Genomic DNA, 43,072 nt, shown 5'->3' with positions numbered 1-43,072 from the left:
GATTATAGGGAATGTGATGTGGTCCAGTTTGAAAAGAGGTCGTTTTATCAGAACGATTTCTTGGTAGAATCACATCACTACCATCAACAGCTAGGATAGGAAGGTTGTGAGAGATTGGAATTTTAGAAGTAATATTGGTAAACAGGGCTTTAAAAGCTTGATGTTTGATCTGATATCGTCGTTGAACAAAGGCAGATTGAGTGACTGGCAAATCTAAATCAAGTAGCTCTTTGGCTAAGGTATTACCACCCATGGTCAGTATAGCTTGAATAATGGTTTTCATCGTTAGCTGACTTTTCCGACTAAAATCTTTTTCAGGATGAAGCACAAACTGGTTTGCGGTGGAAACGATGTCGTTAATACTATCAAGTAAATGAGCTTTAATCTGGTCTAGCATGATTTTTCCCCTTTTATTTCTAGTGTAACATAAAAAACTAACCTACCACAAAACGTGATAGGTTAGCTAACTTAATGACATTGGACTTGCGGCCCTCCTTGTTTTATTGGCAATCGGTTTTGTCATGAGTTTCTGGTATATCTTATTGCCCATTGGGCTCCTAATTGGCTATTTTTACAAGAGAGAGGCTATCCAGCGTTTTTTGAATAGAGATTCTATAAAACGCTTGCAGGTATTAGCGCTATCTATTCGTTCGGGCTATGAAAAGCATCAAGAGCTCTCGGTGGAAAAGGGTGAGGATAAGGTTGTGTTACAGTTGCGAAGCAGACTGTTAGGACAATTATTTGAATTAGACCAGCTCTATCAAAAAGTTGGAAAATATCTGAATGGATATGAAAGTAAAGAGGTTGTAGATACCTTGCAACTAAAATATCATTTAAAACTGCCAGAAGCTAAAACAGAAGAAAATACTGACACACAGGTTTCTACTGGTGGTAATGCTGTGATGGATGAACAAGGCATGATAGCGGATTTAGCTCCTGAAATTCTAGAAACCTATTGTAATATTCAAAGAGACAATCTTGTTATTCTTGAAAAGCTGGAAAAGGCGACAGATAAGAGGGAAGAATTGACAGCTGTCCATGAGGCCAATATGAGTCGGTTTAACGATATTTTACAGGGCTATTTGAAAATCAAAAAATCACCGAAAGATTATTTCAACGCAGAAGAACGATTGGTGCAGGCAAAATCAGCCATGGAAATTTTTGATAAGGATTTGGATGATACCATCAAACAATTTAACGAAGCGGATATGAAAGATTTTGAAGTCAGTCTGCGTATGATGAAAAGAGAAGAGGAATAGAGAAGATGTCAGGATTTAATTTCGATATTGATCAGATTGCTAATAATAGTTTATCAACCAAAGATAAGACAACAGAGCTTATTCAAGCGACTCCGACTGGAGATAATTCAAAAGTTTCTTTCTTGGCTCAATTGACCCCAGAACAACAGACAGGCATTCGTGCCAAGGCTCCCCAATTGGTGGATAACTTCTTAGCTAATCAAAATGCCCTCTTGGATTTTGGTAAGGAAGCGGTAGAAGAAGTCAATGCCACGGTCAATCACATTTTGTCAGAACAGAAGAAGATTGAAATTCCACAGGTGGATGAGCTTTTGGCCAATACCAACCGTGAATTGAATGGCTTTGTGGCTAAGTATAAGGACATTTCCACAACTGCTGAATTAGAAAAGAAACCAGGTTTCTTCCAACGCCTGTTCAAGCAGACCAAGAATGATTTGCAGGAATTTTATTTTGATTCGCAGACCATTGAAAAGAAAATGGATAGCATGGCAGCTAGTGTGGTCAAGCAGGAAGAAGTGTTGGCGCGCAATATTGTTTCTGCAGAGCTTTTGATTGAAAATAATACCAAGTCTATCGAGAATTTGGTTGGGGTCATCGCCTTTATTGAAGCGACTGGTCAGGAAGCTGCAGAGCGTGCAAAATTGGCACAAGAAAACCTCGCAACTTTAGTACTGACTACAGTCGATTATCAAGTAGCTTCTGAGAAGTTGGCACGTGTAACAGAGGTTGCTAATATCCTCGAACAACAACATTCTGAGTATATGAGTCGCTTATATGTCGCGTGGACAACGACACCGCAGATGCGTAATCTGGTCAAGGTTTCTTCGGATATGAAACAGCGCCTTGGGATGTTACGTCGCAATACTATTCCAACAATGAAATTGTCCATTGCACAGTTGGGCATCTTACAACAATCTATCAAGTCTAGCCAGACGGCAGATGCGATTGTCAATGCTAATAATGCTGCCCTTCAAATGCTTGCGGATACATCAAAAGAAGCCATCCCGATGATGGAACGCACAGCTCAGAATCCGACCCTTTCAGTAGCATCTGTTACCAAATTGGCAGAAAGTTTGGTTGCCCAAAATAATGGCATTATTGCAGCTATAGATGAAGGGCGTCAGAAACGTCGGGAGTTGGAAGCAGCTATTGTACGGTCTGCAGAGACTATCAATGATTCTGTTAAGCTACGCGATCAAAAAATCATTGCTGCTTTGCTGGAACAAGGAAAAGAAGCACAGTCTGAGGCAGAGCAACCACTTGAAACCAATTAATAATATAAAACCTGCAGTTCAGTGAAACTGCAGGTTTTATTTAATGGCGTTCTATTGGTTTTTTATCTCGATCTAAAGTAAATCCCTCACCGAGTACTTCATGTGCGTCTGTAATAGTGATAAATGCGTGGGGGTCAATGCGATGAATAAGCTCCTTCATCTCTTGGAGTTGGCTCTTATATATGACTGAGTAAATCATGTTGACATCGGCTTTGCTGTAGAAACCTTGTGCTTTGATAAAGGTGACACCACGCTCGATTTCACAATCAATAGCCTGAGCCAATTGGTCAGATTTTTGGGAAACAATCATAACTCCCTTGCTACCATATCCGCCCTCCGTGACAAAATCAATAACCTTGGAAGCAATAGCAACCATCATTAAAGTATATAGAACTGTTCGGAGGTCTTTAAAAACAATAACAATCAGAGTTAGGATGAGGATGTCAACTGCAAGAATGATTTGTCCAATGGAGTAAGGTAGGAATTTATGACCGATACGAGCAATAATATCGCTTCCCCCAGTCGTTCCGCCAGCACGGAAGATGGTTCCTAATCCTAGTCCCATAAGAATCCCACCAAGGATACTAACGAGTATCAAATCTTGTTGTAGATTGATTGAAAAATGGATTTTTTCAAAAATGGCCAACCAAAAGGTAACGCTAAAGGTTCCTAAGATACTGAGATAGAGAGTCTTCTTTCCGAGTATTTTCCACCCGAGGATGAACAATGGAATATTAATCACAATGTTCATTATCCAAGGTTGAATATGAAAAAGGTAGTAAATAATCAGCGTCAATCCAGTTGCGCCACCCTCGAATAGACGATTGGGCATGATTAAATAATTTAGCCCAAAGGCAAATAGCCCTGCACCAAGCAAAATAAGTAAAATATTTTTCAAACGAACCATAAGCATCTCCGAATATGTGTATATATCAATTTTAAAAGATTTTCTCCTTAAAAACAAGTCAATTTTCAAGTGATTTTTTGACTAATTTTTGGTAAAATGGAATGAATATCTAAGAACCAGTATTCACAAGTGAAATGCTTGTATATATGGTCATTTAGTTTCTCTTTTATTACTTCAACGAGCGAGGAAGCGTCGTTTCCTTATTTTCAAGTTCAAACGGGAGTGGGAAAGAACTCGACTGGTCTAAAAAGAGTTCCCCTCACTTCCAAGCAGTTGGCTCGGGCTAAAATAGTCCACTGGACTATTTTACTCCCACCCCCGCACAGCTCCAACTATCTCTCAGATTGTTGGAGCAAGTACTAAAAGTAAACTAAACGACTATAAGAGATAGTTTTTCGCTAATCAAGGCAGTTTTTTTGAGGGAATACTGACTGTATTTTGAAAACACTAACGAAGATTAGTTGAAAAACTAGCCTTAGATGGAAGTGCTGAACTGTGCATACAGGTTCTAAGAGCGAGGGAAAGATGAGAAACGGTTTTTTTATTACATTTGAAGGCCCAGATGGAGCTGGAAAAACAACTGTATTGCAACAGTTATTGCCAGCCTTGCAGGAATTGGGGCCAGAAGTAGTCACAACTAGAGAGCCAGGTGGAGTGGCTATTGCAGAAGAAATTCGCAATATTATTCTGAATCCTGCAAATACAGCGATGGATGATAAGACGGAGCTGTTATTGTTCATTGCAGCACGACGTCAGCATTTGAAAGAAAAGATTCTTCCTCCCTTGGTACAGGGGAAATTGCTCTTGATTGATCGTTTTATCGATTCCTCTATTGCCTATCAAGGATTTGGACGGGGTTTGGATATAGATGACATTCATTGGCTTAACCAGTTTGCAACAGATGGTTTAAAACCAGATTTAACTCTCTATTTTGATATTGATACAGAAGAGGGGCTGGCTCGAATTGCCCGCAATGCTGACCGTGATGTGGATCGCTTGGATATGGAAAAAGCAGATATGCATAGACGGGTGCGTCAAGGCTATCTTAGTATTTTAGAGCAGGAACCAGAGCGGTTGGTAAAGATTGATGCCAGTCAGCCACTAGAGGCTGTTGTTGCAGATGCTTTGGCGGTCATTAAGAAACGGTTTGCAGAAAGAACATGAAGATTGAAGAACTTAGAAACTTACAACCCAGTGTATTTCAACGTTTTGTGACAATTTTAGAGCAGAGACGTTTGGCACATGCCTATCTATTTTCAGGTGACTTTGCTAGTTTTGATATGGCAATTTTTCTCAGTCAATCGTTATTTTGTCAGGAGAAAGAAGGCGTTCTTCCTTGTCAGAAGTGTCGGTCTTGTCGTCTAATTGAAGCAAATGAGTTTTCAGATCTTACTGTTATTGCACCGCAGGGAAATGTTATCAAAACAGATACGATACGTGAATTAGTTAAGAATTTTTCACAATCTGGATTTGAATCTAATAAGCAGGTTTTCATTATTCGTGATGCTGAGAAAATGCATGCTAACGCAGCCAACTCTTTGCTAAAAGTGATTGAAGAACCTCAGTCAGCTATTCACATCTTCTTATTGACCAATCAGGAAGAGGCTGTCCTTCCTACTATCAAGAGTCGGACACAGATTATAGGTTTTCCTAAAAATATTCCGGCCATGGAGCGAATGTTAGAAGAGGAGGGCTTGTTAAAAACACAAGCGAATCTCTTAGCTCAACTGGTTTCAAGTCAAGAAGAAGCGAAAAAGTTAGCAGAAAATAAAAACTTTTTAGATTTGATGGGACAGACAAAGAAATTTACAGACTTGCTCTTGGTGGAGCCTACACGTGCTTATTTGCAAGTTGGAATCCTAGTGTCTTTAGCTGTGGAAAAAGCTGAGCAGGGACGTTTGTTTGACCTTCTGAGTCTGATATTATCTGAGAAAATGATGGACTCGGCAAACGTACGTGAAAAAATGGATGCTGTTCTTAAGGCTAAGAAGATGTGGCAGGCAAACGTAAGTCTACAAAATAGTCTAGAGTACATAACTCTGTAAAATAAAAGAAAGGGAGATAATGGATAAAAAAGAAATTTTTGATGCCCTAGATGATTTTTCGCAAAATCTTCTAACCACGTTGGCAGAAGTGGATGCTATCAAAAAGCATTTACAGGGAGTTATTGATGAAAATACGACCCTCCGTTTGGAAAATTCCAAGTTGCGCGAACGTTTGGAAAAAGAAGATAAGACAGGCCATAAATCTTCCAACTTTGGTAAGGAGAATTTGGAGAATATTTACGAAGATGGTTTCCATATTTGTACCTTCTCTTATGGTCAACGTAGGGATAATGATGAACCTTGTATGTTCTGTGTAGAATTATTGAATCGAGATTAGGATGAAAGTACAAAAATCATTTAAGGGACAGACGAGTTTTGGGACTTTATACCTGGTGCCAACGCCTATTGGAAACTTACAGGATATGACATACCGAGCTGTTCAGATCTTGAAAGAAGTGGATATAATTGCAGCGGAAGATACGAGAAACACAGGCCTTCTACTCAAACATTTTGAAGTAGAAACCAAGCAAATATCCTTTCATGAACACAATGCCCATGAAAAAATTCCAGTTTTGATTGATTGGCTCAAATCTGGTCAGTCCATTGCGCAAGTTTCTGATGCAGGCCTGCCTTCCATTTCGGATCCTGGTCATGACCTGGTACGGGCAGCGATTGCGGAAGATATTCCTGTTGTAGCACTTCCAGGAGCATCGGCAGGAATTACAGCCTTGATTGCATCTGGTTTGGCACCCCAGCCACATATTTTTTATGGATTTTTACCGAGAAAAGCGGGGCAGCAAAAAGAATTTTTCCAAGAAAAAAAGACCTATCCTGAGACGCAAATTTTCTATGAATCTCCATATCGTGTGGCAGATACCTTAGAAAATATGTTGACAGTTTATGGTGATCGTCAGGTAACGGTTGTTCGAGAATTGACCAAGTTATACGAAGAATACCAGAGAGGAAGCATTTCCGAATTACTAGAGTATTTGGAAGAAAATCCACTTAAGGGAGAATGCTTGATTATTGTCGAGGGTGCTGGTGAGGAAGTCTATCCTTCTGCTGACGAAGTGGACTTGAAGGCTGAGGTAGAAAGGGAAATTGCAAGCGGCATAAAACCTAATCAGGCTATCAAAGAAGTGGCCAAACGCTACCAACTCAAAAAACAAGAAGTATACGATATATATCATGGACTAGGTTAAGGCCTAGTTTTTTGTATGTTTATGCAAGCTTATACTCTTTGAAAATCAAAATTATCCGTTGTCAACTTTCCTTGATGAGTGAAAAGCACTAGTGGATCTTTTCAACCTGTTACCTTGAAATGAGAAAGTAACAAAGTTCTATCGTCGGCTTAATGACGCGAACACAGTTCTCTATACTTCCAGCCTTCAACTATATCCCCGCTAAGCTACTTTTGATTTTTATTGAGTAATTAATAGGCAGATAACAATTGGCGATACTCCCCAAACAGTCAAATCTGGTCATAAAATTTTCATTGAAAACTGATACATCCCTGTGAGGTAAGTGGCTCGTTTATGGCTAAAAGTAAGAAGAGCTTTAGAAAGTAGAATAAATATAAGAAATCCGAATATTTTTACAAAATAATCATATTTTATGGAATTGTCTGAATATTTGTGATATAATGAACAGACTAACTTAATGGAGGGATTTTATGACAATCTACAACTTCTCTGCAGGTCCTGCAGTATTGCCAAAACCAGTACTTGAACGCGCCCAAGCTGAATTCTTGGACTACAATGGTTCGGGAATGAGCGTTTTGGAGATGTCGCATCGCTCCAAGGACTTCGATGATATTATAAAAGGTGCTGAAGCAACGCTTCGTGAATTGATGGCCATTCCAGATAATTACAAGGTTATTTTCTTGCAAGGTGGAGCTTCTTTGGAATTCACAATGATTCCCCTCAACTTCGCTCAAGGCAAGAAAGCCTACTATCTTGTAGGTGGCTCATGGGGTAAAAAAGCCTATACTGAGGCTGTGAAGCTGTCTAAAACAATTGCCTTTGAACCAATTTTGCTTGGATCAACTGAAGATATTACCTACGCAGAATTGCCAACCTTCGATAAAAATGATATTGATCCAACTGCTGCTTACGTGCATTTGACAACCAATAACACTATTGAAGGAACAGCAGTTTATGATATTCCTGACACCAATGGTGTGCCAGTCATTGCTGATATGTCTTCAAACATCTTAGCAGCTCGCTATAATGTTGAAGATTTTGCCATGATTTATGCTGGTGCTCAGAAAAATATTGGTCCTGCTGGTGTGACAGTGGTGATTGTTCGTGAGGATTTCCTCAATGATCAACCAATGCTTTCAAGCATGTTGGACTACCGTATTCAAGCAGAAAATGACTCTCTTTATAATACGCCACCAGCCTATTCTATCTATATTTCTAAACTCGTCTTTGAATGGGTAAAAGAAATTGGTGGTGTCGATGAGATGGAGAAAATCAACCGTGAAAAATCGGGTTTGCTTTATGACTACATCGATCAGTCTAATTTCTATACAAATCCTGTTCGTAAAAAAGAAGAGCGTTCAGTAGCCAACATTCCATTCGTGTCACCAAGCGAGGAATTGGATGCCAAGTTTGTCAAAGAAGCAACAGCGGCAGGTTTTAAAAACATCAAAGGTCACCGCTCTGTTGGTGGGATGCGGGCGTCGCTCTATAATGCTTTCCCACGTCAAGGTGTGGTTGAATTGATTGAATTCATGAAAAAATTTGCAGCGGAGAATGCCTAATGGAAATTAGATTAGCACATCCAAATGAGATGGAGGCTATTGTCAATATTCTTGAAGATGCTCGCGCATTTCTAGCAACCTCTGGTATTAATCAATGGCAGGGAGAGTATCCAAATAAAGAGAATATCTTTGATGATATTCTTTCTGGCCAAGGTTATGTTGGTCTAGTGGACGGTAAGGTGGCAGCTTATGCCGCCGTTCATCGTGGTCAAGAAGCAGAATATGAGGTCATATATGAAGGAAAATGGCAGCACAATCATCCTGTATATACAACATTTCATAGAATTGCAGCAGCTGACGAATTTCGTGGTCAAGGAATCATACAAACTTTTTTGCAAGGTTTAATTGAAGGTCAAAAAGGACCGGATTTCCGCTGTGATACCCACGAGCAGAATAAGACAATGCAGCACATTCTAAAAAAATTAGGCTATGTCTATTGTGGTAAAGTCCCAATAGATGGAGAACGTCTAGCTTATCAAAAAATCAAGCACAAGAGCGAGCGGAGTCTTTACCAGGAAATCAGTGAAGACGACCGTTGGTTACTCGGAAATAATTAATGAAATAAAGAAAGAAAAGGACCGGGCAAAAGCTTCATATCACTTCTCAAGGTTCGAGTCAACATCTCAGCGCAGTGGTTGATTGGCTCTAACAATCTGGGAGATTGTTAGAGGTTGGAGATAAGATTTGTGAAACAAATCTCAGCAGTTCGTGTATACTCCAAATCTGACCTCTACCGGCTGATACGAATGGAGTTCGCTTTATTTCCAACCTCCAACAGTCACTACTCTGACTGTTGGAGCTGTGTGGGGGTGGGAGTAAAATAGTCCAGTGGACTATTTTAGCCCGAACCTACTGTTTGGAAATGAGGGGAACTCTTCTAGGAGTGGCTGAGTTCTTTCCCACTCCCCTTTTTAGGTAAAAATAAATGGTATTTAGCGTACGTACTTTTAACAATATCAATCAAATTGGTCTTAAGGAATTAGGTAATAAATTCCAGATTGACGGAGATCATGCAGCAAATCCAGATGCCTTTATTATTCGATCTGAAAATTTGCATGGATTTGATTTTCCTGAAAATCTAAAAGCTATTGCCCGTGCTGGTGCAGGGACTAACAATATTCCAATCGAAGAGGCAACAGAGAAAGGTATTGTTGTCTTTAACACTCCAGGTGCCAATGCCAATGCTGTAAAAGAGGCAGTCATTGCTTCCATTCTTTTGTCAGCACGTGACTATATCGGAGCGACGGCATGGGCAAATACATTGTCAGGAGATGATGTATCTAAGCAGGTTGAAGCAGGTAAGAAGCAGTTTGCTGGGACAGAAATTTCAGGTAAGACTCTTGGTGTTATCGGACTTGGTGCCATTGGTGCGCGTATTGCCAACGATGCCCGCCGTTTGGGAATGAATGTTCTCGGTTACGACCCTTATGTATCAGTAGAAACTGCATGGACCATTTCAAGCCATGTCAAACGTGTGGATGACTTGAAAGAAATCTTTACCAATGCGGATTACATTACTGTTCATGTTCCTTTGACAGATAAGACACGAGGACTCTTCAATGCGGATAGCTTTGGTCAAATGAGAAAAGGAACAACCTTGATCAATTTTGCCCGCGGTGAATTGGTTAATAATGCTGATTTGTTTGAAGCAATTGAGGCAGGAGTTATCAAGAACTATATCACGGATTTTGGGACAGAAGAAGTGCTCAACAAGGACAACATTATCGTCTTTCCGCACGTTGGTGGGTCAACAGAGGAAGCAGAGCTCAACTGTGCCATTGCTGCTGGTCAGACCATTCGTCGTTTTATGGAGACGGGTGAAATTATCAACTCAGTTAACTTCCCAAATGTGAAACAATTCCTAGATGCACCGTATCGTATTACCTTGATTAATAAGAATATTCCTAATATGGTAGCAACGATTACAACGGCTGTATCTGAGTTGGGAATCAATATTGATAATATCATCAATAAGTCTAAAGGTGACTATGCCTATACTTTACTTGATTTGGATGAAGCGGATAAAGTGAAAATTGAGCAGTTGGTTGCTAAATTTGAAGCAACGGATGCAATTGTCAAAGTGCGTGTCATTCAGAATAAAAACTAATCATGCTGTATAAACAAGTCTATCACAGTCCACTTGGGCCCATGTCATTAATGGCTAGTGATAAGGGATTAAGAGGGGCCTGGTTTGAAGGGCAAAAATATTTTGAACGAGGCTTGAACGAGAAAGCTATTTTAGCCTCCCATCCCATTTTAGACCAGACAGCTCGAGTGCTTGACAAGTATTTTTCAGGGGATCAGGTGGACTTTTCAACCCTTCCATTAGAAGCTGTGGGAACAAATTTCCAAGAGCATGTCTGGCAATTATTGAAGACGATTCCGATTGGTCAGACGACTACCTATGGACAACTGGCTCAACAACTGGGCCTTCGTTCTGGTCAGGCAGTAGGAGGTGCAGTTGGGCGTAATCCTTATTCTATTATTGTTCCTTGTCACCGAGTTCTCAATCAGAAAGGACAGTTGACAGGTTATGCAGGTGGACTGGATAAGAAAATCTGGCTCTTGCGACATGAGAATCCAGAATTTGAGGTGAAAGATGATTTTATTTTATGAGTATCCAAAATGTTCGACTTGCCGAGCAGCAAAGGCGGAGTTGAAGAGTTTGGGATTGGAATTTGAGGCTATTGATATTAAGTCAACACCGCCTAGTGCTGAAGAGCTAAAAGCTTGGATGGAGGCGACAGGACTAGAATTGAAAAAGTATTTTAATACTTCTGGTAATAGCTATCGTGAATTAGGCTTGAAAGATAAGTTTGATAGTCTTAGCTTGGAGCAGGCACTTAATCTTCTAGCTAATGATGGTATGCTGATTAAGCGTCCTCTACTGATTCAGGATGGTAAAATCTTACAGATTGGCTATCGAACAAAATACGAAAATCTCGGTTTATAAGCCGAGATTTTGTTTATTATGGCTTCTAGCTAGTTTTTCTCGTAGAGAAAAACAAGAAAACCACCAGCTATGCTGGTGGCTGCCAAGGCTTTGAGCTTCCATTTCTTTTTCCTGTTATAATCTAATTGTTCAGGTTAGATAAAGGAGGAAAAAGAAATGACTAAAACCAGTTACAGTTTATCACATACCAAATGGATGTGCAAATATCACATAGTTTTCACACCTAAGTACCGTAGAAAATCCATTTACTACAAAATTAGATAGGACTTAATTGATATTTTCCGTCATCTATGCCAATACAAAGGCGTGGAAATTATTGAGGGACACATGATGGCAGACCATGTTCATATGCTTGTCTTGATCCCACCGAAACTTTCGATTTCCGATTTTATGGGATATTTGAAAAGCAAAAGTGTTCTAATGATATTTGATAAACATGCTAATTTAAAATATAAGTATGGAAATCGAAAGTTTTGGGCTAGAGGCTACTATGTTAGTACCGTTGGGCTGAACGAAAAGACAGTTGCGAAATACATTCGCGAGCAGGAGAAAAATGACATTGCACTTGATAAATTGAGTGTCAAAGAGTATGAAGATCCATTTTCAGATGGCAGTTTTAGAACGAGATAAAAGCCCGTTGTTACGGGCATTAGTCAAGTAATTATAGCACTAACCTGAACGAAGTTCAGCGAACGTCTTTAGACGTCGCTGGAGAGAAACGGCTTATAGCCGGTGTACAAGCCACCCGTTTTCACGGGTGGTTATGACTATAGCGCATATTCTATTGAAATATATTCATGATGTTTTTTCAAAAGATAGAGCATCTGAGGCTTATCTTCTAAGAGTTTTTGGATAATTTCGTGATGGACATTGTGGAGATTGATTTTAACGCGAATCTTCGTGCCTTGTTTGAAAATCTGGATTTCGACATCATTGCTATCTTCCTTTAAGTAAGGCTCCAATAGCTGATAGATAGAATCATGTATCTCAGGGAAATGGATCGTTCCGTTGGCGAGTTCCTTGAAAGATGCCACTAATAAGTTCCAAGGTTCCTTAAATGAAATGATTGCTAGTGCTAGTGTCAAAAAGAAGTCACCAGTATAATGCAGGAAGCCTAACCAAGAGTTGATAGGAACAAGATAGAGCAGAAGAATTGCAATTCCAATTGCACCTGAAATGAGTCCGTCTATAAGGTTGCCTTTTGCTTCTGCTAATATGATAGTAGACAGATGATTGACTTTGGCACTCATATGGCGGTTGTATAGGTAAAGCCCCATGCAGACAAAAAATATAGTTATGGTATAAGGTAGAACGGGACCTGTAGTCATTTGATGACCGATTCCATGAACAAAGTAAGCAAAGGCTGTCGCGCTAGTTTCAAGTACAGCAAATACCAGGAGTAGTAGAGTTGCGAGAGATTTCATGATAGCGTAGAGAGGTTCTAGAAAATACAGTCCTTGAGGAAAAGTCTCGGTTTTCCGATGGCTATTTTTCGATATGTAAACTGCAACTAAGGACGAAATAAATGCTATTAGAGAAAAGACTCCGTCTAGGAGGAGGGCGTTTAGGTCAGTCATGATATAAACGGCAATGCCTGCTAGTCCAGATAAACCGTTCACAACAGAGGAAACAGTTAGAGATTTGCGTTCGATAATTTTATGGTCCATAATCCCTCCTTTTAATGTATATCTATATATTTATTTTACCATAAAATGACATCGCTTTCAAATCAAGCAAATTAAAACAAGGTAGAGTGATAAGAAATAAAGGCTTAAAACCCTTGCAATAGACCTACGGGTTTTAAGCCTTTAATATCTGTTATCTGATAATTGAAATCATGTTATACTCTTCGAAAATCAAAATCAGACGTTGTTGACTTGATTTGATGAACTTCAGTTCAATCTGCATCTGCGTCGCCTAGTCTGATTTTGATTTTCATTGAGTATTAATATCCACTATTAGAATGAAATCTCCATTACAATTGGTGTATGGTCCTGACGAGCACCGGAGTCAATCATATCTGACTTACTTACTTTGTCGGCGATGCGGTCGCTGACAAGCCAGTAATCAATTCTCCAGCCTGTGTTGTTGATTTTACTGGTGCGGCTACGTTGTGCCCACCAAGTATAGGCGTTGAGAACATCACCGTGCAAGTGGCGGAAGGTATCTGTAAAACCTTTTGCTAGAAGATTTGTAAAACCTTGACGTTCTTCATCTGTAAATCCTGGAGATTGACGGTTACTTGCGGGATTAGCAAGGTCAATTTCCTTGTGAGCAACGTTGTAGTCACCTGTTGCAAGAACAGGTTTGTGGCTATCAAGTTTTGCTAAGTAGTCAGCATACTGTACATCCCAGATTTGACGGTCAGCAAGTCGTTTCAAGCCATCACCAGCATTTGGCGTATAAACTTGTGTGACATAGAAATCGTCAAATTCTAGCGTGATGATACGCCCTTCAGAATCCATGGTTGTTGGAGCACCAATCTCAGGGAAGGTAATGGTTGGAGTTAGATGGTTTTTGTAGAGGAAGAGCGTACCAGCATAACCTTTGCGAGCTGGTTCTACAGATGAACGCCAGGTATTGGCATATCCAGGGAAGTAGCTTTCCAAAATTTCTAGATGCTTTTTAGTCGGTCCCTTATCTGACAATTTTGTTTCCTGAATGGCGATAATATCAGCATCTTCTGTCACAAGTGTATCGATGACTGCGCGTGATAATAGGGCGCGCGGAGATTCTGCAGTCAATGCAGCGTTAAGAGAATCAATGTTCCAAGAAATGAGTTTCATAATTTTCCTTTTCTAGTCTGTTACTGTTTTACATTATACCAAAAATAAAAGTTGCAGGCGAATATGGAAACTTGAAAAAAATTTTATAATTCTTGTATTATAACATTAAAATTGTGATACAATAGAACTAATAAATCTGTGTCAAGGAGGTTATTATGAAAAGAAGATTATTTGTTTTTGCCTGGTTAGCCCTAGTTTTGGAAATGCTAATCTACTACTGGTACCAGCTGCCTGCTTTAAATATTTGGAGTGTGGACTTCTGGATATTTTTCCTTCAATCTGTCGGACTGGTTTGGCTCATACTTTCCATGTTCAGCTCCAAAGGTGCTTTTCAAAAGGTGACTAAGATTTCCGGTCGCCAAAGACAAGTAGATACCTATCAGATTAAAACCTCGCAACTGCCAGCTTACTTAAAATGGTTGGGACGAATTTGGGTATTGGTTGTCCTGGCTTTGTTGGGGCTGGGGCTTATCAACTCACGTGTATTTCGTGCTAAGGATTACGCTGCTGTCATAAGCGTCAAGGATGCGGATTTTAAAGCAGATTTTCCTGAAACAGACATATCCAAATTGGCCCTCCTAGATCGCGCCTCAGCTGAAAAAATTGGTGATACTTATCTAGGTACCATTGACAAGGTCTCCCAGTTTGGCATTTCGGATGATTATCGCCAGATTACTATCGGTCAGCAACCATTCCGTGTATCGCCTTTGGAATATAAGAATTTTTGGAAATGGCTGAGCAACCATCAAGATGGGATTGGTTACTACGTGAAGGTTAATCAGACAACAGGGAAGGCAGAACTTGCCAAGTTGAGCAAAGCCATGCACTATTCAGATTCTGAATTTTTGCTGAATGATACTTTACGTCATCTTCGCCTGCAATACCCGACAACTATTTTTGGGAAACCATCCTTCGAAGTGGATGACCAAGGAAATCCGTATTATATTGCAACGATTTACGAGCCAAAATTTGGACTTTCATCAAATGACCCGATTGGCGCTATTGTATTGGATGCAGTAACAGGGGAAAGTAAGAAGTATAGTCTGGAAGATATTCCAGAGTGGGTAGACCGTGTTTATTCAGCAGACAATGTTATCAGCCGTGTAGATGACCACTATACTTATCAAAATGGTTTCTGGAATACCATTTTCAGTCAAACTGGTGTGAAAAATACAACAGACAGCTATAATTATATTTCTATCGGCTCAGATATTTATCTCTACACAGGTATCACTTCAGCAACTGCTGATTCATCCAACCTTGGATTCATTCTTGTCAATATGAGAACTCGTGAAATTACCAACTACAAATTGGCTTCGGCGACGGAAACAGCAGCGCAAAAGTCTGCAGAAGGTGAAGTACAGGAGAAGGGCTATAAAGCCACTAATCCAAGCCTGGTTAAATTGGCAGATACAGCTTACTATTTAGTATCCTTGAAAGATGATGCCGGCTTGGTTAAATCATACGCTCTTGTTGATGCCGAAGATTATCAACAGGTTACTGTTAACAACGATATTGCGCTCTTAATTTCTCAAGTCACAGGAACGGATGCTTCTAGCCTTTCAGGATTGACGGTGACTGAAAATGGAGAAGTTGGTGAACAGACTGAGGTTATCAGTGGAAAAGTAGAAGCATCAGCGAGTCAGATAATTGGCGGTGCGACAATCTACTATATTGAGTCTGAGGGTAAGATTTATAAAGTCAAAGCAACGGAAGATAGTACAGATCGTTTACCGTTTATCAAAGTAGGAGATCACTTTAGCGGTCAGTTAGATAAGAAAAATTATCTTAAAAACTTTAAGGTTAATCCAGAATAATCATAAGAAAGAGTGAGGTAGAAAAGCCTTGCTCTTTTGTTTGTCATCACCCATGCGAAATATTTCAACTTATGGTATAATGGGGCGTTGTGGTTCTCTGACAGGAATCGGTAGCTTGTTCTGTCGAGTATCCATATTTTTATTCTGAAGGAGTATTTTGTGAGTTTATTTAGAAAAAAACAAGCAGTCGGTCGCAATAGTCAAATGCGTCGGCATTTAGGCTTGGTTGATTTGATATTTTTAGGTATCGGTTCGATGGTTGGAACAGGTATCTTTACGGTAACTGGTTTGGCAGCAGCCCAGTATGCAGGTCCAGCTCTGATCATCTCAATTGTTATTGCAGCAATTTCAGTCGGACTAACAGCTTTGTTTTACGCAGAATTTGCCTCTCGTATACCGACTAACGGTGGTGCCTATGGTTATCTCTACTCGGTTTTTGGTGAATTTCCTGCCTGGATTGCTGGCTGGCTGACGATCATGGAATTCTTGACTGCTGTATCGAGCGTTGCATCTGGTTGGGGAGCTTATTTGAAAGGACTCCTAGCTAATTTTGGTATTGCTATGCCAACAGCTCTGAGCGGAACTTTTAACCCCGCTGCTGGTACCTATGTAGACCTCTTACCAGTTATCGTCTTAATTTTCGTAGTAGGAGTGGTCTTGCTTAATTCTAAGGCAGCTCTTCGTTTCAATTCAGCCTTGGTAGTTTTGAAATTTTCAGCGTTGGCGTTATTTATTTTAGTAGGGTTATTCTTTATCAAACCAGAAAACTGGTCGAACTTCTCTCCTTTTGGTTTTGGTGCCATTTATGGTGGACAGGCGGGAATTATGGCGGGAGCGTCTCTCATGTTCTTTGCCTTCCTGGGATTTGAGTCTATTTCATTAGCGATTGATGAGGTGAAAAAACCTGAGAAGAATGTACCAAAGGGAATCGTGTTGTCTCTATCCATTGTAACAATTCTTTATGTCGTAGTGACATTAGTCTTGACTGGTATGGTTCACTATACTAAGTTGAATGTAGCAGATGCGGTTGCCTTTGCACTTCGAGAAGTTGGATTGGATTGGGCAGCGAGTTATATTTCTATTGTAGCAATCCTAACATTGATTACAGTATGTATTTCGATGACCTACGCCTTGTCGAGAATGGTCTATTCCATCAGTCGTGATGGTTTGCTACCGAAATCATTGAGCCGATTGACACAAACAAGCAAGGTTCCTAAAAATGCGACCATTCTTGTGGGGATTTTTGCAGCCATTTGTGCAGGTATTTTCCCACTAGCAAGTATTGCTTCCTTCCTCAATATCTGTACCTTAGCTTATTTGATCATGCTGGCGCTGGGTATTATTCGTCTGCGTCAAGTCGAAGGTTTGCCAAAAGATGGACAATTTAAAACACCTCTTGTTCCCTTGTTGCCTATCCTCTCGATTATCATTTGTCTTTCATTTATGTTCCAATATAGTTTAGATACTTGGATAGCATTCGGAGTATCCTTGGTCATTGGAATTTTGATTTACTTCTGTTATGGTTATCGTCATTCGGAAGCCAAATAATAGATTTCCCTTCTTTATTTGAAGGGATTTTTTTGTACAATTTTTTTATAGAAATAATGGAAAACTTAAAAATAAAATAGTATAATATATATAATGATGCAGATATATTAAAGGAGGAGCGTATCCACAGTAGCCTAGGGAGTATGGTGATAACAAATTATTAGGAATCCCTTCGTATTTTGGAGGGACTTTCCTGTTTTTAAGAGATGTTCTGGAAAATTAATGGATAAAGTTTTATACTAATAGTAGGATGGTAAAGTAGTCCGGTGTTGATAGAATATTTGCGACGTGACTTCATAAATAAGGAGAGAAAATTGGAGGGGAATTGTGATGATGACGAGTGATATAGTATCAAGAGCGATGATGACTCGCGAGCGGACAAGAGGTACAACACTACTATTTTTGCCCTCCATTTTGCTATCTATTGTTTATGCTGTACCAGTAACAATTTTTCGCCTACTAACATTTCTAGAGCTCCGTCAAAACAGTGCTTTTGTGGAAGGGCGATTGGTTTCTTCAATCAGGTTGACTTATTTAGGTGAGTTAGGCTTCGCTCTGCTGTTACAGCTGTTCATCGGTCTGTCCTGTTTTCATTTATTGGAATTGTTGAGAGGGGATAGACAGGAGTTTTCTTTAAAAGATAGTTTTTCATTTTTAAAGACAGAATGGAAGAAGCCTATCTGTACCACTTTTCTTTATTATTATTTGCTTCTTTTTATAGCTGGACTTCCAGCTAATTTAGGGGCTGCTTTATTTATTAAAGGCTTCACAATGAGTAGTTTGATGGTCTTATCTCCGGGGGCAATGGCAGAGCTGGCAGTTCATCAGCCTAGTCAATTAATGAAGATAGGGGCTCCGATTTTCCTGCTAGGAATGATTATTTACCTTTTTGTCTACTATACCTACTCACAGGTTGTTTTTGTCTTGTATGACCATTTGGATAATGCTAGTTATACTGGTCCCTTGGCTGTATTTAGGGAAAGTCGTTTCTTGATGAAAGGGAACTATTGGCAACGTATTTGGTTAGATTTATCCTTTTTAGGTTGGTTTATTGGGGAATTATTGACCCTTCGTCTGTTATCTTTTTTTGTGACTCCTTACTATCATTTATCTAGGACTATTTTCTACGAAAAATTGAAAAAACAAAGACTGTCAGCTGTAGAGTAGCTAACAGTCTTTTATGATTATAGGGAGCTTGTTTTGGGCTTGAAATAGAGGTCGTAAACCAACCAGGAAATCATTATTCCTTGGACAAGCAAGCTGATGACGGAGCCTTCTACACCAAACTTTCCACCAGATAGCCACTCAGGACCAGTGATACCGATTTGAACAAAGGCTTGACCAGCATCGGTGCCGCTGACTGGGAAAGCAAAAACATTCCCTTGGAAACAGTTCCACGCAGCGTGTAAGCCACCAATCACCCAAATGTTTCTTGTTTTGAGCATAATGAGGCAGGCAAGAACGGCAAATAGGGTTAAATCCAAAATTGGAATGAGTGAAATAGCATTGTTTCCGAGGTGGAGAAATGTGAAGAAGAGGGAAGAAACAATGATACCAATAGGAATATTGTGTTTAGCTGAAAGTGATGAGAACATCCATCCTCTTGTTAGAATTTCTTCTGCCGTACCCTGGATAGACCAGGCAAGGATAAGGATAATAAATTCTCCGACTAATTTTGTAGAGAACTGGATGCTTGTAAATTCAATCGCGCCTAATCCCCACATGATGAGTGTGCAAGTGGTCAGCATTGCAGCTCCGATTCCCCAACCTAGTAGAAAATCTTTTCCCGCCCCTTTTTTGGTAAAACCAAGTCCTGCCCACGGGCTTTTTTCAATATACCGTGCCCATAAAATGACCATCAGACTGATAAAAGCGAAGGCGAACAGTTCAAAACTTACAGAAAGGGTTTCGCTAACTGGGAGTAAAAAGGTTACTGGAGTAAGAATAACCGCTCCTAGTGAATCTCCCACTATCAACAAAATAGTAGCTACAATAGGAGAGGTGAGGATGTTGAGATTGAAAGCTGATTGAGCTTTCTCATTAATAAATTCGGTTTTCATGGGACCTCCTTTTTATAATATACTTTACTAGTTCACTATTCTACCATATTTTTCCAAAGAAGACTAGACCTAATTTCCTAGTATATGGTAGAATAGTACAAAGCTATATAAGGAGAATAGTATATGGAATTGAATCAATGGCTGAGGTCCTTCCAACTGAAAGATAATCAATTAGTGGGTCCATTTTTTTACGGGACACCTCTTGCGCTTAGATTTGAAATTGGGCCTGCAGATGAAGCAGAAGAATTACCAAGAGCAATCTATCTTGAAAGAGCCTATGCACGTGCAGTAGAACTTTTTGAGCAGGCTAGTTCAGAATACGACTATGTGCTCCTTTCGCTCCTTCGACAGGAAGATAGGGATATAGACACCTACCTCTGGCATTTTTCATCGAAATTTAACTTCGACAAGCTTCCTGAGCCTGAGTTGATAGAAGTGGAGGATTTGACGGGAGATGTGCTAGTCTTTGAGCGCTATCTCTTTCTAGTTACCGACCAGGACCTAAACGCTTTGTTGAGGGAGATTGTCAAAGCCGACCATGGAGGTTTTAACTATCTATCAAGTTCAGTTCTCTTCCTATCTAGTCAGGACAATATCATCTATCATTGCTACGATGATCGGGGAGTTGATATTGCTGTTTTAGCTGATGACAAACGTTTGGAGCTCTTTACAGACTGCCATGACCTCCTTTTGGACTATGATATGGAGGAGATGGAGAGAAGGGTGAGGGGGTAGGAAACCATTACTAAAGGTGATATACCATCTCTTAGATAAAAGTACTTCACAAGTGAATACAGGTTCAAAAAAATCCACAGTAAAACCTGTGGAAAATATGGTAGAATAGAACAGTAGAAAAGTTCCAAAAGTGGGGCGGAAATCTATTTTGGGAGGTGGCAACTTCATTTTTGATGGAAAGTAAAACTTTCTCATCAAAAAACGAGGCTGGGCAAAAAGTCCAAAGCCACTTCTCAGAGTTCGCGTCAACATCTCAGCGCAGTGGTTGATTGGGTTTAACAGTCCAGTGGACTGTTAAAGGTTGGAGATAGGATTTGCGAAGCAAATCTCAGCAATTCGTGTTTTACACTCCAAATCTGACCATTACGACTGTTGCGAACAAAGTTCGCTCTATTTCCAACCTCAAAAGGTTCACTGAACCTTTTTGTAACGAACCTTGTTCGCTCTATCTCCAACCTCCAACAGTCACTACTCTGACTGTTGGAGCTATGCGGGGGTGGGAGTTTAAAAGGTCTGGGAGACCTTTTAAAGTGGGAGATATAAGCTGACGGCAGTCAGCTCACATAAATTGATGTCTGGGAATAGACTGTTTCAGCTCAACAACTGGAAATAAGGACTTGTTGACGAACTCTTTTTCTACCATTTGTCAAGCCTATCAAGGTATTTGACGAAAAATATTTTGAGTTCAATAGTCAAAATAAGGAAATTGTTTTATTTTGGACTAAAGTTTAGTGTAAAAAGTGCATACAAAACCAACACCTTATGTTGAAATTTTTTGATAAGGTGTTACAATGATAGAGCATAAACAGTTTTACCGATTTTGGGTTGAAGCGTAATCGTAAAGTTTGTTATGCATAATGAGGTAATACATTGTCCGAATGAGACGATGTATGGAGGCAATCGTGTGCGGCTTCGTTGAAGTCGTTTGCGATTGTCTTTTTCGTTTCTCATAAAAGTCTGCGATATGGCAAGGATTGGTGTTACTAGCTGAAGCGATATTGTGAATGCATTTGAACAGAATCTTTCTAGCGTAGGGATTACCACGCTTGGTAATGTGTTCCTTAGCGAGGAAGTTACCAGATTCATAGTGTCTCAGGTCAATACCGATAAAGGCATTGATTTGATTGGCAGACTGAAAACGGCGAATATCTCCCAGTTCACCAATAATACTTGTTGCAGTAGTCTCAGCTATTCCAGGAATAGAGAGCAGAATGTCATATTCAGGTAATGGCTGAGCTAGTTCCACCATTTCGTCTAAGACTGCCTGTCTCTGTTCAGACAGTCTAAGCAATTCTTTTGCATAGTAACGGACCTCTTCAAGTATTGGAGAGGTTTTCTTGACGGCACAATACGATTGATTAGCTAGTGCTATCAGCTTCTCGGCTAAGTACGCCACACGCTTGTCCGAAATCCGTTTTGAAGTGGATTGACGAATGCTTTCTGAGAGTTTATCCTTGCTTAACTCAAGCACGAAGTCCTTACAAGGAAAAGCTATAACTAAGTTCCAGTATTGTTCACCAGTTGGTGTTGACAAGATATTTTCCAATTCAGGGAAAGTGACCTGTAAGGCCTTGTGCAGGCGGTTTTTAGCTCGAACGATGTCCTCGGTCAGATTCTGATAGAAACGGCTGAGATCCCGCAAGTTTTGGTAGACTTCTTCTTGGACATACGTCGTTTTACGATTCAGTACAAACTGAGATTGAGCTAGTTTTTCGGCGTCAATTTGATCTGTTTTCCGCACACGCAAGCTATCCAGTTGCTTCTTAGCTTCTAAGGGATTAAGCCGTGTATAAGCATAGCCATGTTCATCCAGAAAAGCTTGAAGACGACGAGAATAGACGCCTGTTGCTTCAAAGATGATTTCTGGCTTGTGGACGGTTTTCAAATCGCCAAGTAGCCGAGCAAAGCCGATGGCGTCATTGGATATGGTATAGCCATGAACTTTCTCACCATTGACTAGAATGGCTACTTCTGAACTTGCCTTACTCACATCAATCCCAAAAACTACTCGCATGATATTACCTCTTTGTCTTGAATGATTCCTTGTTTTAGCGATGTCATTTTCAATACTCGACGTCTGGCGTCCCACATACTTTGATAACATTCTTTCTAAAACAGGTGCCTTGCCAGTTTTTGATGCGACGTCTAGCGTCAAAAGAGTTCTCGACTTAACAAGACACCTCTACTTTATCATAAAGAAAAAGTAGTGAGTACTTTCTCCCGTCGGAGATTTCCTCACTACTAATCTTAGTATGTTTTTGATTAGATGAGTTCTTTCTCACTCCCTTCTGGTTTTTCTCGTAGAGAAAAACTGGCTTGAAGCCATGGCAAGATAAAAGCCCGTTGTTACGGGCTTTAGTCAAGTAATTATAGCACTAACTTGAACGAAGTTCAGCGAATGTCTTTAGACGTCGCTGGAGGAAATGGCTTGTACTTTCTAATTCTTACCCAACAAATTCGTTGATTTCTTTTTCGATATTAGCGATTTTTTCTTCTGCTTCAGCAAGTGTTTCACCGACTGTTGCGATGTAGAATTTGATTTTTGGTTCTGTTCCTGAAGGACGAACTGCAAACCAAGAATCATCTGCCAAGGTGTATTTCAAGACATCTGATGGAGGAGTAGTGAGTTTTTCAACATTTCCATCTTTGTCTGTCTTAGTTTGAAGTGCAAAGTCTTCAAAGACTGCGATGTCAGTTGCGTTGAATTGTGCAGGTGAGTTATCGCGGAATTTAGCCATGATTGCCTTGATTTGCTCTGCACCGTCTTTACCAGAAAGGGTAACAGAGATTGTTTTCTCAGCAAAGTAGCCATATTCTTTGAAGATTTCATCGATACCGTCAGCCAAGGTCATGCCACGTGAACGGTAGTAGGCAGCAATCTCAGCAACGATTAAAACGGCTTGGATAGCGTCTTTATCACGTACAAATGGCTTGATAAGGTAACCAAAGCTTTCTTCAAAACCAAACATGTAAGTGTAGTTGTGTTTTTCTTCAAATTCTTGAATTTTTTCGGCAATGAATTTGAAACCTGTCAAGACGTTGAACATGGTAGCGCCGTAGCTTTCAGCAATCTTAGTTACCAACTCAGTGGATACGATTGACTTAGCAAGGGCAGCGTTTGCAGGAAGTGTGCCTGCTTGCTTGTGGGCTTCAAGGATGTATTTAGCAATGATAGCGCCGATTTGGTTACCAGAAAGGTTCCAGTATGAACCGTCAGCTTGACGAACTTCAACACCAACACGGTCAGCATCAGGGTCAGTTGCAAGAAGGACATCTGCACCGACTTCACGGCCCAGTTCTTCCGCAAGGGCAAAAGCAGCTTGGCTTTCTGGGTTTGGTGAAGCGACAGTAGAGAAGTCAGGGTCAGCAGTTGCCTGTGCTTCAACAACTTGGACAGACTCAAAACCAGCCTGTGCAAGGGCACGACGAGCCAACATTTCACCCGTACCATGAAGTGGTGTGTAGACAATCTTCATGTCTTTACCGTATTCAGCAATCAATTCAGGGTTGATGTTGAGGTCTTTGAGTTCTTCAAGATATTTAAGGTCAGTTTCTTCGCCAAGAACTGTAATCAAGCCATTTTCCTTGCTGGTTTCAAGGTCAGCCAATTCAACTGCAAATGGATTGTCGATGGCACGGATGAAGTTGGTCAATGCATCTGCATCAGCTGGTGGCATTTGTCCGCCGTCTTCACCGTAAACCTTGTAGCCGTTAAATTCTTTCGGGTTGTGGCTGGCAGTCACCATGATACCTGCGATGGCATTGTAATGACGAACAGCAAATGACAACTCAGGAGTTGGACGAAGGCTTTCAAATACATAAGATTTGATACCATGCGCTGCCAAAACTTGAGCTGATTCAAAGGCAAATTCTGGAGAGAAGTGACGTGAGTCGTAAGCGATGGCAACACCACGTTTTTTAGCTTCTTCACCTTTTGATTCTACCAATTTTGCCAAACCTTCAGTAGCTTGACGAACGACGAATACGTTGATGCGGTTGGTACCAGCGCCAATATAACCACGCATACCAGCTGTACCAAATTCAAGATTTGTATAGAAGGCATCTTCTTTTGTTTTTTCATCCATTGCGACTAATTCTTCACGTAAATAGTCTGGAAGTCCTGCAAAGTCGAGCCATGTTTGATAGGTTTCTTGATAAGTCATCTCATATCTCCTTAAAAATTTTTCTATTAAACGCTTTCATTATACCATGTTTGAAAAGAAAAATCACGCTTTCACGTGATTTTCTGATATTTATTTTTGAACTTTCTGTAAAACTGGAACGATAGCTATGGTTAAGAGACCGGAGATGGTTAATTCTGCAATAGAATTGAATGAGACGATACTAGCTAGTAACAATTTTATATCCCCAGCATATACATTAGAAAATAGGAAGAAGATACCAGTCAAGACAAAAATTGTATTTGTCAAGGTACCAGTAAGACCTGCTAGTAGGAGCCCCTTTTTGTTTTTCATCAATTTGTAAACAAAATATGGTGTAACTCCGATTAAAATACGTGGAACTAAGGCAATCAGGATAGAATTGAAGTTTCCATGTTCCACGAAAGGAGAGAAAACATAACTCATCGGTGAAATGATTATGCTATTGCGAATGATACTCATTATTCCCATAAAACCACCCAGTTGTGCCCCTAAGCGTGGACCGTAAAGAATGGAAGCGATGATGATGGGAATATGGGTAATAGTCGGTTTTATTGGCAAGATAAAATTAGCAAAAATCATCTGACTGACCACTTCAATGACAATCATGATTGTTAGAAATATTGCAAGAGTTGCAACGTCCCTAGATTTATTTGTTTTCATTTAGAACCTCCATTACTTTGTTTAGAATCACATCAATCTCGGCCAGAGCACCTGTACCAAAGTCGCCGCAAGCAAGCAGGGCTTCACGTGGTTTGATTTCCTCAAAACCATACTCCATGAGGGTTTTGATATTTTTCTGGGTAGCAGGATTGAGGTACATGTTAGTATTCATAGCAGGTGCCAGCAGTTTTTTAGTACCAATTGGCAGAGCCAGAGCTGTTGCCGTAATAATGTTGTCAGCCATACCATTAGCTAATTTAGCTATCGTATTGGCAGAAGCAGGGGCAAGTAAAAATAAGTCTGTTTCTTTGGCAATATCGATATGCTTGATAAGAGTAGGATTTTCTTCAATCATGACATCTGTGTGAACCAGATTTTTTGATAAGGATTGGAGAGTCAAAGGTGTGATGAAGTCCATAGCAGAGCGACTCATGAGGACTGTAACCTGATGACCGAGCTTGGTAAATTGACTGGTTAGGTCAGCTGCTTTATAGGCTGAAATAGAGCCAGTAACGGCAAGTGTGATATTAGCCATTTTGTTCTCCTTTTTCTAGGGTATTTAAAATGAGCTGAGCAATTTCATCTTTTGTCTGTGCTTGAATTTCCCTTGTTTTATCAACTAGATAGGCAATGTGTTGATTTTCTCCAATATCCTTCAAGTCATTAGCAAGTATATAATCAGCGCCATTTCGTTCAATGCTTTGGCGAGCTACGGCAAATAATTCCTCCTTAGGAACATTAACCAATAGTTTGAAGCCAAAGAGTGTGATAGCTGGATTCCATTTTTTTACATAGGAAATGACCTTGGGAGTTTTTTTCAAGAAAAGAACTTGGTAGTCATCCTTGGATGAAATCTTACTTTCTGTATTCTGTTTTTTTAGTAGACTAGAGATGTCTTCAGTTGCTCTTATTTCATCTAAACCAGCCATATAAACAGGTGTATAATCGGATACAGCCATGCTATGAATCAGGGCCTGATGGGTTTTGACTAAAGGTTCTAATGTTTCTTTCAAACTATCAACATTTGTGATTTCGATAATGGTTAAATTCTTCTGAGAATTTGGTTTGACAGCCTGTCTTGTAGTCACAAGAGTAACTTCATGACCACGTTTCAAGGCTTGTTCGGCAATGGTTTTTCCAAGATTTCCAGAAGCATGGTTTGTAATAGCGCGGACTTGATCGATAGCTTCGCTTGTTCCGCCTGATGTAATCAATAGTTTCATGTTCATATTTTACTAGAATTTCTATTTTTCGTAAAGTTTGCACTAACTCATTTGCTAATAAATCTGTGACACTGGAAAATGATAACACTAATAAAAAATATAAGGATCAGTCTTAGACGGAAGTGTAGAGCTATGATATGATGAGAATACAGTTTTTAAAAATTTGTATCTGTTTAAGTAAGGGAACCTGTAGTTTTTCTGAAAATTCCGTACGTTAGTGAATAAATAGTAAAAAATATGCGAAAATAAGTTGTGGTATGGTATAATGTCCATAAAAAATAAGGAAATTAGGAGCTCTCATGAAAACAGATATTGAAATTGCACAAAGTGTAATCTTGAAACCAATCACAGAAATCGTTGAAAAAGTTGGTATCAGCTTTGATGATATTGAACTTTATGGAAAATACAAGGCAAAATTGTCTTTCGATAAAATCAATGCCGTCAAGGAAAATGCGCCTGGTAAGTTGATTTTAGTAACAGCTATCAACCCAACGCCAGCTGGTGAAGGTAAGTCGACTATTACTATCGGTTTGGCAGATGCTCTTTCTAAAATTGGCAAGAAAACCATGATTGCCCTCCGTGAGCCTTCTTTGGGACCTGCCATGGGGATCAAAGGTGGAGCTGCAGGTGGTGGCTATGCTCAGGTCTTGCCAATGGAAGACATCAATTTGCATTTTACAGGCGACATGCATGCCATTACCACAGCAAACAACGCCCTTTCAGCCTTGATTGATAACCATATCCATCAGGGGAATGTGATTGGGATTGATCAACGTCGTATTATCTGGAAACGTGTTGTGGACCTCAACGATCGTGCCCTTCGTAAGGTGACAGTTGGCTTGGGTGGTCCACTCAATGGTATTCCTCGTGAAGATGGATTCGATATTACCGTAGCTTCTGAAATCATGGCGATTTTGTGCTTGGCGACGGACATCGATGACTTGAAAGAACGTTTGGCAAATATTGTTATCGGTTATCGTTTCGATCGCAGTCCTGTCTACGTGCGTGATTTGGCGGTGGAAGGTGCTTTGACCCTTATTTTGAAGGACGCTATTAAACCAAACCTTGTCCAAACCATCTATGGCACGCCAGCCTTTGTCCATGGTGGTCCATTTGCTAACATTGCCCACGGTTGCAACTCAGTCCTGGCAACAACAACAGCTCTGCGATTGGCCGACTATACCGTCACAGAAGCAGGCTTCGGGGCTGACCTTGGAGCAGAGAAGTTCCTTGACATTAAGGTGCCGAACTTGCCTAAGGCTCCTGATGCTGTGGTGATTGTAGCGACCCTGCGTGCGCTTAAAATGCACGGTGGTGTAGCTAAGACAGAACTTTCTGCTGAAAATGTAGAGGCAGTCAAGGCTGGTTTTTCTAACTTGAAACGCCACGTGGAAAATATTCAGAAATATGGTATTCCAGCGGTGGTTGCTATCAACGAATTCGTCTCAGATACAGCTGATGAAATTGCCGCTTTGAAAGAACTTTGCGCTGAAATTGGCGTACCTGTCGAGTTGGCAAGTGTTTGGGCAAATGGCGCTGATGGTGGTGTTGAACTGGCTGAAACAGTTGTTGCTACTATTGATAACCAAGCAGCAAATTACCAACGTCTTTACAAGGCTGAGGATAGCTTGGAAGAGAAAGTGACCAAGATTGTTACGCAAATCTACGGTGGTACAGGCGTTGTCTTTGAGAAGAAGGCTCGTAACCAGCTGGCTGAATTTGCTAAGAATGGTTGGAATAAGTTGCCAGTCTGCATGGCCAAGACCCAATACAGCTTCTCAGATAATCAGTTTGCCCTCGGTGCACCAACAGGATTTGACATTACAGTCCGTGAATTTGTGCCAAAATTAGGTGCAGGCTTTATCGTTGCCTTGACTGGAGATGTCATGACCATGCCTGGTTTGCCAAAAGCTCCTGCTGCCCTCAATATGGACGTGGCAGCAGATGGGACAGCTATCGGCTTGTTCTAACAAGAATGAATATAAAAAATCCGCTCAAAGGCGGATTTTTTGTCTATTCAGATAGTTTCTCAACCGTTTGATAGGCAAGTAAGCCAAGGAAAATACTCAACATAGGAAATACCGTCTGGAAGATACCAGTGTTGAATGGTGAATTAAAGAGGAAGTGAATTCCAAAGCTTGCACCAATCCAAAATACTCCCTGTGCTTTTGATATGCCTGTATTTTTCGTGAGAAGGGCTACTAAACCAATAGCAAAGAGAAGCGTGAAAACCCAATGGGCCCAACCAGCTTGACCAACACGTTCAAGAATGGTTTCAAAGCCGTCTAACTTATTCATGAACATGTCTCTAAAAACAAAGGTGATGTCTTCCACGATTTGGAAACCTAATCCAACAATCACTCCGCTCACCAATGCATTTTTTAGTGTCATTTTTCTACAAATAAGCAGTACAAGTAGAACAGTCAGCCCTTTACCGATTTCTTCTGCCAATGGACCTGAAATAGCTGCGCCCCAGTCATTTAGGAAATTATTACTAGCTTTAACAATTTCGAGCAGGAAATATCCGATAGCTGTATGCCCCAGTTCAGAAAAAGAGATGCTACTTGTTAAGCCTAAAAGCCAGCTAAGACCTATAACTTGTTTAGAAATGTTATAGCGTTTAGCTAAGGAATATGTCAGTATTAGTAGGGGGATGATGTAAATAGCGACCAAGGAAATTGTGAGGAGAAAGAGAGGATATTTAGCCTCCATACCATTTGGCTTACCGAATTCTCCAAAGATAATTTTGCAACCGTTGACAAATCCAATCGTTGCTAAGATGATTGGAATATAGGTTCTACACGTTTGAAATTTTTCTTTCATAGTTTTACCTTTCTGTATTAATAAACTAGTGTATAGATACATTGTATCAAAAATGAGTACGTTTTGTCTATAATCCGCCTATTTTTTATCTAAGCCTTCTCAGTTATTGTAATGTTTTTTCTTGTAACTAGGCCTCCATAATAGGCCGTAGCAGAATTGTGCCAAAAATTTTCTTTTTTGATAGACTAATGTTGAAAAAATGAAAGGAGTATTTTATGGAACAATATGATTTAGTAGTCATTGGTTTTGGCAAGGCAGGAAAGACCTTGGCAGGTAAGCTTTCTGCGGCTGGGAAGAAGGTTGCCTTAGTAGAGGAAAATCCTGCTATGTTTGGCGGGACTTGTATCAATATTGGCTGTATTCCAACCAAGACCCTCTTGGTAGCAGCAGATAAAAACTGGACTTTCGAGCAGGTCATGGAACAAAAAGAGACCGTCACTACTCGCTTGCAGAACAAAAACGAAGCAGTCTTAAAAGGCAGTGGTGCTAGTTTGTTCCAAGGACATGCGCGTTTTGTGGCGGATAAGGTTGTGGAAGTGTCAGCTGGTGAGGAATCCCTCCAACTGACTGCGGAAACGATTGTCATTAATACAGGTGCTAAGTCGCGCGTGCTACCAATTCCAGGTTTGTTGGATACAGCTCACGTGTATGATAGTACAGGTATTCAGAACTTGGAAACTCGTCCTGATAAGTTGGCTATTATCGGCGGAGGGAACATCGGTCTGGAATTTGCTGGACTCTACAGCAAACTCGGTAGTCAGGTGACGGTATATGAAGCTAGCTCTGCTATTTTACCAAGAGAAGAGGAAGTGGTGGCTAAGTTAGCCAAGGAGTATATGGAAGAAGCTGGCGTGACCTTCGTCTTGGGTGCGAAAATCGAGCAAGTAGCAGCTACGGGCGAGCAAGTTGCTGTGACGGTTAATGGCGAAACGGCGGTCTTTGACGCTGTCCTTTATGCGACAGGTCGTGTACCAAACACCGCCGACTTGGGCTTGGAAAATACGGCGATTGAGCTTTTGGAAAATGGTGCTGTTAGGGTGGATGACTACTGCGAAACGACAGTTCCAGGTGTCTATGCAGCGGGCGATGTCAATGGCGGTCCACAATTCACTTACACATCCCTAGACGACTTCCGTATCGTCTTCGGCAAGTTGACTGGGACTGGAACTTATAGCTTGAGCCAACGTAAGTCTATTCCGACCAGTGTCTTTATCACGCCTGTGCTTTCTCGTGTCGGTCTGACCGAGAAGGAAGCCAAGGAAGCAGGTTACGACTACATTGCCAATGAACTGCCTGTTGCCAATATGCCACGTGCCCATGTCAATAATGACCTCAAAGGTATTTTCAAGGTTATCGTGGATAAGGAAACGAAGCTTGTTCTGGGGGCGACTCTCTTTGGTCGCAATTCAGAGGAGCTGATTAACTTGATTGCTATGGCGATTGACAATAAGATTCCTTATACCTACTTCAAAACACAGATTTTCACCCATCCGACTATGGCTGAGAATTTGAATGATGTTTTTAATTTTTAATGGATAGACCAATTTTAGGTGCTGAATGACCGTCCGAAAGGGCGGTTTTTTTGTCGGAAAGCCCTTGCAAATATGGTATAATATATACCGAGAATACGGGAGGAGTATGTAGAAAATGAGCAAGGAACATAATGAACTAACCAGAGTTCAGCTACCAGCTGCCCTACATTTAATCAGACATGGATACAGTTACCTTTCTAGCACAAGTGAAGCCATTGTAAACAGAGACCAATCAACCAATATCCTTGTTTCGATTTTTAAGGACCAATTTCTAAAGTTTAATAATTATGCTAGTGAGGCTGACTTTGAACGGGAATTTGAGAATATCTGCTTGGAATTGGAGCAAGATGATTTGGGACGGAGTTTTTTCAACCGCATTCAAGCTGACTCTGACTATATCTATATCAATTGGGAGAATATAGAAGCCAATACTTTCCATATCGCCTTGGAAGTCACTTGTCAGAACGGTGAGGATGAGTTCCGACCTGATATTACCGTTTTTATCAATGGTCTACCACTCAGCTATATCGAGGTCAAACAACCTGATGCCATTCGAGATGGCAAAACTGGGATTCAGTCTGAAAAAGAACGCACCAAGTTCCGCTTTGAGAATAAAAAATTCAGACGGTTTAACAATATCACACAGCTCATTGCCTTTTCAGACAATCTTCCCTATGATGATAGCCAAGGACAGCAGTTACAAGGTTCTTATTATTGTACAAATGCATCATCTGGAACCAAGTTCAACTCTTTCAAAGAAGAGGAAGATCTTCAATTATCCAATCTGAATCCACTAGATGAAGCGACCATTGATTTTGTTCTCATAGACGCCAAGCGTTTTTCTCTCAAGTCCCAGGTTGAGTTTCAAACCAATTTGGACCCAACAAGTCCATGTAATTCCTTTTTAACCTCCCTCTATCAGAAAGAACGGTTCTTTTTCATGCTCCGCTATGGCCTGGTCTATGTGGAAGAACGAGATGATCATGACCAGATTCAACTACAAAAACACGCCATGCGTTATCCGCAATACTTTGCAACTAAAGCGATCGAGCGAAGCTTGGAAGCTGGAATGAAAAAAGGGGTTATCTGGCATACCCAAGGTTCCGGAAAAACTGCACTAGCCTTTTTCAATATCCGCTATTTGCGTGACTATTATGCCCAAAAAGGGATCGTTCCTCAGTTCTACTTTGTAGTGGATCGTCTAGATTTGGCAGATCAGGCTTTTAAAGAATTTAGCAAGCGTGGACTCAAAGTCAAACGCATTAACAAACCGAGTGAGTTAAATCAGATTCAAGATCAGCACCAGGTTTCCGTGGTCAATATCCAAAAATTTAAAGAGTCTTCTGATCTTACAGATCGTTCTGGCTATGACTTAAATCGACAGAATATCTACTTTATCGACGAGGCCCATCGCTCTTACAACGAGAAAGGTTCTTATCTACCAAATCTGTACAATGCAGATAAAGAAGCTGTCAAAATAGCCTTGACAGGCACCCCCTTGATCGCGACAAAGGCTGACGGTAAAACCAAGGAAACCGCCAGAACTACTCGAGAAATTTTTGGTGACTATATCCATAAATACTACTATAATCAATCCATTGCGGATGGCTTTACCCTCCGATTGATGAGAGAAGATATTGACACTTCCTATAAGGAAAACCTAAGGGCTGTTCATGAAGATATTCAAAAAGGCTCGATTGATAAGAAAGAAATCTTTGCTCATCCACGCTATGTCTCTCCAATGCTGGACTTTATTGTAGAGGATTTTACAAGAGCACGAAACATACTGTTTGACGACCAGTCAATTGGAGGGATGATTGTCTGTGATTCATCCGAACAAGCACGAGAAGTGCACAAGCAGCTAGAAGAACGGCGACTAGCTGGTCAAACCAGTTTTACCTCAACCTTGATTCTGCATGATGCAGGAGATAAGGAGTACAAGAAAGATGAAGTAGATAAGTTTAAGAAAGGTCAGACAGACTTTGTTATAGTGTATTCCATGCTTTTGACAGGCTTTGATGCTCCTCGCTTGAAACGTCTCTATCTAGGACGGAAAATCAAGGCCCATAACCTTTTGCAGACCCTAACCCGTGTCAATCGACCTTATAAGGACTATGTTTTTGGTTATGTCATTGATTTTGCGGATATTTCAAAAGAATTTGACAAGACCAACAAGGCCTATCTGGAAGAACTCAATCGGGAATACCAGTCAGCCCTAACGGAAGAAGACGGGGACAATCCATTTGGGGCTATCTTTATATCACCAGAGGAAGTTAAAGACCAACTCGCAAGTTCTCAAAAGGTCTTGATGAACTACCCAACAGAAAACTGGGAAGATTTCCATAAAACAATTTATGCCATAACAGATCGAAAAGAATTGATTGCCCTTAGAAAGTCGCTGGAGTCCATGCGTCAGTATTACAACATGGCTCGCCTACATGGTTACCAAGATTTGATCGAGCAGGTCGATATTAAAGAAATAGCTCGCCTCTTGAATATACTGTCCAATCGGCTAATCAACTTGAGTTTGATCGATAGGCCGGATAGTTTTTCCAGCAAACAGTTGTTAAATCTAGCTATGTCAGAAACTAGTTTTAACTTTGTCAAAATCAAGGAAGAGGAATTGCGCCTTGCTGCCAATGATCTAGATGATATTCGTCGCAGAGTGGCAACAGGCTTGCAAGGAAGTCGAGATGAAAAAGATCCGGAGTGGATTAGCTTGTATGAAGAATTTCAACGTGTTCTAAACAAGTATATGAAGCAACTAGAACAGGGACAGAGTTTGGCTGATATGATGAAAATCAAATCTGAATTTCAATCCGTCTTTGATGACTTTCATCGATATAAGGCAGATATGAACCGTTTGACCATGACATTTGGTGGTGATGCCATGACGGCGCGTGCCTTTAAACGAACCACCCAATCAACAAAAGTAAGTGAATACCCTGCTATCTACCAGGTTCTTAAAGGTGCCAAGCCCCTGATTGACTATCAAATCGGTCTTAACCATGGCATCCTTGAAAATGAAGCCTTTTTAGTGAAAGAAATCAGACGCCTAGCCCGTGAAGAAATGAAGAAAACAGAAGTAGGGAAGCAACTCAAACGTGTCGATTATGATAAGTTGATTCATTCTCTATTGGAAGTCTATGAAGGAGAATACTAACCAAATGGAAGACAATTATATCGTACAGGTACAAAGCCAAGTAAAAGGCTTGGTAGATGAACTCAATGCAGTATTAACCAATGCAGGATTATGGGGGGAAGCAGGGGGGTATAAACTCTTGACCCAGTCCTTCCTTTACAAGTTTTTGAATGATAAATTTCTCTACGAAGCTCTGATCATTGACGAATCCTATGATTATCAAGGTCTTTCAAACTTGTCTGAGGAAGATTATGAATGGTTTTTAGATGATATTGGCACAAAGACGGCACATCTAAAACCAGAACAGCTGATTGAAAGTCTGCACCGCCAGCAGAACCAAGCAGACTTTGCTGAGATTTTTGAACAAACGCTCAATCAGATCGCCATTGACAACAATGCTATCTTCTCCGTCCATACAGATGGAGGAACGGATATTCGACTCTTTGATCAACGCTTGATTACAGATACCATTTCCGATGCCAGTAAGCGAAATGAAGTCGCAGCTTCAATCCTCAACCTTCTGGTGCGTGTTAAGTTTGACCAGCAGATCTTTTCACAGGGCTTTGACTTCTTCTCTACCTTGTTTGAGTACATCATTAAGGACTACAACAAGGATAGTGGAAAATATGCGGAATACTACACTCCCCACTCTGTTGCCAAAATCATCGCGGCGATTTTGGTGGGAAATGACCAACCAAGCAACGTCAAAATCTATGATCCATCTGCAGGTTCAGGCACTCTTTTGATGAACTTGGCTAGCCAGATTGGAACGGACCGAGCCAGCGTTTACAGTCAGGACATTTCTCAGAAGTCTTCGAATCTCTTACGTCTCAACTTGATTCTCAACGGCTTGCAGCATTCTGTTCACAATATCGTGCAGGGAAATACCATCCTCAACAATCGTCATGTGGAGAAAATGGACTATATCGTATCCAATCCTCCCTTCAAGTTGGACTTTTCAGAGTGGCGGGATCAAGTAGAAAGCCTTCCTAATAGTAGTGAACGCTTCTTTGCAGGCGTTCCAAAGATTCCCAACAAGAAGAAAGAGAGTATGGCTATTTACCAACTCTTTATCCAGCATATTATCTATAGTTTGAAGGAAGATGGACAGGCTGCTATTGTCTTGCCGACGGGATTTATCACCGCCCAGTCAGGTATTGATAAGAAAATCCGTCAGTACCTTGTCGATGAGAAGATGTTGGCAGGCGTTGTGTCCATGCCGTCCAATATCTTTGCGACCACTGGAACCAATGTGTCCATTCTCTTTATTGATAAGAAGAATAAGGACGATGTGGTCTTGATTGACGCTTCTAATCTTGGCACCAAGGTCAAGGAAGGCAAGAACCAAAAGACCGTCCTCAGTCCAGAAGAAGAAGTGCAAATCATTGAGACCTTTATTAAGAAAGAAGTTGTCGAAGACTTCTCTGTCAAGGTCAGCTATGAGGAGATTAAGGACAAGAACTACTCCCTCAGTGCCGGCCAGTACTTTGACATCAAGATTGACTACGTCGATATCAGCCCAGAAGAGTTTGAAGAAAAAATGCAAGGCTTCCAAGACCGCCTAGCCAGCCTCTTTGACCAATCCCATGAATTGGAAAAGGAAATAGAGAAGCAGATGAGGAGGGTGAGGTATGAGTGAGAAATTTATAACAGCTAATAATTATTGTAGGGAAGTTTTTGATGGCACTCATGATACCCCAAAGCCTTCTGAGTATGGCTATAAATTGGTTACTTCAAAGAATATAATCGGCAATAAATTAGATTTAAATAGTGCTTATCTAATATCTCAAGAAGATTATTTAGCAATAAATAAGCGGAGTAAAGTTAGTCAGTTCGATGTTCTATTTAGTATGATTGGTAGTGTAGGAAATGTTTATATAGAACAGAGGAAAAATGAGGAAATAGACTACTCAATAAAAAATCTTGGGGTATTTTCTAGTAAAACAGAGAAAGAAGCTTATTGGTTATATTACTATTTACAAAGTCCTTATGCACAAAGTTTTATAAAAAAATTTCTAAATGGAGCGGTACAGAAATTTCTTCCCTTACAAACTTTGAGAGCCTTTCCTATTTTATCTCCTATTGAAAATTATGAAAGTATAATCTGTATTCTAAAGAATATCGACCAAAAAATCGCTCTGAATAACCAAATTAACGAAGAGTTGGAGGCGATGGCTAAGACCCTTTATGATTATTGGTTTGTGCAGTTTGATTTCCCTGATGAAAATGGAAATCCCTACAAGTCCTCTGGTGGTAAAATGGTCTACAATGACCAACTCAAACGAGAAATACCTGAAGGGTGGGGAGTGAAAAGAGTATCTGAGGTAGCCAAAACTGGTTCAGGAGGTACACCAAAATCCACTATTAATGAATATTATTCTAATGGAAAAATTCCTTGGATAAATAGCGGAGAGCTAAATAAATCTATCATCATCTCTACAACTAATTATATAACAGAGAGAGGTTTAGAAAATTCTAGTGCTAAATTATTCCCAGCAAATTCTATTCTGATTGCAATGTATGGTGCAACTGCTGGTAAAGTAAGTTTTTTAACATTTGAATCTTCAACAAATCAAGCGATTTGTGCAGTTACTTTAGATGATAGTAGACTCAAGTACTATTTTAAATTTTTTATTGAGGATTTATATTTACATCTCGTAACATTAAGTAGCGGATCAGCTAGGGACAATTTATCTCAGGAACTGATAAGAAACTTACTGATGACTCTTCCTGATGACCGAGTTGTTGAAAATTTTTTCACCATAGTCAATACTTATTTTTTACAAATAACAAATAATTTAAAACAAAACCAAGAACTGACCCAACTGCGTGATTGGCTCTTGCCAATGCTCATGAATGGACAGGTGAAGGTGGAGGAGAAATGTAGAGGTGTTAAATGAACAAAATTTTTATTTCACATGCATGGGATGTTAACGAAGAAAAAGATGCAAAACTTGATCAATTTATTCGTGTATTAAAAGATTGTTTAGAAGATAGGGATTTTACTGTAATCTGGGATAAAGGTACATATCATAAAAGAGGCACATTATCTGATTTTATGCAAAGAGAATTAGATGAATCTGTTGCGATTATTTGTTGTTGCAATGAGAAATATTTTTTGAATTCTCTCGTACCAGGAAAAGGTGTTAAATTTGAAGTAGATTATATTATTGAAAAGAAATATACCAATAAAACTTTAATACTAAACTTAGGAGAATTGAATAAACCTGTTGAAAATATTATTCCTTTGCAATTACAAGGGTTAGAATATAAAGATTTTAGAGGATTCCTAGAGGAAACTACTTACGAGAGAATTACTTGTATTGAAGAAAATGCAACTTTTAAGCAACTATTGAGAAGTTTGAATGATATTTTACAAGATTCTCAAATAGAATCAAAAATTGAAATTGTTGAGATCGCTCCTGATTTTAAATTAGAGTTGGGAAAACTGGGTTTGATACAGAATTTAATGCCAGCAATCAATATGAGTGATATTTTTGTATATCCAGATTTGAAGAAAAATGCTCAGAAAAGTTTTATTGATTCTGAAAATTTAATACATGAAAAACTTTTTATTAATGAAAAGTTATTCATTACAGGTGAGAAACAATCAGGCAAAACTACATTGGCTTATAAATATTTCTTTGATTTATTTGAAAATGGTTACTTCCCAATTTATTTGAAACCTGAAAACTTCAAAGGAAAATGGAAAAATAAAATAAAAAAAATTGCTGCAATACAGTATCTAAACCTAAATTTTGAAGAGAATAAAAATCGTGTGGTTATCATTGTGGATGATTTTCATTTATTACACAGTAAACAAATTGAACTAATAATTGAGGATACTGAGTTTAATCAGGCAATATATTTTATTGATGAAATTTTCTACATACAATTTAATGATCAAATAAATAAAAAGAATGTATATTCTATTATGCAATTCAAATCATCAAAGAGATATGAATTAGTTTCAAATATTTCAAAACATGAAAGTATTGTAAATCATAATGTGAATGATATTACAAATTGGATAGAAACAAAAAATAATGAATTAGACACAACTATCGGTGCTCAAAATGCAATTAATAAAAAAATTATTCCTGCTTATCCAATTTTTCTTTTAACAATTTTAGGAGCAAGTTTAAAAAATAATTTTGATTTAAAAAAACTTACGTCATTTGGTCATTTTTACAATGTATTAATTACTTTTAGTTTCTATAAAATTGGTCTCACAGAACAAGAGATATCCACATACTTAAAGATATTATCAGAATTATCATTTTATTATTTTAAAAATTTTAAAAGTAATGATTTACAATTTGAAGACCTAAATAAATTTTTAGATATTTATAAGTCTAAATACTATTTACCTGAGAGTAATGAGGTGTATTTGAATAATCTAATTTTTTCAAAAATTTTAGAAAAAGATTCTTTTGGGGTATATAAATTCTCTTATCCATATATATACTATTATTTTTTAGGTATGTATTTTGCACAAAATCTTTCAAATTGTGAAACTGAATTGAAAGAATTGATGGACAGGCTTGATTTGTATGAAAATAGTCAAATATGCATATTTATTGCACATTTTGATTATTCAGAATCATTTATTCAAACACTTACAAAAAATTTAAATTCTTTCAATAAAGATTTATCTGAAGCAACCCTTTCTCGGTCAGAAATTCAAAAGTTTAATCAACAACTTGAAGAAAATATCTATTTAAAATTTCCTCAACCAGATTCACCAACAAAAAATATTCGTAAAAAACTTGAATTTAAAGATAGTATAGAGATTGAAAAAGAATTATCAAATGTCGAAGAAGATGGTGACTCAACTGATGAAATTGATTATAATCCAATTAGGTTAATGATACAAACGGCAGAGGTTTCTGGTGAAATAATAAAAAATAGGTACGGCACAATATCTCGTGATCAGTTAGAAGAGTTAATTTTAGCAACTGTAAATTCAAACTTTCGATTGATAAAGGAGTTTTGTAATTTAGTAGAGCAAATTGAATTTGATAAATTATTCTCAGAATTAAATGCTGTTTTAGAAAGAGAAATTGGAGAAGAGGTTTTTCAATCTGAATTTGTAAATAAACTCAAAAAATTTTTAATAAGGATTATTTTTAGTATTATTGCAATTTTAGTCAATAAAACCATTGATAGTATTGGTTCAAGTAAGGTTCTACCAATTTTCAAAGAATTATTTAATGATAAAGAATCGCCTTTAGTTTATTTAATTGAAAAAGGCATTGAAATGAGGTATATGCACTATTTAAATTATAATGAAATAAGTTCGAAATTAAAATCTAAAGAATTATCTAATATCGTAAAATCGAATTTAGAACTATTGATTTATGAATATATTTCATTTCAAAGCATGACTAATTCAAAGAGGCAGCAGTTGTACAGGCTTTTATCAGCAAGGTCTGGAGATAGAATAAGCGATTCTATTTCTAGCCAATTGAATAAGAAAGAATTAGTTGATAAAATATTAAACGATTAAACTCATTGATAGGTTTCATTTATTAATTCAAGTTTTGACAATTAAATCAAAATGTGTAGAAGAAATAAAATTGTTAGAAATGATAAACATGAATAAAATGATATAATGAATGGTCCTTTTGAGAAGTAATACTTAATCCCCCTAATCATTTCGACTAGGGGGAATTTTCTATCTTGCCTCCAACTCTTTTCCTTGCGGTAAGGTTGTTACAATGTTTATGGTAGCGGAATTAGTTCCTGTTTGATTTTTCTGTCGAGTCCGTTCTGAAAAATCTTGGCGAATATCATTTAGGACTTGCAAGATAACTTTTTCAGGGGCTGTTGGGTCATAACTTATTTTATTGACCAAGTGGCTATAGAGTAGAGTGTAGTGTTTGAGAGCTGCTTTTCGGACTTCAAGGCTGTTTATCTTTTCACGCGTGCTGGTGTCTTGACTTCTATTTAGATAGATACGATAAGCACTTTCATGACTTTCTCGAAGATTTGCAACAGCTTCATCCAACAGCAGTAGGCTAACATCTTCTGAGTAGGGCGACTTTGCCAGTCGAGCTAGCAGGGAATCGATCAAAGCAGACGATTCTTGCATGTTGCTAGACCGTGTATATTTGTATAATTTGATGAGTTCTTGCAGGCGGTGATAGGCTTGTAATTTCTCTGGTGTTCGCGTATTTTTAAAGAGTTTTAATCCATTGACAAAGGCAGAGTAGTCGGCCTTCCGATTCTTTACGGCCTTGTTTAGGTCGCTAGTCATGTCTGAACCACGTTTTTGTTTTATACTTTTTTTCAACATGGGCAAGGATTCTTCTAACTGATTGATGAGGTCAGTTACCATAGAATCATTGGTAGATGAACGATACTGTTTCAAGGTATCTACACTACTAGTGATGAGTTGTGTAAATTCTGCTTGATTCAATCGTTGTGTATATAAAGGGATTCTGATTTTCATTTGTGTTCCTCACTATCTTTTTTGTGGTCATCTATTTATTCGTAAATATGTAGGAGAAAAATATGAAATAGAAAAAAATTTTTTAAAAACTTGTCAAATCATACGGTTTTCCTATAATACAATTTTATTTTTTAAAAATTACATCGAAATACAATGATATAAATGTTTAAAAGTAGCAAATCAGTTTGATTTGCATATTTAAAAATTGTTTTTGAAATAAAATCATTGGTTTGGCTTGTTTTCAAATTGAAATGATATGATCTCAGTTTGTTTATTGAATACCTTGCACACATTTTTCTTTGTTTAGGCAATTCCGTGGTACAATAAAGTATCAACTATTGGAGGTTTTATATGAAATGGAATAAAAAGTTAGCACTTGGTGCTGTATTAGCCACCAGCCTAGTCACCTTGTCTGCCTGTCAGTCAATTTCTAACTGGTGGAAAAATACCAAGGAAGAATGGATTGGTTTGGAGATGACGTTACGGACATACGATGAAAATTCTCAATTGATAGATGAAATGTCTGGTAAGTCCCTATCGATTTCGCGGAATCAGGAATTTGACTCGGTGGATGCCGAAGGCTATTCAAATGCGGATTCGTCTGTCTTGAAGGTGACACTTGGGAATTACGAAATTGACCACGTAGGCTCATCATTGATTGCAGCAGAAGAAGGTTTGGAAGACTTGTATGCGAAATATCAGACCACAGTAGATATTGCAAATTACGATCGTGCAATTCCGCTTGTTAACCGTATGGTATCTAGTCTCAAAAATGATTTTACAGGTAAGGCAAAGGTGGTTTTGATTCGTTCGCAAAACGGAACCCCGCTTGCTACTTATGTAGGTGATAAAGTATCTCTTTATGCATCTGATGCACCTAAGACTTCTGAACTCTTGATTGATGGCAAACGGTTAATTATCTACCGTTGTGATTATACAATTTATGATAGAGAATTATTGGAGAACTAGATGATAGACATTCGTTCCGCAAGGATAGAGGATGCTACAGACCTTGTGGCAATTTATGCTCCTTATGTAGAAAAGACCGCTATTACCTTTGAAACAGAAGTGCCGACTGTCGAAGCCTTTGCGAGTCGAATTGAAAAGACCTTGGAGAAGTTTCCCTATCTGGTCGCAGTTGAAGAGGGCGCTCTTGTTGGTTATGCCTATGCTTCAACCTACTATGCCCGTGCGGCTTACGATTGGACGGTGGAATTATCTGTATATATCAAGCAAGAAGCACGTGGAAAAGGAATTGGAACTCTTCTCTACAATGCTTTGGAAAGGGAACTGACCGCGCGTGGTTTTAAAAATTTCTTAGCCTGTATCGCCCTACCAAACCCAGCCTCTATAGCACTCCATGAAAAAAGGGGATATGAACAGGTGGCGCATTTTAAAAAAGTTGGTTATAAATTTGATACATGGCATGATATTGTCTGGCTTCAAAAATCTCTTGTAGGTAAGCAAAATGAAAATTGAAGAATTAGAAAAACGCTTGTTGGCTGTGGCGGATGCCAGTCAGGCCCAGCCTATGAAAGCCTATATGAAGAATCACTTTGATTTCTTAGGTGTTCGGACACCTGATCGACGGAAAGTTGCTAGGCAATTTTTCAAAGATTTTAAGGCTCAGGGAATTGACTGGGAATTTGTTGAGGCTTGCTGGTCTAAGCCCTATCGTGAATTTCAATATATCGCCATTGATTACCTGGTCACCAAGAAAAAAGACTTGGTTATAGCTGATTTACCCCGTTTGAAAAAACTGGCTCAAAGTAAGTCTTGGTGGGATAGTATTGATGGATTAGATAAACTAGTCGGTAAGATTGTTTTGGACAATCCAGAGGCAAAGCAGACAATCTTGGAATGGAGTCTGGATGATGATTTCTGGTTGAGACGGATTGCCATTGACCACCAGTTATTGCAAAAAGAAAAGACGGATACGGAACTGTTGGAACAAATCCTGATCAATAATCTCAATCAGACTGAATTTTTTATCAATAAGGCAATCGGCTGGAGTTTGCGGGATTATTCTAAGACCAATCCTGACTGGGTGCGGACTTTCCTTGACAAATATTGTTCTCAAATGGCAGGCTTGTCCATCCGTGAGGCTAGTAAGTATATCTAGGAGGAGCCATGTCTAAAGTCTATGAATTTGAAGCCCGTATCCATCCGGTATCAGACAAGGGTGGAGCCTATGTCATCTTTCCCTATGATATACGAGAAGAGTTTGGCAAGGGGAGGGTAAAGGTACATGCCAGATTTGATGGTCATCCCTATGATGGCTCCATTGTCAATATGGGAGTTAAGGATGAAGCAGGCAATATCTGTTACATTATTGGCGTTCAAAAGGCTATTCGAGCGACTATTGGAAAACAGGCTGGTGATAGAGTACAAGTAACCATTCAAGAACGAATGGAGTAATCAGGCTTGCAAATCCTTGAGATTATGGTAGAATAGATTCATGCGATGAGCCGAGTAGTGGGTGGTGATTAAGGTTCAGCACGCTCCTAAGAGTTCGTGTCAACATCTCAGCGCAGTGGTTGATTGGCAGATTTGTTCGTGGTTTTCACTCCAAATCTGACCTAATCAACTGTGCGGGGGTGGGAAGACGAACTCTTGGTTGACTGGTTGAGTTCTTTCCCACTCCCTTCGACGCTAGGGAGGTCTTCATTAAATTGAAACGCAGGAGCGGACCTTGAATAGTTGTGTGAACCTTCTATTCTCATCGGAAACGATGCCCTTGCCCACCCTTGAGGTCAATGTCATTAAGTTAACTAACCTATCACATTTTGTGGTGGGTTAGTTTTTATGTTACACTAAAAATAAAAGGGGAAAAGTCATGCTAGATCAGATTAAAGCTCATTTACTTGATAGTATTAACGACATCGTTTCCACCGCAAACCAGTTTGTGCTTCATCCTGAAAAAGATT

36 protein-coding genes and 2 pseudogenes are annotated in these 43,072 nt (G+C 39.3%); 26 read left to right on the top strand and 12 right to left on the bottom strand.

Features of this window, described 5'->3' with window-relative positions:
- Positions 1–397 (bottom strand): annotated as a pseudogene (locus K5Q29_RS07680) (IS4 family transposase); the annotation flags it as partial.
- A gap of 79 nt (positions 398–476) precedes the next feature.
- Between K5Q29_RS07680 and K5Q29_RS07675 the strand changes: the two are divergent.
- On the top strand, positions 477–1,259 hold the full coding sequence (locus K5Q29_RS07675) for a hypothetical protein (RefSeq protein WP_105139200.1): 783 nt from the start codon (positions 477–479) through the stop codon (positions 1,257–1,259).
- 5 nt (positions 1,260–1,264) lie between these two features.
- A complete protein-coding gene (locus K5Q29_RS07670) occupies positions 1,265–2,533 on the top strand; it encodes a toxic anion resistance protein (RefSeq protein WP_105139199.1) in 1,269 nt (422 codons plus the stop codon).
- Between the two features lie 40 nt (positions 2,534–2,573).
- Here the strand turns inward: K5Q29_RS07670 and K5Q29_RS07665 are convergent, their stop codons facing one another.
- Positions 2,574–3,440 (bottom strand): YitT family protein, encoded by an 867-nt coding sequence (locus tag K5Q29_RS07665; protein WP_002935357.1) that lies wholly within the window; start codon positions 3,438–3,440, stop codon positions 2,574–2,576.
- A 525-nt stretch (positions 3,441–3,965) separates the two neighbouring features.
- Between K5Q29_RS07665 and tmk the strand changes: the two genes are divergently transcribed.
- The 10 genes and pseudogenes from tmk (at position 3,966) to tnpA (ending at position 11,832) form a co-directional block, all read left to right on the top strand.
- A complete protein-coding gene (gene tmk, locus K5Q29_RS07660) occupies positions 3,966–4,604 on the top strand; it encodes a dTMP kinase (protein WP_044671010.1) in 639 nt (212 codons plus the stop codon).
- Entirely contained in the window at positions 4,601–5,485 is an 885-nt protein-coding gene (locus K5Q29_RS07655) for a DNA polymerase III subunit delta' (RefSeq protein WP_105139198.1), read from the top strand. Before tmk ends, K5Q29_RS07655 begins: the two co-directional genes overlap by 4 nt.
- Positions 5,486–5,504: 19 nt before the next feature.
- The gene (yabA, locus tag K5Q29_RS07650) at positions 5,505–5,822 is read left to right on the top strand and encodes a DNA replication initiation control protein YabA (protein WP_002935361.1); all 318 of its coding nucleotides are present in this window, start codon (positions 5,505–5,507) and stop codon (positions 5,820–5,822) included.
- Between the two features lies 1 nt (position 5,823).
- A complete protein-coding gene (gene rsmI, locus K5Q29_RS07645) occupies positions 5,824–6,687 on the top strand; it encodes a 16S rRNA (cytidine(1402)-2'-O)-methyltransferase (protein WP_105139197.1) in 864 nt (287 codons plus the stop codon).
- 470 nt (positions 6,688–7,157) lie between these two features.
- Positions 7,158–8,249, top strand: a complete 1,092-nt coding sequence (gene serC / locus K5Q29_RS07640; protein ID WP_015646952.1) for a 3-phosphoserine/phosphohydroxythreonine transaminase — start codon at positions 7,158–7,160, stop codon at positions 8,247–8,249.
- Positions 8,249–8,806 (top strand): GNAT family N-acetyltransferase, encoded by a 558-nt coding sequence (locus K5Q29_RS07635; RefSeq protein ID WP_105139196.1) that lies wholly within the window; start codon positions 8,249–8,251, stop codon positions 8,804–8,806. Before serC ends, K5Q29_RS07635 begins: the two co-directional genes overlap by 1 nt.
- Before the next feature lie 368 nt (positions 8,807–9,174).
- Positions 9,175–10,356: a phosphoglycerate dehydrogenase gene (locus K5Q29_RS07630; RefSeq protein ID WP_105139195.1), complete on the top strand. Its 1,182-nt coding sequence runs from the start codon at positions 9,175–9,177 to the stop codon at positions 10,354–10,356.
- Positions 10,357–10,358: 2 nt separating this feature from the next.
- Entirely contained in the window at positions 10,359–10,865 is a 507-nt protein-coding gene (locus K5Q29_RS07625) for a methylated-DNA--[protein]-cysteine S-methyltransferase (RefSeq protein ID WP_024413536.1), read from the top strand.
- Complete coding sequence (locus K5Q29_RS07620; RefSeq protein WP_002935368.1) at positions 10,849–11,202, top strand: arsenate reductase family protein; 354 nt, start codon at positions 10,849–10,851, stop codon at positions 11,200–11,202. The genes K5Q29_RS07625 and K5Q29_RS07620 overlap by 17 nt, the downstream gene beginning before the upstream one ends.
- A 156-nt stretch (positions 11,203–11,358) precedes the next feature.
- Positions 11,359–11,832, top strand: a pseudogene (gene tnpA, locus K5Q29_RS07615) (IS200/IS605 family transposase).
- A gap of 137 nt (positions 11,833–11,969) precedes the next feature.
- Here the strand turns inward: tnpA and K5Q29_RS07610 are convergent.
- Both K5Q29_RS07610 and K5Q29_RS07605 read right to left on the bottom strand, forming a co-directional pair.
- The gene (locus K5Q29_RS07610) at positions 11,970–12,869 is read right to left on the bottom strand and encodes a cation transporter (protein WP_105139194.1); all 900 of its coding nucleotides are present in this window, start codon (positions 12,867–12,869) and stop codon (positions 11,970–11,972) included.
- 291 nt (positions 12,870–13,160) lie between these two features.
- Positions 13,161–13,988: an exodeoxyribonuclease III gene (locus K5Q29_RS07605; protein ID WP_012775042.1), complete on the bottom strand. Its 828-nt coding sequence runs from the start codon at positions 13,986–13,988 to the stop codon at positions 13,161–13,163.
- 155 nt (positions 13,989–14,143) lie between these two features.
- On the opposite strand from K5Q29_RS07605, the gene K5Q29_RS07600 reads away from it, so the two are divergent.
- From K5Q29_RS07600 to K5Q29_RS07590, 3 genes are all read left to right on the top strand, one after another.
- Positions 14,144–15,805, top strand: a complete 1,662-nt coding sequence (locus K5Q29_RS07600) for a hypothetical protein (RefSeq protein ID WP_105139193.1) — start codon at positions 14,144–14,146, stop codon at positions 15,803–15,805.
- A gap of 159 nt (positions 15,806–15,964) precedes the next feature.
- On the top strand, positions 15,965–17,353 hold the full coding sequence (locus tag K5Q29_RS07595; protein ID WP_105139192.1) for an amino acid permease: 1,389 nt from the start codon (positions 15,965–15,967) through the stop codon (positions 17,351–17,353).
- Between the two features lie 330 nt (positions 17,354–17,683).
- The gene (locus K5Q29_RS07590; RefSeq protein WP_105153286.1) at positions 17,684–18,520 is read left to right on the top strand and encodes a DUF975 family protein; all 837 of its coding nucleotides are present in this window, start codon (positions 17,684–17,686) and stop codon (positions 18,518–18,520) included.
- Positions 18,521–18,537: 17 nt separating this feature from the next.
- On the opposite strand, the gene K5Q29_RS07585 is transcribed toward K5Q29_RS07590, so the two are convergent.
- A complete protein-coding gene (locus tag K5Q29_RS07585) occupies positions 18,538–19,413 on the bottom strand; it encodes a CPBP family intramembrane glutamic endopeptidase (RefSeq protein WP_105153287.1) in 876 nt (291 codons plus the stop codon).
- Between the two features lie 123 nt (positions 19,414–19,536).
- Between K5Q29_RS07585 and K5Q29_RS07580 the strand changes: the two genes are divergently transcribed.
- A complete protein-coding gene (locus K5Q29_RS07580) occupies positions 19,537–20,148 on the top strand; it encodes a DUF3885 domain-containing protein (protein WP_105153288.1) in 612 nt (203 codons plus the stop codon).
- 811 nt (positions 20,149–20,959) lie between these two features.
- Here K5Q29_RS07580 and K5Q29_RS07575 read toward each other — a convergent pair.
- The 5 genes from K5Q29_RS07575 to K5Q29_RS07555 form a co-directional block, all read right to left on the bottom strand.
- The gene (locus K5Q29_RS07575; RefSeq protein WP_105153290.1) at positions 20,960–22,162 is read right to left on the bottom strand and encodes an IS110 family transposase; all 1,203 of its coding nucleotides are present in this window, start codon (positions 22,160–22,162) and stop codon (positions 20,960–20,962) included.
- A 430-nt stretch (positions 22,163–22,592) separates the two neighbouring features.
- A complete protein-coding gene (locus K5Q29_RS07570) occupies positions 22,593–24,311 on the bottom strand; it encodes a phospho-sugar mutase (protein WP_172013824.1) in 1,719 nt (572 codons plus the stop codon).
- A 90-nt stretch (positions 24,312–24,401) separates the two neighbouring features.
- The gene (locus tag K5Q29_RS07565; protein WP_015646942.1) at positions 24,402–24,971 is read right to left on the bottom strand and encodes an ECF transporter S component; all 570 of its coding nucleotides are present in this window, start codon (positions 24,969–24,971) and stop codon (positions 24,402–24,404) included.
- The gene (gene coaC, locus K5Q29_RS07560; RefSeq protein ID WP_105153292.1) at positions 24,958–25,506 is read right to left on the bottom strand and encodes a phosphopantothenoylcysteine decarboxylase; all 549 of its coding nucleotides are present in this window, start codon (positions 25,504–25,506) and stop codon (positions 24,958–24,960) included. The genes K5Q29_RS07565 and coaC overlap by 14 nt, the downstream gene beginning before the upstream one ends.
- The gene (locus K5Q29_RS07555) at positions 25,499–26,194 is read right to left on the bottom strand and encodes a phosphopantothenate--cysteine ligase (protein WP_161947075.1); all 696 of its coding nucleotides are present in this window, start codon (positions 26,192–26,194) and stop codon (positions 25,499–25,501) included. Before K5Q29_RS07555 ends, coaC begins: the two co-directional genes overlap by 8 nt.
- A 299-nt stretch (positions 26,195–26,493) precedes the next feature.
- Here K5Q29_RS07555 and K5Q29_RS07550 point away from each other — a divergent pair, with 299 nt between their 5' ends.
- Complete coding sequence (locus K5Q29_RS07550; RefSeq protein ID WP_221877084.1) at positions 26,494–28,164, top strand: formate--tetrahydrofolate ligase; 1,671 nt, start codon at positions 26,494–26,496, stop codon at positions 28,162–28,164.
- Between the two features lie 43 nt (positions 28,165–28,207).
- On the opposite strand, the gene K5Q29_RS07545 is transcribed toward K5Q29_RS07550, so the two are convergent.
- Positions 28,208–29,017 carry a PrsW family glutamic-type intramembrane protease gene (locus K5Q29_RS07545; protein ID WP_105139185.1) on the bottom strand — a complete coding sequence of 270 codons (810 nt, stop codon included), beginning with the start codon at positions 29,015–29,017 and terminating at the stop codon, positions 28,208–28,210.
- Between the two features lie 215 nt (positions 29,018–29,232).
- Between K5Q29_RS07545 and K5Q29_RS07540 the strand changes: the two genes are divergently transcribed.
- The 5 genes from K5Q29_RS07540 to K5Q29_RS07520 all read left to right on the top strand — a co-directional run bounded on the left by K5Q29_RS07540 (position 29,233) and on the right by K5Q29_RS07520 (position 39,200).
- Positions 29,233–30,549 carry an FAD-containing oxidoreductase gene (locus K5Q29_RS07540; RefSeq protein ID WP_221877082.1) on the top strand — a complete coding sequence of 439 codons (1,317 nt, stop codon included), beginning with the start codon at positions 29,233–29,235 and terminating at the stop codon, positions 30,547–30,549.
- 115 nt (positions 30,550–30,664) lie between these two features.
- A complete protein-coding gene (locus K5Q29_RS07535) occupies positions 30,665–33,712 on the top strand; it encodes a DEAD/DEAH box helicase family protein (protein ID WP_105139183.1) in 3,048 nt (1,015 codons plus the stop codon).
- Between the two features lie 4 nt (positions 33,713–33,716).
- On the top strand, positions 33,717–35,330 hold the full coding sequence (locus K5Q29_RS07530) for a class I SAM-dependent DNA methyltransferase (protein ID WP_105139201.1): 1,614 nt from the start codon (positions 33,717–33,719) through the stop codon (positions 35,328–35,330).
- Positions 35,323–36,591 carry a restriction endonuclease subunit S gene (locus tag K5Q29_RS07525; protein ID WP_105139182.1) on the top strand — a complete coding sequence of 423 codons (1,269 nt, stop codon included), beginning with the start codon at positions 35,323–35,325 and terminating at the stop codon, positions 36,589–36,591. Before K5Q29_RS07530 ends, K5Q29_RS07525 begins: the two co-directional genes overlap by 8 nt.
- Positions 36,588–39,200 (top strand): toll/interleukin-1 receptor domain-containing protein, encoded by a 2,613-nt coding sequence (locus K5Q29_RS07520; RefSeq protein WP_105134543.1) that lies wholly within the window; start codon positions 36,588–36,590, stop codon positions 39,198–39,200. The genes K5Q29_RS07525 and K5Q29_RS07520 overlap by 4 nt, the downstream gene beginning before the upstream one ends.
- Positions 39,201–39,368: 168 nt before the next feature.
- On the opposite strand, the gene K5Q29_RS07515 is transcribed toward K5Q29_RS07520, so the two are convergent.
- Complete coding sequence (locus K5Q29_RS07515) at positions 39,369–40,145, bottom strand: DUF6261 family protein (RefSeq protein WP_105134544.1); 777 nt, start codon at positions 40,143–40,145, stop codon at positions 39,369–39,371.
- Between the two features lie 351 nt (positions 40,146–40,496).
- Between K5Q29_RS07515 and K5Q29_RS07510 the strand changes: the two genes are divergently transcribed.
- From K5Q29_RS07510 to K5Q29_RS07495, 4 genes are read left to right on the top strand one after another with little or no spacing between them, the layout of a single operon-like run.
- Complete coding sequence (locus tag K5Q29_RS07510; protein WP_105139181.1) at positions 40,497–41,114, top strand: DUF5052 family protein; 618 nt, start codon at positions 40,497–40,499, stop codon at positions 41,112–41,114.
- Entirely contained in the window at positions 41,115–41,624 is a 510-nt protein-coding gene (locus K5Q29_RS07505) for a GNAT family N-acetyltransferase (RefSeq protein WP_105139180.1), read from the top strand. It begins immediately after the preceding gene.
- Entirely contained in the window at positions 41,614–42,267 is a 654-nt protein-coding gene (locus K5Q29_RS07500) for a DNA alkylation repair protein (protein WP_105139179.1), read from the top strand. The genes K5Q29_RS07505 and K5Q29_RS07500 overlap by 11 nt, the downstream gene beginning before the upstream one ends.
- Before the next feature lie 8 nt (positions 42,268–42,275).
- Positions 42,276–42,563: a DUF1905 domain-containing protein gene (locus K5Q29_RS07495; RefSeq protein WP_105139178.1), complete on the top strand. Its 288-nt coding sequence runs from the start codon at positions 42,276–42,278 to the stop codon at positions 42,561–42,563.
- Positions 42,564–43,072: the final 509 nt, after the last annotated feature.

Origin of the sequence: Streptococcus sp. 2018037 (assembly GCF_019754195.1) — a bacterium.
Classification (GTDB): domain Bacteria; phylum Bacillota; class Bacilli; order Lactobacillales; family Streptococcaceae; genus Streptococcus; species Streptococcus hashimotonensis.
Note: the sequence above shows the minus strand (reverse complement) of the source record. Positions and strands in the feature narration are given on the sequence as shown.

Bases quoted from the DNA above. Each gene is read 5' to 3' on its own strand.
- K5Q29_RS07670 (WP_105139199.1), top strand. From the start codon at position 1,265: ATGTCAGGATTTAATTTCGATATTGATCAGATTGCTAATAATAGTTTA.
- K5Q29_RS07665 (WP_002935357.1), bottom strand. From the start codon at position 3,440: ATGGTTCGTTTGAAAAATATTTTACTTATTTTGCTTGGTGCAGGGCTA.
- tmk (WP_044671010.1), top strand. From the start codon at position 3,966: ATGAGAAACGGTTTTTTTATTACATTTGAAGGCCCAGATGGAGCTGGA.
- K5Q29_RS07655 (WP_105139198.1), top strand. From the start codon at position 4,601: ATGAAGATTGAAGAACTTAGAAACTTACAACCCAGTGTATTTCAACGT.
- yabA (WP_002935361.1), top strand. From the start codon at position 5,505: ATGGATAAAAAAGAAATTTTTGATGCCCTAGATGATTTTTCGCAAAAT.
- rsmI (WP_105139197.1), top strand. From the start codon at position 5,824: ATGAAAGTACAAAAATCATTTAAGGGACAGACGAGTTTTGGGACTTTA.
- serC (WP_015646952.1), top strand. From the start codon at position 7,158: ATGACAATCTACAACTTCTCTGCAGGTCCTGCAGTATTGCCAAAACCA.
- K5Q29_RS07635 (WP_105139196.1), top strand. From the start codon at position 8,249: ATGGAAATTAGATTAGCACATCCAAATGAGATGGAGGCTATTGTCAAT.
- K5Q29_RS07630 (WP_105139195.1), top strand. From the start codon at position 9,175: ATGGTATTTAGCGTACGTACTTTTAACAATATCAATCAAATTGGTCTT.
- K5Q29_RS07625 (WP_024413536.1), top strand. From the start codon at position 10,359: ATGCTGTATAAACAAGTCTATCACAGTCCACTTGGGCCCATGTCATTA.
- K5Q29_RS07620 (WP_002935368.1), top strand. From the start codon at position 10,849: ATGATTTTATTTTATGAGTATCCAAAATGTTCGACTTGCCGAGCAGCA.
- K5Q29_RS07610 (WP_105139194.1), bottom strand. From the start codon at position 12,869: ATGGACCATAAAATTATCGAACGCAAATCTCTAACTGTTTCCTCTGTT.
- K5Q29_RS07605 (WP_012775042.1), bottom strand. From the start codon at position 13,988: ATGAAACTCATTTCTTGGAACATTGATTCTCTTAACGCTGCATTGACT.
- K5Q29_RS07600 (WP_105139193.1), top strand. From the start codon at position 14,144: ATGAAAAGAAGATTATTTGTTTTTGCCTGGTTAGCCCTAGTTTTGGAA.
- K5Q29_RS07590 (WP_105153286.1), top strand. From the start codon at position 17,684: ATGATGACGAGTGATATAGTATCAAGAGCGATGATGACTCGCGAGCGG.
- K5Q29_RS07585 (WP_105153287.1), bottom strand. From the start codon at position 19,413: ATGAAAACCGAATTTATTAATGAGAAAGCTCAATCAGCTTTCAATCTC.
- K5Q29_RS07580 (WP_105153288.1), top strand. From the start codon at position 19,537: ATGGAATTGAATCAATGGCTGAGGTCCTTCCAACTGAAAGATAATCAA.
- K5Q29_RS07575 (WP_105153290.1), bottom strand. From the start codon at position 22,162: ATGCGAGTAGTTTTTGGGATTGATGTGAGTAAGGCAAGTTCAGAAGTA.
- K5Q29_RS07570 (WP_172013824.1), bottom strand. From the start codon at position 24,311: ATGACTTATCAAGAAACCTATCAAACATGGCTCGACTTTGCAGGACTT.
- K5Q29_RS07565 (WP_015646942.1), bottom strand. From the start codon at position 24,971: ATGAAAACAAATAAATCTAGGGACGTTGCAACTCTTGCAATATTTCTA.
- coaC (WP_105153292.1), bottom strand. From the start codon at position 25,506: ATGGCTAATATCACACTTGCCGTTACTGGCTCTATTTCAGCCTATAAA.
- K5Q29_RS07555 (WP_161947075.1), bottom strand. From the start codon at position 26,194: ATGAAACTATTGATTACATCAGGCGGAACAAGCGAAGCTATCGATCAA.
- K5Q29_RS07550 (WP_221877084.1), top strand. From the start codon at position 26,494: ATGAAAACAGATATTGAAATTGCACAAAGTGTAATCTTGAAACCAATC.
- K5Q29_RS07545 (WP_105139185.1), bottom strand. From the start codon at position 29,017: ATGAAAGAAAAATTTCAAACGTGTAGAACCTATATTCCAATCATCTTA.
- K5Q29_RS07540 (WP_221877082.1), top strand. From the start codon at position 29,233: ATGGAACAATATGATTTAGTAGTCATTGGTTTTGGCAAGGCAGGAAAG.
- K5Q29_RS07535 (WP_105139183.1), top strand. From the start codon at position 30,665: ATGAGCAAGGAACATAATGAACTAACCAGAGTTCAGCTACCAGCTGCC.
- K5Q29_RS07530 (WP_105139201.1), top strand. From the start codon at position 33,717: ATGGAAGACAATTATATCGTACAGGTACAAAGCCAAGTAAAAGGCTTG.
- K5Q29_RS07525 (WP_105139182.1), top strand. From the start codon at position 35,323: ATGAGTGAGAAATTTATAACAGCTAATAATTATTGTAGGGAAGTTTTT.
- K5Q29_RS07520 (WP_105134543.1), top strand. From the start codon at position 36,588: ATGAACAAAATTTTTATTTCACATGCATGGGATGTTAACGAAGAAAAA.
- K5Q29_RS07515 (WP_105134544.1), bottom strand. From the start codon at position 40,145: ATGAAAATCAGAATCCCTTTATATACACAACGATTGAATCAAGCAGAA.
- K5Q29_RS07510 (WP_105139181.1), top strand. From the start codon at position 40,497: ATGAAATGGAATAAAAAGTTAGCACTTGGTGCTGTATTAGCCACCAGC.
- K5Q29_RS07505 (WP_105139180.1), top strand. From the start codon at position 41,115: ATGATAGACATTCGTTCCGCAAGGATAGAGGATGCTACAGACCTTGTG.
- K5Q29_RS07500 (WP_105139179.1), top strand. From the start codon at position 41,614: ATGAAAATTGAAGAATTAGAAAAACGCTTGTTGGCTGTGGCGGATGCC.
- K5Q29_RS07495 (WP_105139178.1), top strand. From the start codon at position 42,276: ATGTCTAAAGTCTATGAATTTGAAGCCCGTATCCATCCGGTATCAGAC.